This window comes from Streptococcus sp. 4094, assembly GCF_013277125.1.
Taxonomy (GTDB): Bacteria; Bacillota; Bacilli; order Lactobacillales; family Streptococcaceae; genus Streptococcus.
Genome location: NZ_VMMI01000007.1, coordinates 1 through 57,154, shown reverse-complemented (window position 1 = coordinate 57,154; position 57,154 = coordinate 1). Strand labels below are relative to the sequence as shown.

The 57,154-nt window shown below is 42.0% G+C and carries 57 protein-coding genes and 1 tRNA gene (1 of these 58 cut by a window edge); 49 read left to right on the top strand and 9 right to left on the bottom strand.

Translation table 11 applies throughout. The annotated features are described in order from the left end of the window. The 4 genes in view from HT721_RS01445 to HT721_RS01430 are tightly spaced (at most 19 nt apart) and all read left to right on the top strand, a layout consistent with a single transcriptional unit that may run on beyond the window. Positions 1-398 carry the final stretch of an iron ABC transporter permease gene (locus HT721_RS01445; RefSeq protein ID WP_173212464.1) on the top strand. Its footprint begins 649 nt before the window's first position, so the window shows 398 of its 1,047 coding nt (coding positions 650-1,047); the start codon falls outside the window, past its left edge; it ends in the stop codon at positions 396-398. A 1-nt stretch (position 399) separates the two neighbouring features. Beyond that, complete coding sequence (locus HT721_RS01440; protein ID WP_173212466.1) at positions 400-1,155, top strand: ABC transporter ATP-binding protein; 756 nt, start codon at positions 400-402, stop codon at positions 1,153-1,155. A 19-nt stretch (positions 1,156-1,174) separates the two neighbouring features. Continuing rightward, positions 1,175-2,185: an ABC transporter substrate-binding protein gene (locus tag HT721_RS01435; protein ID WP_173212468.1), complete on the top strand. Its 1,011-nt coding sequence runs from the start codon at positions 1,175-1,177 to the stop codon at positions 2,183-2,185. Next, positions 2,166-2,858 carry an alpha/beta hydrolase-fold protein gene (locus tag HT721_RS01430; RefSeq protein WP_173212470.1) on the top strand — a complete coding sequence of 231 codons (693 nt, stop codon included), beginning with the start codon at positions 2,166-2,168 and terminating at the stop codon, positions 2,856-2,858. Before HT721_RS01435 ends, HT721_RS01430 begins: the two co-directional genes overlap by 20 nt. Positions 2,859-2,901: 43 nt before the next feature. Here HT721_RS01430 and HT721_RS01425 read toward each other — a convergent pair whose 3' ends face one another. Then, complete coding sequence (locus tag HT721_RS01425; protein WP_173212472.1) at positions 2,902-3,651, bottom strand: 1-acyl-sn-glycerol-3-phosphate acyltransferase; 750 nt, start codon at positions 3,649-3,651, stop codon at positions 2,902-2,904. Positions 3,652-3,783: 132 nt separating this feature from the next. Between HT721_RS01425 and HT721_RS01420 the strand changes: the two genes are divergently transcribed. From HT721_RS01420 to HT721_RS01395, 6 genes are all read left to right on the top strand, one after another. Beyond that, positions 3,784-6,120 (top strand): cation-translocating P-type ATPase, encoded by a 2,337-nt coding sequence (locus HT721_RS01420; RefSeq protein ID WP_173212474.1) that lies wholly within the window; start codon positions 3,784-3,786, stop codon positions 6,118-6,120. A gap of 101 nt (positions 6,121-6,221) precedes the next feature. Beyond that, entirely contained in the window at positions 6,222-6,899 is a 678-nt protein-coding gene (locus HT721_RS01415; protein ID WP_173212476.1) for a tRNA (adenine(22)-N(1))-methyltransferase TrmK, read from the top strand. Beyond that, positions 6,886-7,683 (top strand): Nif3-like dinuclear metal center hexameric protein, encoded by a 798-nt coding sequence (locus HT721_RS01410; protein WP_173212478.1) that lies wholly within the window; start codon positions 6,886-6,888, stop codon positions 7,681-7,683. Before HT721_RS01415 ends, HT721_RS01410 begins: the two co-directional genes overlap by 14 nt. Positions 7,684-7,699: 16 nt before the next feature. Further along, positions 7,700-8,791 carry an FAD-dependent oxidoreductase gene (locus HT721_RS01405; protein WP_173212480.1) on the top strand — a complete coding sequence of 364 codons (1,092 nt, stop codon included), beginning with the start codon at positions 7,700-7,702 and terminating at the stop codon, positions 8,789-8,791. Between the two features lie 98 nt (positions 8,792-8,889). Then, a complete protein-coding gene (gene galE, locus HT721_RS01400; protein WP_001156540.1) occupies positions 8,890-9,909 on the top strand; it encodes a UDP-glucose 4-epimerase GalE in 1,020 nt (339 codons plus the stop codon). A gap of 1 nt (position 9,910) precedes the next feature. Further along, entirely contained in the window at positions 9,911-10,876 is a 966-nt protein-coding gene (locus HT721_RS01395) for a glycosyltransferase family 2 protein (RefSeq protein ID WP_173212482.1), read from the top strand. A gap of 50 nt (positions 10,877-10,926) precedes the next feature. Here HT721_RS01395 and HT721_RS01390 read toward each other — a convergent pair whose 3' ends face one another. Next, positions 10,927-11,133, bottom strand: a complete 207-nt coding sequence (locus HT721_RS01390; protein WP_080551653.1) for a ferredoxin — start codon at positions 11,131-11,133, stop codon at positions 10,927-10,929. A gap of 51 nt (positions 11,134-11,184) precedes the next feature. Here HT721_RS01390 and HT721_RS01385 point away from each other — a divergent pair, with 51 nt between their 5' ends. The 8 genes from HT721_RS01385 to HT721_RS01350 all read left to right on the top strand — a co-directional run bounded on the left by HT721_RS01385 (position 11,185) and on the right by HT721_RS01350 (position 16,870). Continuing rightward, complete coding sequence (locus tag HT721_RS01385) at positions 11,185-11,658, top strand: SAG1386/EF1546 family surface-associated protein (protein WP_173212484.1); 474 nt, start codon at positions 11,185-11,187, stop codon at positions 11,656-11,658. An 8-nt stretch (positions 11,659-11,666) separates the two neighbouring features. Next, positions 11,667-12,338, top strand: coding sequence for a (d)CMP kinase (cmk, locus tag HT721_RS01380; protein ID WP_173212486.1), 672 nt, complete (start codon positions 11,667-11,669; stop codon positions 12,336-12,338). Positions 12,339-12,468: 130 nt separating this feature from the next. Further along, positions 12,469-12,807 (top strand): zinc ribbon domain-containing protein YjdM, encoded by a 339-nt coding sequence (locus tag HT721_RS01375; RefSeq protein ID WP_001061596.1) that lies wholly within the window; start codon positions 12,469-12,471, stop codon positions 12,805-12,807. Positions 12,808-12,809: 2 nt separating this feature from the next. Then, positions 12,810-13,439, top strand: coding sequence for a Pr6Pr family membrane protein (locus tag HT721_RS01370; RefSeq protein WP_173212488.1), 630 nt, complete (start codon positions 12,810-12,812; stop codon positions 13,437-13,439). 229 nt (positions 13,440-13,668) lie between these two features. Continuing rightward, entirely contained in the window at positions 13,669-14,820 is a 1,152-nt protein-coding gene (locus HT721_RS01365) for an MFS transporter (protein WP_173228735.1), read from the top strand. A 98-nt stretch (positions 14,821-14,918) separates the two neighbouring features. Beyond that, the gene (truA, locus tag HT721_RS01360; protein ID WP_125416066.1) at positions 14,919-15,668 is read left to right on the top strand and encodes a tRNA pseudouridine(38-40) synthase TruA; all 750 of its coding nucleotides are present in this window, start codon (positions 14,919-14,921) and stop codon (positions 15,666-15,668) included. Next, positions 15,658-16,431, top strand: a complete 774-nt coding sequence (locus HT721_RS01355) for a bifunctional hydroxymethylpyrimidine kinase/phosphomethylpyrimidine kinase (protein WP_173212492.1) — start codon at positions 15,658-15,660, stop codon at positions 16,429-16,431. The genes truA and HT721_RS01355 overlap by 11 nt, the downstream gene beginning before the upstream one ends. Further along, positions 16,409-16,870: an ECF transporter S component gene (locus tag HT721_RS01350; RefSeq protein ID WP_173212495.1), complete on the top strand. Its 462-nt coding sequence runs from the start codon at positions 16,409-16,411 to the stop codon at positions 16,868-16,870. The genes HT721_RS01355 and HT721_RS01350 overlap by 23 nt, the downstream gene beginning before the upstream one ends. 104 nt (positions 16,871-16,974) lie before the next feature. On the opposite strand, the gene HT721_RS01345 is transcribed toward HT721_RS01350, so the two are convergent. The 4 genes from HT721_RS01345 to HT721_RS01330 all read right to left on the bottom strand — a co-directional run bounded on the left by HT721_RS01345 (position 16,975) and on the right by HT721_RS01330 (position 21,725). Next, positions 16,975-18,057: a Xaa-Pro peptidase family protein gene (locus HT721_RS01345; protein WP_173212497.1), complete on the bottom strand. Its 1,083-nt coding sequence runs from the start codon at positions 18,055-18,057 to the stop codon at positions 16,975-16,977. A 127-nt stretch (positions 18,058-18,184) separates the two neighbouring features. Further along, complete coding sequence (gene gatD / locus HT721_RS01340) at positions 18,185-18,967, bottom strand: lipid II isoglutaminyl synthase subunit GatD (RefSeq protein ID WP_173212499.1); 783 nt, start codon at positions 18,965-18,967, stop codon at positions 18,185-18,187. Further along, positions 18,967-20,310 carry a lipid II isoglutaminyl synthase subunit MurT gene (gene murT / locus HT721_RS01335; protein ID WP_173228733.1) on the bottom strand — a complete coding sequence of 448 codons (1,344 nt, stop codon included), beginning with the start codon at positions 20,308-20,310 and terminating at the stop codon, positions 18,967-18,969. Before murT ends, gatD begins: the two co-directional genes overlap by 1 nt. Before the next feature lie 98 nt (positions 20,311-20,408). Next, a complete protein-coding gene (locus HT721_RS01330) occupies positions 20,409-21,725 on the bottom strand; it encodes an FAD-containing oxidoreductase (protein ID WP_173228731.1) in 1,317 nt (438 codons plus the stop codon). Between the two features lie 193 nt (positions 21,726-21,918). Between HT721_RS01330 and HT721_RS01325 the strand changes: the two genes are divergently transcribed. The 20 genes from HT721_RS01325 (at position 21,919) to whiA (ending at position 40,015) form a co-directional block, all read left to right on the top strand. Next, positions 21,919-23,145, top strand: coding sequence for an OFA family MFS transporter (locus HT721_RS01325; RefSeq protein WP_173218594.1), 1,227 nt, complete (start codon positions 21,919-21,921; stop codon positions 23,143-23,145). A gap of 197 nt (positions 23,146-23,342) precedes the next feature. Continuing rightward, positions 23,343-24,917, top strand: coding sequence for a DEAD/DEAH box helicase (locus tag HT721_RS01320; protein ID WP_173228729.1), 1,575 nt, complete (start codon positions 23,343-23,345; stop codon positions 24,915-24,917). A 275-nt stretch (positions 24,918-25,192) separates the two neighbouring features. After that, positions 25,193-25,981: a GTP-sensing pleiotropic transcriptional regulator CodY gene (codY, locus tag HT721_RS01315; RefSeq protein WP_173228727.1), complete on the top strand. Its 789-nt coding sequence runs from the start codon at positions 25,193-25,195 to the stop codon at positions 25,979-25,981. Continuing rightward, positions 25,981-26,556, top strand: a complete 576-nt coding sequence (locus HT721_RS01310; protein ID WP_000158736.1) for an isochorismatase family cysteine hydrolase — start codon at positions 25,981-25,983, stop codon at positions 26,554-26,556. Before codY ends, HT721_RS01310 begins: the two co-directional genes overlap by 1 nt. Positions 26,557-26,636: 80 nt before the next feature. Next, positions 26,637-26,722: transfer RNA gene (locus HT721_RS01305), tRNA-Leu, on the top strand. A gap of 281 nt (positions 26,723-27,003) precedes the next feature. After that, complete coding sequence (ugpC, locus tag HT721_RS01300) at positions 27,004-28,134, top strand: sn-glycerol-3-phosphate ABC transporter ATP-binding protein UgpC (RefSeq protein ID WP_000229957.1); 1,131 nt, start codon at positions 27,004-27,006, stop codon at positions 28,132-28,134. 272 nt (positions 28,135-28,406) lie between these two features. After that, complete coding sequence (locus HT721_RS01295; RefSeq protein ID WP_001049318.1) at positions 28,407-28,919, top strand: adenine phosphoribosyltransferase; 513 nt, start codon at positions 28,407-28,409, stop codon at positions 28,917-28,919. Between the two features lie 182 nt (positions 28,920-29,101). Beyond that, complete coding sequence (metA, locus tag HT721_RS01290; protein WP_173213481.1) at positions 29,102-30,046, top strand: homoserine O-succinyltransferase; 945 nt, start codon at positions 29,102-29,104, stop codon at positions 30,044-30,046. A gap of 8 nt (positions 30,047-30,054) precedes the next feature. Then, entirely contained in the window at positions 30,055-30,732 is a 678-nt protein-coding gene (locus tag HT721_RS01285) for a DnaD domain-containing protein (protein WP_173226800.1), read from the top strand. A gap of 97 nt (positions 30,733-30,829) precedes the next feature. After that, a complete protein-coding gene (gene tpiA, locus HT721_RS01280) occupies positions 30,830-31,588 on the top strand; it encodes a triose-phosphate isomerase (protein ID WP_005589685.1) in 759 nt (252 codons plus the stop codon). Between the two features lie 37 nt (positions 31,589-31,625). Beyond that, a complete protein-coding gene (gene lytC, locus HT721_RS01275; RefSeq protein WP_173213485.1) occupies positions 31,626-33,116 on the top strand; it encodes a choline binding-anchored murein hydrolase LytC in 1,491 nt (496 codons plus the stop codon). Positions 33,117-33,615: 499 nt separating this feature from the next. Next, the gene (locus tag HT721_RS01270; protein ID WP_173228725.1) at positions 33,616-34,134 is read left to right on the top strand and encodes a Dps family protein; all 519 of its coding nucleotides are present in this window, start codon (positions 33,616-33,618) and stop codon (positions 34,132-34,134) included. 129 nt (positions 34,135-34,263) lie between these two features. After that, complete coding sequence (locus HT721_RS01265; RefSeq protein WP_173228723.1) at positions 34,264-34,770, top strand: dihydrofolate reductase; 507 nt, start codon at positions 34,264-34,266, stop codon at positions 34,768-34,770. Continuing rightward, a complete protein-coding gene (locus HT721_RS01260; protein WP_000442276.1) occupies positions 34,770-34,940 on the top strand; it encodes a hypothetical protein in 171 nt (56 codons plus the stop codon). The genes HT721_RS01265 and HT721_RS01260 overlap by 1 nt, the downstream gene beginning before the upstream one ends. Before the next feature lie 31 nt (positions 34,941-34,971). After that, a complete protein-coding gene (clpX, locus tag HT721_RS01255; protein ID WP_000106341.1) occupies positions 34,972-36,204 on the top strand; it encodes an ATP-dependent Clp protease ATP-binding subunit ClpX in 1,233 nt (410 codons plus the stop codon). A gap of 8 nt (positions 36,205-36,212) precedes the next feature. Next, positions 36,213-36,800, top strand: a complete 588-nt coding sequence (gene yihA, locus HT721_RS01250) for a ribosome biogenesis GTP-binding protein YihA/YsxC (protein ID WP_000422410.1) — start codon at positions 36,213-36,215, stop codon at positions 36,798-36,800. 10 nt (positions 36,801-36,810) lie between these two features. Then, positions 36,811-37,191 (top strand): RidA family protein, encoded by a 381-nt coding sequence (locus HT721_RS01245; protein WP_001140420.1) that lies wholly within the window; start codon positions 36,811-36,813, stop codon positions 37,189-37,191. Between the two features lie 51 nt (positions 37,192-37,242). Then, a complete protein-coding gene (gene rapZ, locus HT721_RS01240; RefSeq protein ID WP_000163055.1) occupies positions 37,243-38,133 on the top strand; it encodes an RNase adapter RapZ in 891 nt (296 codons plus the stop codon). After that, positions 38,130-39,107 carry a YvcK family protein gene (locus HT721_RS01235; RefSeq protein ID WP_173228721.1) on the top strand — a complete coding sequence of 326 codons (978 nt, stop codon included), beginning with the start codon at positions 38,130-38,132 and terminating at the stop codon, positions 39,105-39,107. Before rapZ ends, HT721_RS01235 begins: the two co-directional genes overlap by 4 nt. Further along, positions 39,104-40,015 (top strand): DNA-binding protein WhiA, encoded by a 912-nt coding sequence (whiA, locus tag HT721_RS01230; RefSeq protein WP_173228719.1) that lies wholly within the window; start codon positions 39,104-39,106, stop codon positions 40,013-40,015. Before HT721_RS01235 ends, whiA begins: the two co-directional genes overlap by 4 nt. A gap of 207 nt (positions 40,016-40,222) precedes the next feature. On the opposite strand, the gene HT721_RS01225 is transcribed toward whiA, so the two are convergent. Both HT721_RS01225 and HT721_RS01220 read right to left on the bottom strand, forming a co-directional pair. After that, entirely contained in the window at positions 40,223-40,798 is a 576-nt protein-coding gene (locus HT721_RS01225; protein WP_000593540.1) for a hypothetical protein, read from the bottom strand. A 549-nt stretch (positions 40,799-41,347) separates the two neighbouring features. Continuing rightward, on the bottom strand, positions 41,348-42,316 hold the full coding sequence (locus HT721_RS01220) for an NAD(P)/FAD-dependent oxidoreductase (protein WP_173213492.1): 969 nt from the start codon (positions 42,314-42,316) through the stop codon (positions 41,348-41,350). Positions 42,317-42,451: 135 nt separating this feature from the next. On the opposite strand from HT721_RS01220, the gene cdaA reads away from it, so the two are divergent. From cdaA to HT721_RS01180, 8 genes are all read left to right on the top strand, one after another. Further along, positions 42,452-43,309, top strand: a complete 858-nt coding sequence (gene cdaA / locus HT721_RS01215; protein ID WP_050089436.1) for a diadenylate cyclase CdaA — start codon at positions 42,452-42,454, stop codon at positions 43,307-43,309. After that, positions 43,296-44,075: a CdaR family protein gene (locus HT721_RS01210; protein WP_173213494.1), complete on the top strand. Its 780-nt coding sequence runs from the start codon at positions 43,296-43,298 to the stop codon at positions 44,073-44,075. Before cdaA ends, HT721_RS01210 begins: the two co-directional genes overlap by 14 nt. A 24-nt stretch (positions 44,076-44,099) precedes the next feature. After that, positions 44,100-45,452 carry a phosphoglucosamine mutase gene (gene glmM, locus HT721_RS01205; RefSeq protein ID WP_173213496.1) on the top strand — a complete coding sequence of 451 codons (1,353 nt, stop codon included), beginning with the start codon at positions 44,100-44,102 and terminating at the stop codon, positions 45,450-45,452. 73 nt (positions 45,453-45,525) lie between these two features. Continuing rightward, the gene (locus HT721_RS01200) at positions 45,526-45,900 is read left to right on the top strand and encodes a DUF1149 family protein (protein ID WP_001050087.1); all 375 of its coding nucleotides are present in this window, start codon (positions 45,526-45,528) and stop codon (positions 45,898-45,900) included. A gap of 1 nt (position 45,901) precedes the next feature. Further along, entirely contained in the window at positions 45,902-46,750 is an 849-nt protein-coding gene (locus HT721_RS01195) for a DegV family protein (RefSeq protein ID WP_023943697.1), read from the top strand. Positions 46,751-46,913: 163 nt separating this feature from the next. After that, a complete protein-coding gene (gene dapB, locus HT721_RS01190) occupies positions 46,914-47,681 on the top strand; it encodes a 4-hydroxy-tetrahydrodipicolinate reductase (RefSeq protein WP_173213498.1) in 768 nt (255 codons plus the stop codon). Then, the gene (locus HT721_RS01185; protein ID WP_345890091.1) at positions 47,678-48,877 is read left to right on the top strand and encodes a CCA tRNA nucleotidyltransferase; all 1,200 of its coding nucleotides are present in this window, start codon (positions 47,678-47,680) and stop codon (positions 48,875-48,877) included. Before dapB ends, HT721_RS01185 begins: the two co-directional genes overlap by 4 nt. Next, the gene (locus HT721_RS01180; protein WP_173213500.1) at positions 48,874-50,745 is read left to right on the top strand and encodes an ABC-F family ATP-binding cassette domain-containing protein; all 1,872 of its coding nucleotides are present in this window, start codon (positions 48,874-48,876) and stop codon (positions 50,743-50,745) included. Before HT721_RS01185 ends, HT721_RS01180 begins: the two co-directional genes overlap by 4 nt. Positions 50,746-50,782: 37 nt before the next feature. On the opposite strand, the gene mntE is transcribed toward HT721_RS01180, so the two are convergent. Beyond that, positions 50,783-51,967 (bottom strand): CDF family manganese efflux transporter MntE, encoded by a 1,185-nt coding sequence (gene mntE, locus HT721_RS01175; protein ID WP_112445507.1) that lies wholly within the window; start codon positions 51,965-51,967, stop codon positions 50,783-50,785. Between the two features lie 307 nt (positions 51,968-52,274). Here mntE and HT721_RS01170 point away from each other — a divergent pair, with 307 nt between their 5' ends. From HT721_RS01170 to HT721_RS01160, 3 genes are all read left to right on the top strand, one after another. Further along, positions 52,275-54,971: a cation-translocating P-type ATPase gene (locus HT721_RS01170; protein ID WP_173228716.1), complete on the top strand. Its 2,697-nt coding sequence runs from the start codon at positions 52,275-52,277 to the stop codon at positions 54,969-54,971. A gap of 113 nt (positions 54,972-55,084) precedes the next feature. After that, a complete protein-coding gene (locus HT721_RS01165) occupies positions 55,085-55,495 on the top strand; it encodes a peptide deformylase (RefSeq protein WP_173213506.1) in 411 nt (136 codons plus the stop codon). An 11-nt stretch (positions 55,496-55,506) separates the two neighbouring features. Next, positions 55,507-57,102: a hypothetical protein gene (locus HT721_RS01160; protein ID WP_173228715.1), complete on the top strand. Its 1,596-nt coding sequence runs from the start codon at positions 55,507-55,509 to the stop codon at positions 57,100-57,102. The last annotated feature ends 52 nt before the right edge of the window (positions 57,103-57,154 follow it).

Here is a 57,154-nt window from a genome sequence, read left to right as displayed (position 1 = left end):
TGGCCTTTCTATTTTTCTCTACTCAGTATCGTGTTTTCAATGCGATGATGATGGGAGATGAGGCTGCTTTAACTTTGGGGATTCCCTTACGCTTTTATTGGTATCTTTATGTGACAATGGTGGCTGTGCTGACAGCAGTCTTGGTGGCAACCTGTGGGATTATTGGATTTGTCGGTCTGATTACCCCACATTTAGCTCGAGGGTTAGTAGGAACGAATTACAGGAGGCTTTTTCCTGTTGCAACCTTGCTAGGTGCCCTCTTTGTCATCTGGGCAGACGTACTCTCTCGTATCATCATTCCAAACGCAGAGCTTCCTATTGGTATTTTCACAGCCTTAGTAGGTGCTCCCTTCTTTATTTACATTGTTGGAGGTAGGCGAAGGGAGGTGAGGGTCTGATATGGACTTGATTTGTCAGGATGTCCACTTTGGACTGGGAGAGAAAAAAATCCTCAAAGGAGTTTCTCTTAAGGTTGAAGGGAATCAATTTCACACGATATTAGGACCAAATGGAAGCGGGAAAACCAGTCTACTTAAACTCCTCTATCGTCAGGAAAAGGCGGACAAAGGCTTGATAAGCCTAGATGGAAAGCCGCTGGAGCATTGGTCACTCAAAGAAACAGCCAAGCAAATGGCAGTTGTCACCCAGTTTAACCAGCTACAGTTTGATTGTACAGTTGAAGAAATCGTCTTGCTAGGCAGAACTCCCCACCTCTATTTTTTACAGAAGGAAAGGGAAAGAGATTATGCTCTCGTTCAAGATGCCCTCGTCAAGGTGGATATGCTTGAGAAGAAAACTCGTCTCTATTCGTCTCTTTCAGGGGGAGAAAAGCAACGAGTCTTGTTAGCACGGGCCTTGGCACAAGAACCGACTCTCTTGCTCCTGGACGAACCAACTAATCACCTAGATATCAAGTACCAGCTAGACTTGCTGGCCATTGTGAAGAATCTCAAGGTCAATGTTCTAGCTGTCCTGCATGATATTCAACTTGCTTGTCGCTATTCGGATTATCTCTATCTGATGAAAGAGGGGGAAATCCTTTACCAAGGGACTCCAAAGGAGACCATCACCCCTGAGTCATTGCAAACTGTATATGGAGTTCAAAGTCAGGTTACTTGGACCGAGGATCAGCAAGCTATGATTCACTATTTATAAGAATGAAAAGGAAAACAAGATGAAAAAAACACTAAGCATTTTACTCGTAACAGTAGCTACCTTAACTTTGGCAGCTTGTGGCAATACTACTACAGAAACAGCTACCACACAATCTAGCACAGAAACAAGTCAAAAGGCCAGCACAGAGACGACTTATCCGTTAACGATCAAAACTTATGATGCTAAGGGAAATGAAGTTGAACAAGTCTTTGACAAGACACCTGAAAAAGTTATTACCAACAATCTTTCAACCACTGAAATCTTATTGGAGTTAGGCTTGAAAGATAAAATTGCTGGCATGCTCAACCCTGACAATGCTGTGACGGACAAATACAAGGACGCGATTGCGACTATTCCTCAAATTGGGGATAAAAAAACAGTCTCACAAGAGACAGTCCTTTCTTATGAGCCAGACGCTGTGATGGGTCGAAACATGATGTTTTCTGAAAAATCTTTGGGGACAGTTAGCACTTGGAATGAAAATAAAATCCCAGTTTATACTCAAAAGGCTTCTCTCTCAACAATTCAGCAAGATTTGGGGAATATCGTAGAAGATGTCAAAAATCTTGGAATGATTTTTAATGTTCAGGACAAGGCTAATGAATACGCAGCCCAATTACAAACTAAAATTGACGCTGTTAAGAAAGCAAATCCAGCAAGCCAAGGTGAAAAGAAAAAGGCTTTGATTATGGTTGCTTATAATGATCAAACCTTCGGTGCCTACAAGTCTGCTTTGCAAGAAAGTTTGTTAAATCAACTTGGTTATACAAATGTTGCAACGGGAACATCGGGCTTGACCTTGGAAAATCTCGTGTCAATGGATCCTGAATTGATTATCTATGTAACCAGCGACCGCAACAAAAAATTGGATGCCAACGCAGTAGAGTTGATGAAGGCAAATGCTGTTTTGGAAGGTGTTCCTGCTATTAAGAATCAAAAAATCATGACTATCTCTTACGATGAGTTGATGGATTATGGTCCAGCAGTGATTGATTCCCTTGAGAAAATCAATGACTTTATCAATAAATAATGAGTTTGATTGGGAAGGAATCCAAGTCAAGGTCAGCCTTCCTTCTAACTACGACCCCAATCAAACCTATCCAGCTATTTTATTGAATGATGGAAACTTGGATTTCCTATCGTCTCTGTCCGATACTGTGATTTTAGTGGGCTTGACCTCTAAAAATCGCCTAGATGACTACACTCCTTGGAAGGCAGCTGCTCTGAGAGATGGAGCTCCAGATTTTGGAGGTCAGGCCAAGGTCTATCATGATCATTTATTTGGAGGTCTTTTAGACAAGTTGCAGTCTCTTTATCGCCTGGACGAAACTCGCCTTGCCTACGGAGGTTATTCACTAGGTGGTTTGGTGGCAGTCTACAGTCTTTTCAGCTTTGACAAGGTTTCCTGTGTCTTTTCGATCTGTGGTTCCTTTTGGTATCCTGATTTTGTGACTTACTGCAAGGAAGAAAATGTGAAAAATTTGGACTGTTTGCTGTATTTACAGAACGGTCAAACAGAAGGAGCCCATCATACCAATCGCTTGGCTCAAGCACCGGTCTATGCTGAGCAAATCCATACCAGTCTTCAGAAACACTATCCGAACGGCCAGTTTGTCTTTGATCCTTATGGACACCATGAACAAGTAGTTGAACGATTCCTAGCTTTTTCCAGCTGGTTGGCCCAAAAATGGAAAATTGAATAAAAGATTTATCCCTTGGCTTTTGCCAAGGGATTGTTGTATTTATTTAACCAAGTTTTTCTCTCTTCTTATCTGGATTCCAGATGAAGCTTGCGATGAAGCTAAAGATGATAGTTAGGATAGCGAGGATAACCGCAAGGATAAGGGCAGGGATGCGGATAAGCCACCAGAGTGGGTTTGGTTTTTTATCATTGTGCCATTGTTTCGTTTCCTCGTCCAGACGTTGAAATTCTGCTTGGATGCGATTGGCGACTGTTTCAATGCCTTCATCATTCATTTTCTTGATATCTGAGATATCGATTGGATTTCCAAAGTTCATATCGACACGCTCACGGCTAACCAAGCCTTTCAAGGTCATAGGACCTGTGTAGGTAACCGGCATGATACGGACCTTGGCCATCTTGGCAATCAAGGCTACGCCACCCTTGACATCGTTTGAGTGACGGCTCCCACTTGGAAACATGATGAGAGAGCGATCACTTTTTTTGAGAACATTGATAGGGTATTTGATGGCAGAAGCACTAGGATTTTCACGGTCGATAGGAAAGGCACCACACATACGAATCCACCAACCAAATATACGGTTGGCAAAGAGTTCTTTTTTGGCCATAAAGATAAATTGTTTTGGCTTGGTCGCAAAGGCCATGTAAACAGGATCCCACCAGGTACGGTGAGGGGCAACCAAAATATAATTTTCATCTTGATTAGGAATTTTATCAGTATTATGATAGTGGGCATTGCCATTGATGGACCATAGGAGTAATACAACCAATCCACGTAAATAAGTATAAAACATGCGATCTCCTTCGATTATTTTCTTGTTATTATTATACCTTATCAAAGGAGGGCTGGCAAACTTTTCCCTTGACTAGGTGCATATTTGGGATGAGATTAGAATTCTGTTAAAAAAAATGATATGATAGAATTTATGGATAAAAATAAGATTATGGGATTAACCCAAAGAGAAGTCAAGGAAAGACAGACTAAGGGCTTGGTCAATGATTTTACTGCTTCGGCCAGTACCAGCACTTGGCAAATCATCAAACGAAATGTCTTTACCCTTTTTAACGCTTTGAACTTTGCCATTGCTTTGGCCCTTGCCTTTGTGCAGGCTTGGAGCAATTTGGTCTTTTTTGCTGTTATCTGCTTTAACGCTTTTTCTGGGATTGTGACCGAGCTGCGGGCTAAACACATGGTGGACAAGCTCAATCTCATGACCAAGGAAAAGGTCAAAACCATTCGTGATGGCCAAGAAGTGACTCTGAATCCGGAAGAATTGGTGTTAGGAGATGTTATTCGTTTGTCTGCTGGAGAGCAGATTCCTAGTGATGCCTTGGTTTTGGAAGGATTTGCAGAAGTCAATGAAGCCATGTTGACGGGGGAAAGTGATTTGGTGCAAAAGGAAGTGGATGCCTTGCTTTTGTCAGGAAGTTTCTTAGCCAGTGGTGCAGTTTTAGCTCGTGTCCATCATGTAGGTGCAGACAACTATGCTGCCAAGCTCATGCTGGAAGCCAAGACCGTTAAACCGATTAACTCCCGTATCATGAAATCGCTGGACAGGTTAGCTGGTTTTACTGGAAAGATTATCATTCCCTTTGGTCTGGCTCTCTTGCTAGAAGCCTTGCTTTTAAAAGGCCTGCCTCTCAAGTCATCCGTTGTAAATTCGTCGACAGCCCTGCTGGGAATGTTGCCTAAGGGAATTGCCCTTTTGACCATTACTTCGCTCTTGACAGCGGTGATTAAGTTGGGCTTGAAAAAGGTCTTGGTGCAGGAGATGTACTCTGTTGAGACCTTGGCGCGCGTGGACATGCTCTGTCTGGACAAGACGGGCACTATCACCCAAGGCAAGATGCAGGTGGAGGCTGTTCTTCCGCTGACGGACACTTATGGTAAAGAGACTATTGCCAGCATTTTGACCAGCTACATAGCTCACAGTGAGGATAAAAATCCAACAGCTCAAGCCATTCGCCAGCGTTTCCAAGGCCAAGTAGCCTATCCTATGCTTTCGAATCTTCCCTTCTCTAGCGACCGCAAGTGGGGAGCCATGGAGTTAGAGGGTTTGGGAACAGCTTTCTTAGGGGCGCCTGAGATGTTGCTGGATTCTGAGGTCCCAGAAGCCAGAGAGGCCTTGGAGAGAGGTTCACGTGTATTGGTCTTAGCTCTCAGTCAGGAGAAATTAGACCATCACAAACCACAAAAACCATCTGATATTCAGGCTCTAGCCTTGCTGGAAATTTTGGATCCCATTCGAGAAGGAGCAGCAGAGACGCTGGACTATCTCCGTTCTCAGGAAGTGGGATTGAAAATTATCTCTGGTGACAATCCAGTTACGGTGTCCAGCATTGCCCAGAAGGCTGGTTTTGCGGACTACCATAGCTATGTAGATTGTTCAAAAATCACTGATGAAGAATTGATTGTTATGGCTGAAGAGATAGCTATTTTCGGACGTGTTTCCCCTCATCAAAAAAAACTCATCATCCAAACTCTGAAAAAAGCAGGGCATACAACAGCTATGACAGGGGACGGAGTCAATGATATCCTGGCTCTTCGTGAGGCGGATTGTTCCATCGTAATGGCTGAGGGAGATCCAGCGACTCGTCAGATTGCCAATCTGGTTCTCTTGAACTCTGACTTTAATGATGTTCCTGAGATTCTCTTTGAAGGTCGTCGTGTGGTCAATAACATTGCCCACATCGCACCGATTTTCTTGATAAAGACCATCTACTCATTCTTGCTCGCAGTTATCTGTATTGCCAGTGCTCTTCTGGGACGGTCTGAATGGATCTTGATTTTCCCTTTTATTCCAATCCAGATTACCATGATTGACCAATTCGTGGAAGGTTTCCCACCATTCGTTCTGACTTTTGAGAGAAATATCAAACCTGTCGAACCAAACTTCCTCAGAAGATCCATGCTTCGTGCCCTACCAAGCGCTCTCATGGTCGTGTTCAGCGTTCTTTTTGTGAAAATATTTGGAAGTAGCCAAGGTTGGTCTGAGTTAGAAATCTCAACTCTACTCTATTATCTATTGGGGTCAATTGGTTTCTTATCCGTATTTAGAGCCTGCATGCCATTCACTCTCTGGCGTGTCCTCTTGATTGTTTGGTCAGTAGGAGGCTTCCTAGCGACAGCTCTCTTCCCAAGAATCCAAAAACTACTTGAAATTTCAACCTTGACAGGACAAACGCTACCTGTTTATGGTGTCATGATGTTGGTCTTTACCGTGATTTTCATTCTAACCAGTCGTTATCAAGCTAGAAAATAAATAAAGGCTGCAATCTATGGATTGCGGTCTTTTTAGGTGCAGGAGTGCTGGCTGAAATGTGGTATAATAAGAGATAATAGAGTTTTGGAAAGTGAGAGAAAATGATTTCAAAGAGATTAGAATTAGTGGCTTCCTTTGTGCCACAGGGAGCCATTTTGCTAGATGTGGGAAGTGACCATGCTTATCTGCCTATCGAGTTGGTTGAGAGAGGCCAAATCAGAAGCGCCATTGCAGGTGAGGTGGTGGAAGGCCCCTATCAGTCTGCGGTCAAAAATGTTGAGGCTCACGGCCTAAAGGAGAAAATCCAAGTCCGTTTAGCCAATGGGCTGGCAGCTTTTGAAGAGGCAGACCAAGTGTCTGTCATTACCATTGCTGGCATGGGAGGTCGTTTGATTGCTAGGATTTTAGAAGAAGGCTTGGACAAGTTAGCTAATGTAGAGCGTTTGATCCTCCAGCCCAATAATCGTGAAGACGACTTGCGCATTTGGTTGCAAGACAATGGTTTTCAGATTGTGGCAGAAAGTATTCTAGAAGAAGCTGGCAAGTTTTATGAAATTTTGGTGGTGGAAGCTGGACAAATGAAGCTATCAGCCAGTGATGTTCGCTTTGGTCCCTTCTTGTCCAAAGAGGTCAGTTCAGTCTTTGTCCAAAAATGGCAAAAAGAAGCTGTTAAGCTAGAGTTTGCCCTCGGACAAATCCCAGAAAAAAATCTGGAGGAACGTCAAGTTCTAGTAGATAAAATTCAAGCCATCAAGGAGGTTCTCCATGCTAGCAAGTGAAGTAATTAATGCATATGAAGCCTTTTGCCCTCAGGAATTTTCCATGGAGGGAGACAGTCGTGGCCTGCAAATTGGCACTTTGGATAAGGAGATACAAAGGGTCATGGTGACTCTGGATATTCGTGAAGAAACGGTGTCTGAAGCTATTGAAAAGGGTGTAGACTTGATTATTGTCAAGCACGCGCCGATTTTCCGTCCCATCAAGGATTTGGTAGCTAGCCGTCCACAAAATCAGATTTACATTGATCTCATCAAGCATGACATCGCAGTTTATGTCAGCCATACCAATATTGACATCGTTGAAAATGGCCTTAATGATTGGTTCTGTCAGATGCTGAGAATTGAGGAGACGACTTATCTACAGGAAACTGGCCCTGAACGTGGAATTGGACGTATTGGGAATATTCAGCCTCAGACCTTTGGGGATTTTGCCCAACATGTCAAGCAAGTCTTTGGCCTAGATAGTCTTCGATTGGTGCATTATCAAGAGAATGACTTGCAGAAGCCTATTTCAAGAGTGGCTATCTGTGGTGGTAGTGGGCAGTCTTTCTATAAGGATGCTTTAGCAAAAGGGGCAGATGTTTATATCACTGGTGACATCTACTACCATACTGCCCAGGATATGTTGTCAGATGGCTTGTTGGCATTGGACCCAGGTCACTATATTGAAGTGCTTTTTGTGGAAAAAATTGCAGAGCTTCTTAATCAATGGAAAGGAGAAAAGGGCTGGACAATCGATATTGTACCTAGTCAAGCATCGACCAATCCTTTCCACCATATCTAGTTAGAAAGTGAAAACAATGAAAAAAGTTGCTATTATCGGAGCAGGAATTGTGGGAGCAACAGCTGCCTACTACCTCTCGAAAGAAAGTGACCTAGAGGTGACCGTTTTTGACCATGGACAGGGTCAGGCAACCAAGGCTGCAGCAGGAATTATCAGTCCTTGGTTTTCCAAACGCCGCAATAAAGCTTGGTACAAGATGGCGCGCTTGGGGGCTGATTTTTATGTGGATTTATTGGCTGATTTAGAGAAGTCAGGACAAGAGATCGACTTTTACCAGCGTTCGGGAGTCTTTCTCCTGAAAAAGGATGAAACTAAGTTGGAAGAACTCTATCAACTAGCCCTCCAGCGCAGAGAAGAATCTCCCTTGATAGGGCAATTAGCCATTCTGGACCCAGCATCAGCTAATGAATTATTCCCTGGCTTACAGGGATTTGACCGCTTGCTCTATGCTTCTGGTGGAGCGAGAGTAGATGGTCAACTCTTAGTGACTCGTTTGCTGGAAGCCAGTCAGGTTAAGCTGGTCAAAGAAAAAGTGACTCTGACACCGTTAGCATCAGGTTACCAGATTGGTGAAGAGGTGTTTGATCAGGTTATTTTGGCGACGGGAGCTTGGTTGGGGGATATGTTAGAACCCTTGGGTTATGCTGTGGATGTCCGTCCTCAAAAAGGACAACTCCGAGATTATCAGCTTGCCCAAGATATAGAATCATACCCTGTTGTTATGCCAGAAGGGGAGTGGGATTTGATTCCTTTTGCAGGTGGGAAATTGTCTCTAGGTGCTACTCATGAAAATGATATGGGATTTGATTTGACGGTAGATGAAACCTTACTCCAACAAATGGAGGAGGTCGCCTTGCCTCACTATCCGATCTTGGCCGAAGCTACTTCAAGATCTGAGCGTGTGGGAATCCGTGCCTATACCAGTGATTTCTCACCTTTCTTTGGGCAAGTACCTGGCTTAGCAGGTGTCTATGCTGCTAGTGGACTAGGTTCATCAGGCCTTACAACTGGTCCTATCATTGGTTACCACCTAGCACAACTGGTACAAAGCAGGGAAATGACCTTAGACCCAGCAAACTACTCAATTGAAAACTATGTTAAACAATAAGATTTTACTGAAATTTTATCCTACCCTCTAGGATGGCAAATGACATTCCCTATCAAAAATGGTAAAATAAGAAAAAATCCGAGAATCGAGGAAAAAAGATGCAAGAAAAGATTTTAGTAACGGGTGGAGCAGGTTTTATCGGAACCCACACTGTTATTGAGTTAATCCAAGCAGGTCATCAGGTTGTTGTGGTGGATAACCTTGTTAATAGTAACAGAAAAAGTTTAGAAGTTGTTGAGAGAATTACAGGAGTTGAAATTCCTTTTTATGAGGCTGATATCCGTGATACAGATACCCTTAGAGACATTTTCAAACAAGAAGAACCAACAGGTGTCATTCACTTTGCTGGTTTGAAGGCTGTTGGCGAATCAACACGTATCCCTCTTGCCTACTATGACAACAATATAGCTGGGACTGTTAGTCTTTTGAAGGTCATGGAAGAAAACAACTGTAAAAACATCATTTTCAGTTCTTCTGCGACAGTTTACGGGGATCCGCACACAGTGCCCATCTTGGAAGATTTCCCACTTTCAGTGACCAACCCATATGGCCGCACTAAGCTTATGCTTGAGGAAATTTTGACAGATATCTACAAGGCAGACTCAGAGTGGAATGTTGTCTTGCTTCGTTACTTTAACCCAATCGGAGCCCATGAGAGTGGTGATTTGGGAGAAAATCCAAACGGTATTCCAAACAATCTCTTGCCATATGTGACTCAAGTAGCCGTTGGGAAATTAGAGCAAGTGCAAGTGTTTGGAGACGATTACGATACGGAAGATGGAACTGGTGTTCGTGACTATATCCACGTTGTCGATTTGGCTAAAGGTCACGTTGCAGCTCTGAAAAAAATCCAAAAAGGCTCAGGTCTAAACGTTTATAACCTTGGAACAGGTAAAGGATACTCAGTTCTTGAAATTATCCAAAATATGGAAAAAGCAGTGGGACGCCCAATTCCTTACCGCATCGTAGACCGTCGCCCAGGAGATATCGCGGCCTGCTATTCAGATCCTGCAAAAGCCAAAGCAGAACTCGGCTGGGAAGCAGAACTCGGCATCACCCAAATGTGTGAAGACGCATGGCGTTGGCAAAGCAAGCATCCAAATGGATTTGAAGACTAAGATGGTGATATCAATCATTGTCCCCTGTTTAAACGAAGAGGAAGTACTTCCTCTTTTTTATCAGGCTCTGGAAGCTTTACTTCCAGATTTGGAAACAGAAATCGAGTATGTCTTTGTCGATGATGGATCAAGTGATGGGACCTTGGAACTCTTAAAGACCTATCGGGAGCAAAATCCGGCAGTGCATTATATTTCTTTCTCACGAAATTTTGGCAAAGAAGCAGCTCTCTATGCAGGCTTACAATATGCGACAGGAGATCTGGTGGTGGTAATGGATGCAGACCTCCAGGATCCTCCTAGTATGTTGCTTGAGATGAAAAACTTACTAGACCAAAATGCAGATTTGGACTGTGTTGGAACAAGGAGAACTAGTCGGGAAGGAGAACCAGTTTTACGTAGTCTCTGCGCTAATCTCTTTTATCGCCTTATGAAAAAAATCAGCCCAGTAGCCCTGCCGTCAGGTGTCCGTGATTTTCGTATGATGAGAAGGTCTGTAGTCGATGCCATTTTAAGTTTGACTGAGTTCAATCGTTTTTCTAAGGGACTCTTTGCCTGGGTCGGCTTTAAAACCCACTATCTGGACTATCCAAATGTCGAAAGGCAGGCTGGCAAGACCAGTTGGAGTTTTAGGCAACTCTTTTTCTACTCCATTGAAGGGATTGTTAATTTTTCAGATTTTCCCCTGATTATAGCTTTCGTAGCTGGTCTCCTATCTTGTTTTATTTCTCTACTGATGACCTTTTTTGTTGTGGTTCGGACTCTCATTTTGGGCAATCCGACATCAGGTTGGACCTCTCTGATGGCTGTCATTCTCTTTCTTGGAGGCATTCAACTCTTGACCATTGGAATTCTCGGCAAGTACATCAGTAAAATTTATTTGGAGACCAAAAAAAGACCACTTTATCTCATCAAAGAAAAAAGTGACCTTCCTGATTTTACAGAAAAAAATAAAGTGAAAAGACTATAATTTTACATGGAAATATGCTAAACTAGAGGGAGTGGATTATCGCCATTGATTTAGGCTTTCTGGTTTCCAATCAGGGCGCGAGTTGGGCAATTTTTAACAGCCTCTAAGACATCCTGACTAGGAGAAATTTCTTTTTCTAGTTGGTCAGGGTCATCGTAAAAACGCACGATTCCATTATCGTGGTAATCAAATAAATCAGAATAAGTTTGGCAAAGCCCACAGGCGATACATCGTTCAGGTATAAGTGTGATTTTCATGTTCATATTTATATTGTAATAAGAAAAGTAAAAAAAAACAAGGAGTAGGGTATGGAAAAAGAACCGTGGCAAGAAGATATTTATGATCAAGAAGAATCAAGAGCAGAGCGTCGTAAGAGAACTCAAGGCAGAGATGTAGTGGCTAATCGTGTCTTGACGATTTTAGCTAGTATTTTCTTCGTGATTGTAGTCGTGATGATTATTGTTCTCATCTATCTATCATCGGGGGGGAGTAATCGCACAGCAGCCTTGAAAGATTTTCACGATTCTGATGCAAGTGTAGTACAAGTCTCATCTTCAAGCAGTTCCCAGCCTGAGCAAAGTTCAGAGCCAGAATCTACTTCTAGTAGTTCAGAAGAAGCTGCTAATCCTGAAGGAACGATAAAAGTTTTGGCTGGAGAAGGGGAAGCAGCCATTGCCGCTCGTGCTGGAATCTCCATTGCACAGTTAGAAGCCTTAAATCCTGGGCACATGGCTACAGGGTCTTGGTTTGCTAATCCAGGTGATGTTATAAAAATAAAATAGGAGTTGATATGAAAACAATTCAAATTGCTATTGACGGTCCTGCTTCCAGTGGTAAGAGTACAGTCGCAAAGATTATTGCCAAGGATTTTGGTTACACCTATCTAGATACAGGTGCCATGTATCGTGCGGCAACCTATATGGCTCTCCAAAACCAGTTAGGAGTAGAAGAAGTCGAAGCCCTTCTAGCCTTGTTGGACCAGCATCCAATTAGTTTTGGGCGTTCAGAAACTGGGGAACAGCTTGTTTTTGTAGGGGATGTGGATATTACCCATCCTATCCGTGAAAATGAAGTAACCAATCATGTTTCTGCTATTGCAGCAATTCCTCAAGTGCGTGAGAAACTAGTTTCTCTCCAACAAGAGATTGCCCAACAAGGCGGGATTGTCATGGACGGTCGCGATATTGGGACTGTTGTATTGCCACAAGCAGAATTAAAAATTTTCCTAGTAGCTTCTGTTGATGAGAGAGCAGAGCGTCGTTACAAGGAAAATGTTGCCAAGGGAATTGAAACAGACCTTGAAACTCTAAAAGAGGAAATTGCTGCGCGTGACTACAAGGATAGTCATCGTGAGACTTCGCCTCTCAAACAAGCAGAGGATGCTGTCTACCTTGATACAACTGGTTTGAACATTCAAGAAGTAGTTGAAAAAATCAAAGCAGAAGCTAAAAAAAGAATGTAAATGTAGAAAAGCCGATAGATAGATATCGGTTTTTTTCTAAATTTGTCAAAATGCTGATTTTAGGGTATAATAGTTGCTGTTCGAGAAATTTTGATTTTCAAAGAATAGCGAATGATGATAAGGAGAAACCATGAACAACCTACCAAATTGCCCAAAATGTAACTCAGAGTATGTCTACGAAGACGGTGCCCTACTGGTTTGCCCAGAGTGTGCTTATGAGTGGAATCCTGCTGAAGTTGCAGATGTAGAAGAGGGTCTTGTTGCTATCGATGCCAATGGAAATAAATTGGCTGACGGTGATACAGTAACTCTCATCAAGGACTTGAAGGTAAAAGGTGCGCCAAAAGATTTGAAACAAGGGACGCGCGTGAAAAATATTCGCATCGTAGAAGGCGACCACAATATCGACTGTAAGATTGATGGCTTCGGTGCCATGAAACTCAAATCAGAGTTTGTGAAGAAAATTTAAACATGTCAAAACACTATAAACTTGTATTTTATAGCCGTATCTTCTTGTTTCTAGCGGCTTTTACGGGAGTTTATCTTGAAATTACCAAGCATGGTGGTTTTGGGATGCTTCTCTATTACACGGTTCTGTCAAATCTGTTAGTAACTATTTTTACGCTCTATCTCTTAAAGGTTATGAGCCGTGTAGGTGAAAACTGGCAAAGACCAAGTCTCTTGCGCTTAAAAGGTGGAGTCACCATGAGTATCATGATTACCTGTGTGATTTACCATTTCCTCTTAGCGCCTATTGCGACTAATTTCTATACCCTAGAAAATTTCCTTTGCCACTATATCGTTCCCCTCTGGTTTTTCGCAGATACCCTCTTTTTTGACAAACAGGGTCAATACAAGATTTGGGATCCAGTTGTGTGGACGATTTTACCCTTGCTGTATATGATGTTTGCTCTCTTTAATGGTTTGGTTTTAAAACTCAATATTCCAAATGCCAAGGATAATCCTTTCCCTTACTTCTTTTTGAATGTGAACAAGGGTTGGGATGTCGTGTTCAAGTGGTGTCTGATTATCTTTGTTGCCTATATGGTGGCAGGATTTATCTTCTATTTTATTAAGCAAATCAAGAGAAAGTCATCCTAATACTCTTCGAAAATCTCTTCAAACCACGTCAGTTTCGCCTTGCCGTACTCAAGTACAGCCTGCGGCTAGCTTCCTAGTTTGCTCTTTGATTTTCATTGAGTATAAGACACAAGGGATTCATTTTCGAGTTTAAGAAGGAGTCTACAAACCAATGGGACTTCTTCTTTTCTTGCTTGTTTGATAACGATCAAAAAAGTAGAAGATTAAGAGAAAGATAGAAAGAGATTTCATGAAACAATTTTTAGAACGGGCCAGTATTTTGGCTCTCTCCCTCGTTTTGATTACCTCCTTTTCGATTTCAAGTGCCCTGCCAGCCATGTTTGACTATTATCAAGGCTATCCTAAGGAACAAATTGAGCTCTTGGCTAGCTTGCCTTCCTTTGGAATTATGATTATGTTACTACTAAATGGTTTCTTAGAAAAAATATTTCCTGAGCGATTACAGATTAGTTTGGGATTGTTGATTTTATCACTGAGTGGAACAGCACCCTTTTGGTATCAAGCCTATCCCTTTGTCTTTGGAACACGGATTCTTTTTGGTTTGGGTGTTGGGATGATTAATGCTAAGGCAATTTCTATTATCAGTGAACGCTATCAAGGGAAAACGCGAATTCAGATGTTAGGGCTACGTGGTTCTGCAGAGGTTGTTGGAGCTTCTCTCATTACCTTGGCAGTCGGCCAGTTGTTGTCATTTGGTTGGACAGCTACTTTCTTAGCCTATAGTGCTGGATTTTTGGTGCTGACCCTTTATCTGCTCTTTGTCCCTTATGGAAAAGAAAAGAAAGAAGTCAAGAAAAAAGCGAAGGAAGCAAGTCACTTAACTCGAGAAATGAAAGGCTTGATTTTTACCCTAGCTATAGAAGCAGCAGTGGTAGTTTGTACCAATACAGCTATTACCATCCGTATTCCAAGTTTGATGGTGGAAAGAGGACTTGGAGATGCCCAGTTATCTAGTTTTGTTCTTAGTGTCATGCAGTTGATCGGGATTGTGGCTGGTGTGAGTTTCTCTTTCTTGATTTCTATCTTTAAAGAGAAACTGCTCCTCTGGTCTGGTATTACTTTTGGTTTGGGGCAAATTGTGATTGCCTTGTCTCCATCCTTGTGGGTGGTAGTGGCAGGAAGCATTCTGGCTGGTTTTGCCTACAGTGTAGCCTTGACGACGGTCTTTCAACTTGTTTCTGAACGAATTCCAGCTAAACTCCTCAATCAAGCAACTTCATTTGCCGTATTAGGCTGTAGTTTCGGAGCCTTTACGACCCCATTGGTTCTAGGTGCAATTGGCTTACTAACTCACAATGGGATGTTGGTCTTTGCTATCTTAGGATCTTGGTTAATTGTAACCTCTATCTTTGTCATGTACCTACTCCAAAAGAGAGCTTAGGATTGGTTTCCTAGGTTTTTCTTTTGAGTTTTTTGTACCCAGACAATATTTATTTTAGAACCTTGTCTACAGATTAATTTCTTGATAAAATAGAAGTTATGACGAGATATAAAGCAACTATTTCCTATGATGGTTACGCCTTTGCTGGTTTTCAGCGCCAGCCTCATGCGCGTAGTGTTCAGGAAGAAATTGAAAAAACCTTGACTAGATTGAATAAGGGGCAAGCCATCACTGTTCACGGTGCTGGTAGGACAGATAGTGGGGTTCATGCTTTGGGACAGGTTATTCATTTTGACCTGCCTTATCAGATGGATGAGGAGAAGCTCCGTTTTGCTTTGGATACCCAGTCCCCTGAAGATATTGATGTGATTTCGATTGAGCTTGTGGCAGATGATTTTCATTGCCGTTATGCCAAGCATAGCAAGACTTATGAGTTTATTGTGGATAGAGGACGTCCCAAGAATCCTATGCGCCGTCACTATGCCACTCACTTTCCCTACCCACTCGATGTGGAACGCATGCAGATTGCAATCAAAAAGCTAGAAGGAACCCATGATTTCACTGGCTTTACAGCCTCTGGGACTAGTGTAGAAGATAAGGTTCGCACTATTACAGAAGCTAGCCTTAGGGTGGATGAGACAGGCCAGTTTTTGACCTTTACCTTTTCAGGAAATGGTTTCTTGTATAAGCAGATTCGCAATATGGTGGGGACGCTACTCAAAATTGGCAATAACCGCATGCCAGTAGAGCAGATTGACCTCATCTTGGAGAAAAAGGACAGGCAGCTTGCAGGTCCCACTGCAGCACCAAATGGTTTATATTTAAAGGAGATTCGTTATGAAGAATAATCGTATTTTAGCACTTTCTGGAAATGATATTTTTAGTGGTGGTGGTTTGTCAGCTGATTTGGCTACCTATACCTTGAACGGCTTGCATGGCTTTGTAGCAGTGACTTGTTTGACAGCCTTGACAGAAAAAGGATTTGAAGTCTTTCCAACTGACGATGTCATTTTTCAATATGAATTAGATAGCTTGCGTGATGTGGAGTTTGGGGGGATTAAGATTGGTCTTCTACCAACTGTCAGCGTAGCTGAGAAGGCATTGGACTTTATCAAACAACGACCAGGAGTGCCTGTGGTTCTGGATCCTGTCTTGGTCTGCAAGGAAACGCACGACGTAGCAGTTAGTGAACTCTGCCAAGAGTTGATTCGCTTTTTCCCTCATGTCAGTGTGATTACGCCTAATCTTCCTGAAGCAGAATTACTAGCAGATCAAGAGATTAAAACCCTTGAAGATATGAAAACTGCAGCACAGAAATTGCATGAATTAGGAGCGCCAGCAGTCATTATCAAGGGAGGCAATCGCCTTAGTCAGGACAAGGCTGTAGATGTCTTTTATGACGGACAAAACTTTACAGTCCTAGAAAATCCTGTCATCCAAGGCCAAAATGCTGGTGCAGGTTGTACCTTTGCTTCTAGCATTGCCAGTCACTTGCTTAAAGGTGATGAACTTTTACCAGCAGTAGAAAGCTCTAAGGCTTTCGTTTACCGTGCCATTGCACAAGCAGATCAGTATGGAGTAAGACAATATGAAGCAAACCAAAACAACTAAAATCGCCCTTGTATCCCTATTAACCGCTCTTTCTGTGGTTCTAGGTTATTTCTTAAAAATTCCAACACCGACAGGCATTCTAACTCTTTTAGATGCGGGTGTCTTCTTTGCGGCCTTCTACTTTGGTAGTCGTGAAGGGGCTGTAGTCGGAGGACTAGCAGGTTTCTTGATTGACCTCTTATCAGGCTACCCTCAGTGGATGTTCTTTAGTTTAATCAACCATGGCTTACAGGGATTTTTCGCAGGATTTAAAGGAAAAGCTCAGTGGTTAGGCCTTATCTTGGCAACGATTGCTATGGTAGGGGGTTACGCCTTGGGTTCTACATTGATGAATGGCTGGGCTGCAGCTCTACCAGAAATTCTACCAAATTTCATGCAAAATATGGTAGGGATGATTGTAGGATTTATCCTTAGCCAAAGTATCAAGAAGATTAAGTAAAGAGGCTGTGGAGAAAGTCCTAAAAATCAGAAAAAACGCATAGTATCAGGTATTGAAAAAACTTGATATTATGCGTTTTATTGTGGGAAGATTTTTGAAAAATTTTAATCAAAATAAAGCAAGTCTTTGCTGGTGCTTGTAAAGAGGTCGAAGCCATCCTTGGTAACAACACCGCAGTCTTCGATACGGACACCGACTTTACCAGGGATATAGATACCTGGTTCAACAGAGAAGCACATGCCTTCTTCGATGATCATGTCGTTTCCTTCCATGATAGATGGGAATTCATGGACATCCATACCGATACCGTGACCAAGACGGTGGTTGAAGTACTCGCCGTAACCAGCTTTTTCAATGACCTCACGAGCAGCGCGATCCACTTCATGGGCAGTCACACCTGGTTTGATAAAGTCAAGAGCAGCTTGTTGAGCTTCAAGAGTCAAGTTATAAATGTCTTTCTTGAATTGGTCTGGTTTGCCGACAGCGACCGTACGAGTCATATCTGACGCATAGCCGTTGACTAGAACACCAAGGTCAAAGAGGAGAAGGGCGTTATTTTCAACTTTGTTTGCTGCTGGAATACCGTGTGGATTTGCAGCATTATCACCAGTCAAGACCATGGTATCAAAACTCATTTCATAACCTTCACGCTTCATAGCAAAGTCAATTTGGGCGATGATATCTGTCTCAGTCTTATCAAGAGAAATATTGTCAAAACCAACATTAACAGCCTTGTCCGCATAGAGACCTGCAACCATCATTTTTTGCACTTCATCAGCTGATTTGATGAGGCGCATGCGTTGGATACGAGGAGTGAGGTTTTCAAACTCAGCAGTTTCAAAAACGGTTTTTAAACCATGATATTTGGTCAAGATGAGATTGTCAAACTCAACAGCGACACGTTTGAAGTCAAGTTGTGGAAGAGCATGTTTCATTTTTTGCCATGGATTTTCAGAATCCACATAGCCTACAACTGGGAAGGAAACAGTGCTGCTTGCACGCTCAACCTCAAGGGCTGGCACAAAGAGGAGAGGTTCCTGATCTGCTAGGACAAAAAGGAACATTTGGCGTTCATGGGGATCACTGTAAAAGCCAGTGAGGTAATTGATTGTGACGGGGTCAGATACGACAGCGACGTCTAGTTTTTCTGATTCAAGATATGTTACGATTTGTTGTAATTTAGACATATGCTACCTTCTTTCTACCCCTCTATTTTGGCAAAAAATGAGAGAAAATGCAAGGGAGAAGGGTAAAAGAACAGACAAAAAGAACTCCGACAAGATAACGGAGTTCTTTGATATAGTTTTACTTTGTTTAAGAAAAGTCAGCCTTGCTTTTGACGTCGCTATATTCTTCAGCGATTTCTTGGCTGAGAATGTCCTCATAGGCAGGGAGTTGGATGTCCTGACCGTATTTCTTCTTGAGGGCAGTAGTGACTAGGCGATAGGCCAGATTGGCATTGCGAGAGAGGATAGGCCCGTGGAAGTAAGAACCGAAAACATTTTTATAATGAACCCCTTCGCCGACTTTTTCTTCGTTATTTCCATTTCCATAGACTACCTGTCCCAGTGGTTGTTGGTCATCTGAGAGGAAGGTACGGCCCTGATGATTTTCAAAACCATAGTAGGTTTCATCGAAATCTTCATTGTGAATCTTGATGTCCCCGATAAAGCGATTATTGGTCTGGTTGAGGGTATAATGTCCCATGACCCCTAGCCCTTCAATACGTTTACCTGAAGCTTCAACATAATATTGGCCCAATAGTTGGAAACCGCCGCAGATAGCCAGAACCACACCGTCGTTTTGGATGTAGTTGTCAATGCTCTCTTTTTTAGCAGGTAGATCGTCTGCAATGATACTCTGTTCAAAGTCTTGACCACCACCAAAAAAGGCAATGTCGTAATGATTTTCGTCAAAGTCATCATGGAGAGAAACGATGTCAACCGTCACATGAGCTCCCAGCTTTTCAGCCACATACTTGAGCATGAGAATGTTTCCATTATCCCCGTAGGTATTCATGAGGTTTCCGTAGAGGTGGGCAATGTTGAGCTGATAGGGGTAATTGCCAGCTTTTGAGGAAAGTGAAGTATAAACCATTAGTTCATCTCCTTTCTAACAATCTGACGACTAGCCAGCAGTTCGCGGAATTCCAGCATAGCAGTATAGGTAGCTAGGATATAGGCATGCTTGCAGTCTTGGTTCTCAATGGTTTTAAGAACTTGTTCCAGACTACTTGTTTCAATGATTTTTTCAGCTGGATATCCTGTTACTCGGAGGCGGCGTGCAATCTCAGAATGACGAACACCGCCAGCGTTTATTTCAGGAATGTCCATGTCAGTGATTTGTTCAAAATCAGCATCCCAGATCCAGCTTGTATCAATTCCGTCTGCATAGTTGGCATTAAGAAGAACAGATAGACTAAATGGATAAGGTGCTAGTTTAATCATCTCGATAGCTTGGGTTGCACCGACTGGATTTTTAATCAAGACGAGGGTACATTCTTTATCACCGATATGGAAGGTTTCTTGGCGTCCAAAGACGGCACGGCTCTTGTCAAATCCTTGCTTGATGAGTTGGGAATCGGCACCGAGGAAACGGGCGATAGCAACTGCAGCAAGGGCATTGTAGATATTGTAGAGCCCACCGATTTGAATTCCGTATTCTTGTCCGTCGATGACAAAGCGAGAGCGATTGTTGGTCAACTCAACCAGTTCTGTCAAGCGATAGTCTAGATCAGGACGTTTACATCCACAACCTTCACAGATATAGGCACCCAAGTTTGCATAGGTATTGTGCTCGTATTTGAGGATGCCTTGACAGTCAGGGCAGAGAATACCTTCGGTATTGTAGTGAGCCAGTTTGGCTGGTCCTTTTTCCAAGTCAAAACCAAAATACTCTACAGGATTTGGAATAGCTGGCTTGTAGAAAAGCGGACTGTCACCATTGAGGAGAACAGTAGCCGTAGGTACCTTACGAATAGCATCCAAAATCATCTTATAAGTTGTGTAAATCTCACCATAGCGGTCCATCTGGTCACGGAAGATATTTGTGATGACAAAAAGGCTTGGCTGGATATAGTCACAGATACGAGATAGACTGGCTTCGTCAATTTCTAGTACGGCAATGTTTTTCCCAGTTTTAGAACCCTTGGCTGTTAAGAAGGTTGTCGCAATCCCTGTAATCATGTTGGCACCGCTTGGGTTGGTCAGAACTTGACCATAAACCTCTTTTAAAATGCCGACAGTGAGGGCAGTTGTCAAGGTTTTTCCGTTGGTTCCAGTGACCACGACAATCTCGTAGTTCTTAGCTAGGTTTTGTAAAATATCTTTATCAAATTGAAGGGCGACTTTTCCTGGGAGCGTACTTCCTCGGCCAAGACGGCTTAAAACGAAGTGGGAAGAACGCCCAGCAAGAAGGCCCAAAGTAGTTTTTAAGTTCATGTTTCTATTATATCACAAAAGAGGGAAAAGACAGATTTGAGATTTCGCAGAAGCAAAAACAGCCCAAAGAGGGCTGTTCGATACGATGAAATCTCAACTTAAATCGCAAACAAGTCATTCAAGTTCTCAGCCAAGGTTGGGTGAGTGAAGATTTGTTTTGTGAAGTAAGTGTAAGGAATCTTGTTGTCCATAGCAACAGTGATGATGTTGATGATTTCTTGAGAACCTTCTGAGAAGATGCTTGCTCCAAGAATTTCTTTTGTTTCAGTATTGACAACAGCTTTGAAGGCTCCACGAAGGTCTCCGTTTACGTGACCACGAGGCATTGCTGCAACAGGAATTTCCTTAACAGCGTATGGAAGTTTCAAATCAGCTGCTTGGCTTTCAGTCAAACCAACTTGTGAAAGTGCAGGTGTGATGAACATAGTGTTTGGTACATTGAGACGGTCTTCAAGTGTGTAGCTTCCATCTCCAGCAAGGTAGCTGTAAACAACACGGAAGTCATCAAGTGAAATGTAAGTAAATTGAAGTCCACCGTTGACATCCCCAACTGCAAAGACACCAGGAACGTTTGTTTGACAATGTTTGTCTACTTTAATAGCGCCACGTTCAGTTAGTTCAATATCTGTATTTTCAAGTTGAAGTGGTTCTACATTTGGTTTGCGTCCAGTTGCGTAAAGAAGGGCGTCGAAACGGTAAGTTTCGTTTTCAGTCACGACGAGTACTTGGTCACCGTCGTTTTTGATTTCAGTAGTACGGATGTTTTGAAGCAATTCAATACCGTCTTCTTCCATGTATTGTTTAGCAAGAGCTGCGATGGAAGGTTCTGCACGAGGTAGGAAAGTATCCAAGGCATCTAGGACTGTAACCTTGCTTCCAAGTTTGTTGTAAAGGCCAGCAAATTCAAGACCGATATTTCCACCACCAAGGACACCAAGTTTTTCAGGCAATTTGTCCAAGTTTTGGATACCTGTTGAGTCAAAGACGTTTTTGCTTGTAGCAAGTCCTGGAATTGGCAAGACGTTTGAAACAGCACCAGTGTTGATGACGATTGTTTCAGCAGTCAGTTCTTGTTTTTCATCACCAGCTTGGATTTCGATGACTTTATTTGAAAGGAAGTGAGCTTCCGCATCAAAGATATCCACGCCTGTACCAGCAACAGTAGCATAGTTTTTACCATTGAGGCGACCAGTGATAGTATTTTTGGTAGCAATGACTTCTTCAAAAGATAAGTCTTTCTCAGCAGCAACTAGCAAGGTTTTAGTTGGGATACAACCAATGTTGATACAAGTTCCACCATACATAGCTTTACTACGTTCAACGAGGGCAACTTTTTTGCCAGCTGAAGCTAATTTACCAGCTAGTGTTTTACCAGCCTTACCAAATCCGATAACGATTAAATCATAAGTTAACATTTAGAGTTCCTCCTATTCGCATTTCATTCTAGCACAAGAGAAAAACTTTTGCACAATTCTGCTACGAAAAAGACAGAAAAAGATAAAAACGCTTTCCAGACAAAAAACTAGTAATTTTTTGACAAGCTTGATAAACTAAAATCCTACCTATTTTTATATAAGATAGAATAAATGTTCGAAAATAGGAGGTTTTATGAAATCGAATCGTTATATTATTGCCTTTGCTGGGGTCATTTTACACTTAATGCTGGGTTCTACTTATGCTTGGAGTGTTTATCGTAACCCTATTATTGAAAAAACGGGATGGGATCAGGCTTCTGTTGCCTTTGCCTTTAGTCTAGCAATCTTTTGTTTGGGCTTATCGGCTGCATTTATGGGGCGTTTGGTAGAAAAATTTGGTCCGAGAGTCATGGGGAGTCTATCTGCTTTTCTATACGCAGGTGGAAATATCTTAACAGGATTTGCAATAGATCGTCAGGAGCTGTGGTTGTTGTATCTCGCTTATGGAATTTTAGGTGGGCTTGGTTTGGGAGCAGGGTATATTACCCCTGTGTCAACGATTATAAAATGGTTTCCTGATAAACGTGGTCTCGCAACAGGTTTAGCGATTATGGGGTTTGGTTTTGCTTCTTTATTGACTAGTCCCATAGCGCAACATCTCATCGCAGGGGTAGGGCTTGTAGAAACTTTTTATATTTTAGGTGCAAGTTACTTTATTATCATGCTCCTAGCTTCACAATTCATTAAGCGTCCAAATGAGCAAGAGCTTGCAATTTTATCTGCTTCAGGGAAAGAAAAAACAGCCTCTTTGACGCAAGGAATGGCTGCAAATCAGGCTCTGAAAAGCAATCGGTTTTATATACTTTGGATTATTTTCTTTATCAATATAGCTTGTGGTTTAGGCTTAATTTCAGCGGCATCGCCAATGGCACAGGAGATGGCTGGCTTGTCTACAAGTCATGCAGCAGTAATGGTGGGCGTTTTAGGGATTTTCAATGGATTTGGTCGCTTGCTCTGGGCGAGCTTATCTGACTATATCGGTCGCCCCCTAACCTTTAGTATATTACTGCTTGTCAATCTTTTCTTTTCTCTCTCACTTTGGCTCTTTACAGATTCCGTTTTATTTGTAGTCGCTATGTCTATTTTGATGACTTGCTATGGAGCTGGTTTTTCATTGATTCCAGCTTATCTCAGTGATATTTTTGGAACCAAGGAATTGGCCGCTCTGCATGGTTATATTTTAACAGCTTGGGCAATGGCTGGTTTAGCAGGACCTATTTTATTAGCAGAGACTTATAAAATGGCTCATTCTTACACACAAACCTTGTTCGTTTTTATCATTTTATATAGTATCGCCTTGGCTTTGTCTTATTATCTAGGTCGTTCCATCAAAAAGGAAAGCCAAAAACCGCTTACATGATTTTCTAGAGAAATTAGGCTATCTTTTGCTCTGGTCTTGTGTTATACTAGATGGGTTGCAAAGAAAACAGTACTTTTCTTTTGTGGAAAAGAAGCAACACGATTTTGTATCCAGTATATGAAAATACGTCATAAAAAGAAAAGTATACACTAAGCCCTATAGGGTGGCTTCGCACCACCTTTAGAAAGAAGAATAACGTGAAATTTAATGAATTAAACTTGTCTGCTGATTTGCTAGCAGAGATTGAAAAAGCTGGTTTTGTAGAAGCCAGTCCTATCCAAGAACAAACCATTCCCTTGGCTCTTGAAGGTAAGGACGTTATCGGTCAAGCTCAGACTGGTACAGGAAAAACTGCAGCCTTTGGCTTGCCTACCCTTGAAAAAATCCGTACAGAAGAAGCGACTATCCAAGCCTTGGTCATCGCTCCAACTCGTGAATTAGCTGTCCAAAGTCAAGAGGAATTGTTCCGCTTTGGTCGCAGTAAGGGTGTAAAAGTTCGCTCAGTTTATGGCGGATCAAGCATTGAAAAACAAATTAAGGCTCTTAAATCTGGTGCTCATATCGTGGTGGGAACTCCTGGTCGCCTCTTGGACTTGATTAAACGCAAGGCCTTGAAATTGCAAGACATTGAAACGCTCATCCTTGACGAAGCGGATGAAATGCTCAACATGGGCTTCCTTGAAGACATTGAAGCTATCATCTCCCGTGTCCCTGAAAACCGTCAAACTCTTCTTTTCTCAGCAACTATGCCAGATGCTATCAAACGTATTGGTGTTCAGTTTATGAAAGAACCTGAGCATGTGAAGATTGCGGCTAAGGAATTGACAACAGAATTAGTTGACCAATACTATATTCGTGTTAAAGAGCAAGAAAAATTTGATACCATGACCCGTCTCATGGATGTGGAACAACCTGAGCTTGCTATCGTATTTGGTCGTACCAAGCGCCGTGTGGATGAATTGACTCGTGGTCTTAAAATCCGTGGTTTCCGTGCCGAAGGAATTCATGGTGACCTAGACCAAAACAAACGTCTTCGTGTCCTTCGTGACTTTAAAAACGGTAATCTTGATGTTTTGGTTGCGACAGACGTTGCAGCGCGTGGTTTGGATATTTCAGGTGTGACCCATGTCTACAACTACGATATTCCACAAGATCCTGAAAGTTATGTTCACCGTATCGGTCGTACAGGTCGTGCTGGTAAGTCAGGTCAGTCTATTACTTTTGTTGCTCCAAATGAAATGGGCTACCTTCAAATCATTGAAAACTTGACTAAGAAACGCATGAAAGGTTTGAAACCAGCGACAGCAGAAGAAGCCTTCCAAGCTAAGAAACAAGTAGCTCTCAAGAAAATCGAACGTGATTTTGCAGATGAGACTATCCGTGCCAACTTTGAGAAATTTGGTAAGGATGCTCGTAAGCTAGCTGCAGAATTTACTCCAGAAGAATTGGCTATGTATATTTTGAGTCTGACTGTTCAAGATCCGGATAGCCTTCCTGAAGTGGAGATTGCGCGTGAAAAACCACTGCCATTTAAACCATCAGGTAATGGCTTTGGTGGTAAAGCTAAGGGAGGTCGTCGTGGAGATGACCGTCGTGATAATCGCCGTGTAGACAATCGTCGTGGTGGTCGCCGTGATGATTTCAAAAAAGGAAGTCGTGGCAATGATCGTTTTGATAAGGAAAAACGTTACCGTAAGGATAATAAAAAACCACGCAATACTTCAAGCGAAAAGAAAACAGGCTTTGTGATTCGTAACAAGGGCGATAAATAAGAAAAAGCGGTTCAAAATGAATCGCTTTTTTATATAAGGAGACCGAATGGAAAAAGATGGTGATAGCAAAGGATAGGTGAAATGGAAAGGTATTATCAATCCACCTTCTTGTGATGATATAATATCAAATATAAATTAGGTTGTCAATAAGAAAACATAATTTTCTAAAATATTTCAGCTAGTCTAAATTGCAATTAAATAAGCAATTTTCAGATAATAATTGAAAATTCAATCTGTTTATGTTATAATGATAGCGATTAAATTCGAGGTGAAAAATGGCACATTTATTAGAAAAAACAAGAAAAATTACTTCTATCCTGAAGCGCTCAGAGGAGCAGTTGCAGGAAGAACTTCCCTACAATGCGATTACCCGTCAATTGGCAGACATTATTGATTGTAATGCTTGTATTGTTAACAGCAAGGGACGTCTGCTTGGCTATTTTATGCGTTATAAAACAAATACAGATCGCGTAGAGCAATTCTTCCAAACTAAGATTTTCCCAGATGACTACGTTCAAGGGGCTAATATGATTTACGAAACAGAAGCAAACTTGCCTGTTGAGCATGATATGAGTATTTTCCCTGTTGAGAGTAGAGATGATTTTCCAGATGGCTTGACGACTATTGCACCGATTCATGTATCGGGGATTCGCCTTGGTTCTTTGATTATTTGGCGCAATGATAAAAAATTCGAAGATGAAGATTTGATTTTGGTTGAGATTGCCAGTACCGTTGTTGGGATTCAGCTTCTTAACTTCCAGCGTGAAGAAGATGAGAAAAATATCCGTCGCCGTACTGCTGTTACCATGGCGGTTAATACCCTTTCTTACTCAGAACTTCGTGCAGTTTCCGCAATTTTAGGGGAATTAAATGGAAATGAAGGGCAGTTAACTGCGTCTGTAATTGCAGACCGTATCGGAATTACCCGCTCTGTGATTGTCAATGCCCTTCGTAAACTTGAGTCCGCTGGGATTATTGAAAGTCGCTCGCTTGGAATGAAGGGAACCTACCTTAAGGTCTTGATTTCAGATATTTTTGAAGAAGTGAAGAAAAGAGATTACTAATGACTAAAGCTTTGATTTCGATTGATTATACAGAAGATTTTGTTGCCGACAGTGGTAAATTGACAGCAGGTGCTCCAGCTCAAGCTATTTCGGAAGCCATTAGCAAGGTGACTCGATTAGCTTTTGAACGCGGAGATTACATCTTCTTTACTATCGATGCTCATGAAGAAAACGATTGTTTCCATCCAGAAAGTAAACTATTCCCGCCTCATAATCTGATTGGGACTAGTGGACGGAATTTATATGGAGATTTGGGGATCTTTTATCAAGAGCATGGTTCAGACAGTCGTGTCTTTTGGATGGATAAACGCCATTACTCAGCTTTTTCAGGGACTGACCTAGATATTCGTTTGAGAGAGCGTAGAGTGTCTACAGTTATTTTAACAGGAGTCTTGACGGATATTTGTGTCCTGCATACAGCTATAGATGCCTATAATCTAGGATATGACATCGAGATTGTTAAACCAGCTGTTGCTTCTATCTGGCCTGAAAATCATCAATTTGCCCTAGGTCATTTCAAAAATACACTTGGAGCTAAGTTGGTAGATGAAAATCTAAATGAACTTTCTGAGTAATTTGGTTGATGAAATGAAAAATTTTGAAAAAAAGTGTTGACAAGTATCCCAAAAGTTGATATACTAGTAAAGTAATCGACGCGGGGATGGCGGAATTGGCAGACGCGCAGGACTAAGGATCCTGTGACCGCTTTAGGTCGTGAGGGTTCAAGTCCCTCTCTCCGCATAGGATAAGAGTTAGCTTAGGCTAGCTCTTTTGTATTTCTCTAAAAAATTAGAATCCAGTCAAATGTAGTGGAGAATCAGCGAAAATATGGGAAAGCTGATTCTTGTTTCTGCTTTTGTATAGAAGAATAATAAAGATTATCTTCTTCAAATTCTCCGATATTCTCTAAAGTTTTGTGCAAGTTGCACAGAACTTTTTTGTTTTTTTGGTCACCTTGCCATAGAAATGTAAAGCGTTTTCATCTATAATATAATTATCAAAAGACAAAAGGAGTTCACCTCATGGTAGAATTAAATCTTAAAAATATTTACAAAAAATATCCAAACAGCGAACACTATTCAGTTGAAGATTTCAACTTGAACATCAAAGATAAAGAATTTATCGTTTTCGTAGGTCCTTCAGGATGTGGTAAATCAACTACACTCCGTATGATTGCTGGTCTTGAAGACATCACAGAAGGTACTGCATCTATCGATGGCGTGGTTGTCAACGACGTAGCTCCAAAAGACCGTGACATCGCCATGGTATTCCAAAACTACGCTCTTTACCCACACATGACTGTTTATGACAACATGGCTTTCGGTTTGAAATTGCGTAAATACAGCAAAGAAGACATCGACAAACGTGTGCAAGAAGCAGCTGAAATTCTTGGATTGAAAGAATTTTTGGAACGTAAACCAGCTGACCTTTCAGGTGGTCAACGTCAACGTGTTGCCATGGGTCGTGCCATCGTCCGTGATGCAAAAGTATTCTTGATGGACGAACCTTTGTCAAACTTGGATGCTAAACTTCGTGTATCAATGCGTGCTGAGATTGCGAAAATCCACCGTCGTATCGGAGCTACTACTATCTACGTAACTCACGACCAAACAGAAGCGATGACACTTGCAGACCGTATCGTTATCATGTCAGCAACTAAGAACCCTGCTGGTACAGGTACTATCGGACGTGTTGAACAAATCGGTACTCCTCAAGAAGTTTACAAAAACCCAGTTAATAAATTCGTAGCAGGATTCATCGGAAGCCCAGCTATGAACTTCATCAATGTGAAATTGGTTGGAAGTGAAATTATTTCTGATGGTTTCCGTTTGAAAGTTCCAGAAGGTGCTTTGAAAGTTCTTCGTGAAAAAGGCTACGAAGGTAAAGAATTGATCTTCGGTATTCGTCCAGAAGACGTGAATGCAGAACCTGCTTTCCTTGAAACATTCCCAGACTGTGTTGTAAAAGCGACTATCTCTGTATCAGAACTGCTTGGTTCAGAATCTCACCTTTACTGCCAAGTTGGTAAAGATGAATTTGTTGCAAAAGTTGATGCTCGTGACTACTTGCAAACAGGTGCAACAGTTGAACTTGGATTTGACTTGAACAAAGCACACTTCTTTGATGTAGAAACTGAAAAAACAGTCTACTAAAATAAATAAAATTCAAAGCACTACAAGAAAAGATATCTCTTTATCAATTGTAGTGGAGAGATATCAGTTAATCTAAGGAGAGAAACAAAATGCTTCTCTCCTTTTTGCTAGGGAAGTCATATTATGCATCTATCTTGTGATACCCTTTGAATAAAAATGGTCATCTTATTTGCCTTATAGGGTGACTAGCAGATGAAATATTGTTTTCTCTTTCTTCTTTACTAGAAAGTATGGTATAATAGAGAGTAAAAAACTTTGAAAGAAAGAAAAAGATGAATTTAAAAGATTACATTGCAACAATTGAAAATTATCCAAAGGAAGGGATTACCTTCCGTGATATCAGTCCTTTGATGGCTGATGGAAATGCATATAGCTACGCTGTTCGTGAAATTGTTCAGTATGCTACTGACAAGAAAATAGACATGATTGTAGGGCCTGAGGCTCGTGGATTTATCGTGGGCTGTCCAGTTGCCTTTGAGTTGGGAATTGGTTTTGCCCCTGTTCGTAAGCCAGGTAAATTACCACGTGAAGTCATTTCTGCTGACTATGAAAAAGAGTACGGTGTTGATACCTTGACTATGCATGCGGATGCCATCAAGCCAGGTCAACGTGTTCTTATTGTAGATGACCTCTTGGCAACAGGTGGAACTGTTAAGGCAACCATCGAGATGATTGAAAAACTTGGTGGTGTTGTAGCAGGTTGTGCCTTCCTTGTTGAATTGGATGAATTGAACGGCCGTGAAAAAATCGGTGACTACGATTACAAAGTTTTGATGCATTATTAATGAAAAACAGTCCCTAGGGCTGTTTTCTCTACATTAGGATATAAAAATAGACTATAGCTAGTTAGAGAAAAACTATAATTGAAAACTATATCTTCTTGCAGTATAATAAAAGGACTAAGTGTTTGAGATTTGGCTTCAAACATATGCAATGATTCCTGAAAGAATACAGTTAGGAGAGGGTTATGCCGATTCGAATTGATAAAAAATTGCCAGCTGTTGAGATTTTACGGACAGAGAACATCTTTGTCATGGATGATCAACGTGCTGCTCACCAAGATATTCGTCCTTTGAAGATTTTAATTTTAAATCTCATGCCACAGAAAATGGTCACAGAAACCCAGTTGTTACGCCACTTGGCTAATACCCCCCTACAACTGGATATTGATTTTCTCTATATGGAGAGCCACCGTTCTAAGACAACTCGTTCAGAGCACATGGAGACCTTTTATAAAACTTTTCCTGAAGTCAAGGATGAGTATTTTGATGGGATGATTATCACGGGTGCTCCAGTTGAACATTTACCATTTGAGGAAGTGGACTATTGGGAGGAATTTAGCCAGGTGCTTGAGTGGTCCAAGACTCATGTCTATTCGACGCTTCATATCTGTTGGGGGGCTCAGGCTGGGCTCTACCTACGCTATGGGGTAGAAAAATACCAGATGGACAGTAAGTTATCAGGTATTTATCCTCAGGATGCTTTAAAAGAAGGGCACCTTCTTTTTAGAGGCTTTGACGATAGCTATGTATCCCCTCATTCACGGCACACGGAGATTTCTAAGGAAGAAGTCTTAAACAAAACCAATCTCGAGATTTTATCAGAAGGGCCACAGGTTGGGGTTTCGATTTTGGCTAGTCGTGATTTACGAGAAATTTATAGTTTTGGGCATTTGGAATATGATCGTGATACCTTGGCAAATGAATATTTCCGAGATCGTGATGCAGGTTTGGATCCTCATATTCCAGAAAATTACTTTAAGGATGATGATGTCAACCAGACACCTTGTCTTTGTTGGTCTTCATCAGCAGCCCTCTTTTTCAGTAACTGGGTGAATTATGCGGTCTATCAGGAGACGCCTTTTGACTGGAGAAAGATAGAAGATGATGCATCCGCATTTGGGTATTTATAAGAGGAATTATGACATATTTAGACGCTTTTAAATCAGGGAACTTGGTTTTACCGAGTGCCCTGCTCTTGCATTTTAAGGAACTCTTTCCTTCTAGCGACGATTTTCTGGTCTGGCAATTTTTCTATTTGCAAAATACGACAGGCTTGGAAGAAATGTCGCCAAGCCAGATTGCTGAAAGGATTGGCAAGGAAATTTCGGATGTCAACCAGTCTATCTCTAATCTGACGGAGAGGGGACTTCTCCAGTATCGTACTATCGAATTAAATGGTGAAATCGAATTGCTTTTTGATGCTAGTTTGGCTTTGGAACGCTTGGACGACTTGCTTGGAGTCGCTGATTCAAGTTCAGACCAGTTGACACCTCAGAATCAGCTCAAGGATTTGGTGGAAACCTTCCAGCAGGAATTGGGACGCTTGTTGACACCTTTTGAGATTGAAGATTTGACCAAGACACTAAAGGAAGATGGAACCAGTGCTGACTTGATTAAGGAGGCTCTTCGTGAAGCTGTTTTAAATGGAAAAGCAAACTGGAAGTACATTCAGGCGATTTTGAGAAACTGGCGCCATGAAGGTATCAAAAGTGTGGCTCAAATTGAGGCTAAGCGGGCAGAAAGAGAAGCCAGCAATCCTCAGTTGACACAGGTATCTGTGGATTTTAGAAATGCCATGGATCTCTGGAAGGATTAATCGTTGGAAGCAGGCTTGAAATCCGAGTAAGATTTGCAAGCTGTGTCTAATTGTGATAAAATAAGTAGAAAATAAATTGAAAAAAGAGGTATGTGAAATGTCACGTAAACCATTTATCGCTGGTAACTGGAAAATGAACAAAAATCCAGAAGAAGCTAAAGCATTCGTTGAAGCTGTTGCATCAAAACTTCCTTCATCAGATCTTGTTGAAGCAGGTATCGCAGCTCCTGCAGTTGATTTGACAACTGTTCTTGCTGCTGCAAAAGGTTCAAACCTTAAAGTTGCTGCTCAAAACTGCTACTTTGAAAATGCAGGTGCCTTCACTGGTGAAACTAGCCCACAAGTTTTGAAAGAAATCGGTACTGACTACGTTGTTATCGGTCACTCAGAACGCCGTGACTACTTCCATGAAACTGACGAAGATATCAACAAAAAAGCAAAAGCAATCTTTGCAAACGGTATGCTTCCAATCATCTGTTGTGGTGAGTCACTTGAAACTTACGAAGCTGGTAAAGCTGCTGAATTCGTAGGTGCTCAAGTATCTGCTGCATTGGCTGGATTGACTGCTGAACAAGTTGCTGCATCAGTTATCGCTTATGAGCCAATCTGGGCTATCGGTACTGGTAAATCAGCTTCACAAGACGATGCACAAAAAATGTGTAAAGTTGTTCGTGACGTTGTAGCTGCTGACTTCGGTCAAGAAGTTGCGGACAAAGTTCGTGTTCAATACGGTGGTTCTGTTAAACCTGAGAACGTTGCTTCATACATGGCTTGTCCAGACGTTGACGGTGCCCTTGTAGGTGGTGCGTCACTTGAAGCTGAAAGCTTCTTGGCTTTGCTTGACTTTGTAAAATAATCAGTAAGTAGCAAAAGCTAGGTGGAACAGCATTCAGGTGCCTGTTCCATTTTTTATAGGAGAGGAAAGATTGAAAACAAAATTTGTATGTATAGGGCTAGCAAGTCTTTGCTTACTTGGCGCAAGAGTTTCAGGAATTGCGGCAGATGAAACAAGTGGAAGCACAGTTTCAGAAAAATCTAGTCTATCAACAGGAACTTCATCAACTAGTAGCAATGAACAGAGAAACAGTGTCTCTGCCCACTGGGATGGGGATTATTATGTAAAGGCTGATGGTTCTAAAGCTCAAAGTGAATGGATTTTTGACAACTACTATAAGGCTTGGTTTTATATTAATTCAGATGGTCGTTACGCGCAGAATGAATGGCATGGAAATTACTACCTGAAATCAGGTGGATATATGGCCCAAAACGAGTGGCTTTATGATAATAATTACAAGAGTTGGTTTTATCTCAAGTCAGATGGGGCTTATGCTCATCAAGAATGGCAATTGATTGGAAATAAGTGGTACTACTTCAAGAAGTGGGGTTACATGGCTAAAAGCCAATGGCAAGGAAGTTATTTCTTGAATGGTCAAGGAGCTATGATGCAAAATGAATGGCTCTATGATCCAGCCTATTCTGCTTATTTTTATCTCAAATCAGATGGAACTTATGCTAACCAAGAGTGGCAAAAAGTGGGCGGCAAATGGTACTATTTCAAGAAGTGGGGCTATATGGCTCGGAATGAGTGGCAAGGCAACTACTATTTGACTGGAAGTGGTGCCATGGCGACTGACGAAGTGATTATGGATGGTGCTCGCTATATCTTTGCGGCCTCTGGTGAGCTCAAAGAAAAGAAAGATTTGAATGTTGGCTGGGTTCACAGAGATGGTAAACGCTATTTCTTTAATAATAGAGAAGAACAAGTAGGAACCGAACATGCTAAGAAAGTTATTGATATTAGTGAGCACAATGGTCGTATCAATGATTGGAAAAAGGTTATTGATGAAAATGAAGTAGATGGTGTCATTGTTCGTCTAGGTTATAGCGGTAAAGAAGACAAGGAATTGGCGCATAACATTAAGGAGTTAAACCGTCTGGGAATTCCTTATGGCGTCTATCTCTATACCTATGCTGAAAATGAGACCGATGCTGAGAATGACGCTGAACAGACCATTGAACTTCTGAAGAAATACAATATGAACTTGTCTTACCCTATCTACTATGATGTTGAGAACTGGGAGTATGTGAATAAAAGTAAGCGTGCTCCGAGTGATACAAGTACTTGGGTTAAGATCATCAACAAGTACATGGAGACGATGAAGCAGGCGGGTTATCAAAATGTGTATGTCTATAGCTATCGTAGTTTATTACAGACACGTTTAAAACACCCAGATATTTTAAAACATGTAAACTGGGTAGCGGCCTATACCAATGCTTTAGAATGGGAAAACCCTCATTATTCAGGAGAAAAAGGTTGGCAATATACCTCTTCTGAATACATGAAAGGAATCCAAGGGCGCGTGGATGTCAGTGTTTGGTATTAAGCTCTGATTAGAAAGAGGGATGTGATAGTAGCACCCTCTTTTTCTTTGTTTTATGGCAGTTCATCCTCGAGTAAATTCAAGATCTCGCTAGGAAATAAATCTTATATGGTAGATTGAATATAGACCAGGACATTGCGGTTGCTAAAACATTTTTAGAAATTCATTTGTCTTTCCTAATCGACTTGGCTCCCTCTTATTTCAATCTATTATAGTCTTGGGGAATTTCTTCAAACCACGTCAGCGTGGTCAGTTCTACCTGCGACCTCAAAACTTGTACTTTGGTTAAGCTGGGTTTAGTTTCCTAGTTTGCTGATGGATTTCCATTGACTATAAGCATCCAGACCTCTTTTTCGTCTTCTAAAGAATTCTTAAATTATCAGTCTCTTGCAACTTTTCTCATGTGGGTCATTTGGCTTGCATTTGTCTTTCCTTAGTAGTATACTAAGGTAGTAATCATTAAGAAGTGGTTACATAAAAATAATGAATGAGGTAAAATAAAATGGTAGAATTGAAAAAAGAAGCAGCAAAAGATGTCGCAACATTAACAAAAGCAGCGCCAGTAGCATTGGAAAAAACAAAGGAAGTTTTGAATCAAGCTGTAGCTGATTTGTACGTAGCTCACGTTGCTTTGCACCAAGTACACTGGTATATGCGTGGACGCGGTTTTATGGTATGGCATCCAAAAATGGATGAGTACATGGATGCTCTTGATGGTCATTTAGATGAAATCAGCGAACGATTGATTACACTCGGTGGAAGCCCATTCTCTACATTGACAGAATTCCTTCAAAATAGTGAAATCGAAGAAGAAGCTGGTGAATACCGTAATGTTGAAGAAAGCTTGGAACGTGTTCTAGCTATTTATCGCTACCTCATCACTCTTTTCCAAAAAGCGTTGGATGTGACTGACGAAGAAGGCGATGATGTTACAAACGATATTTTTGTTGGTGCTAAGGCTGAACTTGAGAAAACAATCTGGATGCTTGCAGCAGAACTTGGACAAGCACCTGGTTTGTAAGAAACAAGGCAACATAGATAAATCTGTAGGAAATTTCTTACAGATTTTTTCTATTTTGTAAGCTATTCCAAACCAGTCTTTTTTTGAGTTTTTTGATAAAATAGTACTATCAGTGAAAAGGATGGAAGCATGACTAAGAAAATCGTAGCTATTTGGGCCCAGGATGAAGAGGGTGTGATTGGGAAGGACAATCGCCTACCTTGGCATTTGCCAGCAGAATTGCAGCACTTTAAAGAAACAACTCTGAATCATGCTATCTTGATGGGGCGGGTAACCTTTGATGGAATGGGGCGTCGCTTGCTTCCACAACGGGAGACCCTGATTTTGACGCGTAATCTGGAAGAAAAGATAGATGGGGTTGCTACTTTTCAGGACGTCCAGTCTGTTCTCGACTGGTATCAGGCTCAAGACAAGAATCTCTACATTATCGGTGGGAAGCAGATTTTTCAGGCTTTTGAACCCTATTTAGATGAAGTAATTGTCACTCAAATTCATGCTCGGGTGGAGGGAGATACCTATTTTCCTGAGGAGTTTGACTTATCTCTTTTTGAGACAGTTTCAAGCAAATTCTACGCCAAAGATGAGAAGAATCCTTATGATTTTACCATCCAATATCGCAAGAGAAAGGAAGTCTAATGGAACGGAGTTTATTTGGTTTATTCACGGCTTTTCTGTGTTTTATCTGCCTTCTGGCAGGAGCACAGGCTTTTCGTAAAAAGCGTTACGGGCTTTCTATCCTCCTTTGGTTAAATGCCTTTACCAATCTGGTCAATAGTATTCATGCTTTTTACATGACCTTATTTTAGATAGAATGACAGTATAGAATGGAAGGAAATCATGTCTACAAATAGAAAAAATGATATGATGGTTTATTGCTCATTTTGTGGCAAAAACCAAGAAGAAGTACAAAAAATAATCGCTGGCAACAATGCTTTTATTTGTAATGAGTGCGTGGAGTTGGCTCAAGAAATCATTCGAGAAGAATTGGTTGAGGAAGTCTTGGCAGACTTGTCTGAGGTGCCAAAACCAATTGAACTCCTCCATATCTTGAACCACTATGTAATCGGTCAAGATCGTGCCAAGCGTGCCTTGGCAGTGGCAGTTTACAACCACTACAAACGCATCAATTTCCACGATACGCGTGAAGAGTCAGAAGATGTGGATTTGCAGAAGTCAAACATCTTGATGATTGGCCCAACTGGTTCAGGGAAAACATTTCTTGCCCAGACCTTAGCTAAGAGTTTAAATGTACCTTTTGCCATTGCAGATGCAACAGCTCTGACGGAGGCTGGTTATGTGGGTGAGGACGTGGAAAATATCCTTCTCAAACTCTTGCAGGCTGCCGACTTTAACATCGAGCGTGCAGAGCGTGGCATTATCTACGTGGATGAAATTGACAAGATCGCCAAGAAGAGTGAGAACGTGTCTATCACACGTGATGTTTCTGGTGAAGGGGTGCAACAAGCCCTTCTCAAGATTATCGAGGGAACTGTTGCCAGCGTACCGCCTCAAGGCGGACGCAAACATCCGCAACAAGAGATGATTCAAGTGGATACCAAGAACATTCTCTTCATCGTGGGTGGTGCCTTTGATGGTATTGAAGAAATTGTCAAACAACGTCTGGGTGAAAAGGTTATCGGCTTTGGTCAAAATAACAAGGCGATTGATGAAAATAGCTCTTACATGCAAGAAATCATCGCAGAAGATATTCAAAAATTTGGTATTATCCCTGAGTTGATTGGACGTTTGCCTGTCTTTGCTGCTCTTGAACAGTTGACAGTAGATGATTTGGTTCGCATCTTGAAAGAGCCAAGAAATGCCTTGGTCAAACAATACCAAACCTTGTTATCTTATGATGATGTCGAGTTGGAATTTGACGACGAAGCCCTTCAAGAAATCGCCAATAAGGCTATCGAACGCAAAACTGGTGCGCGTGGTCTTCGCTCAATTATCGAAGAGACCATGTTGGATGTCATGTTTGAAGTACCGAGTCAGGAAAATGTGAAATTGGTTCGCATTACAAAAGAAGCTGTCGATGGAACGGACAAACCAATCCTAGAAACAGCTTAGAGGTGACTATGGAACTGAATATACACAATGCTGAAATCTTGCTCAGTGCGGCGAATAAGTCCCACTATCCGCAGGATGAACTGCCAGAAATCGCTCTTGCAGGACGTTCAAATGTTGGTAAATCTAGCTTTATCAATACCATGCTGAACCGTAAGAATCTGGCTCGTACATCGGGGAAACCTGGAAAAACTCAGCTGCTCAACTTCTTTAACATTGACGACAAGATGCGCTTTGTGGATGTTCCTGGCTATGGTTATGCCCGTGTTTCCAAAAAGGAACGTGAAAAGTGGGGGCGCATGATTGAGGAGTACCTAACGACTCGGGAAAATCTCCGTGCGGTAGTCAGTTTAGTTGACCTTCGTCATGACCCGTCAGCAGATGATGTGCAGATGTACGAATTTCTCAAGTATTACGAGATTCCGGTTATCATCGTTGCGACCAAGGCGGACAAGATTCCTCGTGGTAAATGGAACAAGCACGAATCAGCAATCAAAAAGAAATTAAACTTTGACCCAAGTGACGATTTCATCCTCTTTTCATCTGTCAGCAAGGCAGGGATGGATGAGGCTTGGGATGCAATCTTAGAAAAATTGTGAGGAAAAGAAAATGGCAAAAACAATTCATACAGATAAGGCCCCAAAGGCTATCGGACCATATGTTCAAGGAAAAATCGTTGGCAACCTTTTGTTTGCTAGTGGTCAAGTTCCTCTCTCTCCTGAAACTGGGGAAATCGTTGGAGAAACGATCCAAGAACAGACAGAACAAGTCTTGAAAAACATTGGTGCTATTTTGGCAGAAGCAGGAACAGACTTTGACCATGTTGTCAAAACAACGTGCTTCTTGAGCGATATGAACGACTTCGTTCCTTTTAACGAGGTTTACCAAACGGCCTTTAAAGAGGAATTCCCAGCTCGTTCAGCAGTAGAGGTAGCTCGTCTTCCTCGTGATGTAAAAGTCGAAATCGAAGTCATCGCAGAGATTGGATAAGCTAGTTGAAGTTTGGTGTTGCCAAACTTCTTTTGATATAAGGAGAAAAAGATGACAAAGAAACAACTTCACTTGGTGATTGTGACAGGAATGAGTGGTGCAGGTAAAACTGTAGCCATTCAGTCCTTTGAGGATTTGGGTTATTTTACTATTGATAATATGCCGCCAGCTCTCTTGCCTAAGTTTTTGCAGTTGGTGGAAACAAAGGAAGACGACCATAAGTTGGCCTTGGTAGTAGATATGCGTAGCCGTTCTTTCTTCTCAGAGATTCAAGCTGTTTTGGATGAGTTGGAAAACAAGGAAGAACTGGACTTTAAAATTCTCTTTTTGGATGCAGCTGATAAGGAATTGGTCGCGCGTTACAAGGAAACCAGACGGAGTCACCCACTAGCTGCAGATGGTCGGATTTTGGATGGAATCAAGCTGGAACGTGAGCTCTTGGCACCTTTGAAAAATATGAGTCAAAATGTGGTGGATACGACTGAACTCACTCCACGTGAGCTGCGTAAAACCCTTGCAGAGCAGTTTTCAGACCAAGAGCAAGCCCAGTCTTTCCGTATCGAAGTCATGTCTTTCGGCTTTAAATATGGAATCCCGATTGATGCAGATTTGGTCTTTGATGTCCGATTCTTGCCCAATCCCTACTACCTACCAGAACTGAGAAACCAAACGGGTGTGGATGAACCAGTTTATGACTATGTCATGAATCATCCTGAGTCAGAAGATTTTTATCAACATTTGTTGGCCTTGATTGAGCCGATTTTGCCAAGTTACCAAAAGGAAGGGAAGTCTGTTTTGACTATTGCCATGGGATGTACGGGTGGACAACACCGTAGTGTGGCCTTTGCCAAACGCTTGGCGCAGGACTTATCCAAGAATTGGCCTGTCAATGAAGGGCATCGCGACAAAGACCGAAGAAAGGAAACGGTAAACCGTTCATGAGAAAACCAAAGATAACGGTGATTGGTGGAGGTACTGGGATCCCCGTCATTCTTAAGAGTCTGCGGGAAAAAGATGTGGAAATCGCTGCTATCGTAACGGTGGCGGATGATGGTGGTTCATCAGGTGAACTTCGAAAAAATATGCAGCAGTTGACACCGCCAGGTGATCTTCGTAATGTCCTTGTGGCCATGTCGGATATGCCTAAGTTTTATGAGAAGGTCTTTCAGTATCGTTTTTCTGAGGATGCAGGAGCCTTTGCTGGCCATCCGCTGGGAAATCTCATTATTGCAGGTCTGTCAGAAATGCAGGGTTCGACCTATAATGCCATGCAGTTGCTGAGCAAATTTTTCCATACAACTGGAAAGATTTATCCTTCCAGCGACCATCCTTTGACCCTGCACGCAGTCTTTCAGGATGGGACAGAAGTGGCTGGAGAGAGTCATATCGCAGACCATCCAGGCATGATTGACCATGTTTATGTGACCAATACTCTCAACGATGATACGCCTCTGGCTAGCCGTCGAGTAGTGCAGACCATTCTTGAAAGTGACATGATTGTCCTAGGGCCTGGCTCTCTCTTTACCTCTATTTTACCTAATATCGTGATTAAGGAAATCGGGCAGGCGCTTTTGGAAACCAAGGCAGAAATCGCCTATGTCTGCAATATCATGACCCAACGTGGGGAGACGGAACACTTTACAGATAGCGACCATGTGGAAGTCTTGCATCGTCACCTTGGTCGACCTTTTATCGACACTGTCTTGGTGAATATCGAAAAAGTTCCTCAGGAATACATGAATTCCAATCGTTTTGATGAATACTTGGTGCAGGTGGAACACGATTTTGTAGGTCTTTGTAAGCAAGTTCCGCGCGTGATTTCATCCAACTTCCTTCGTCTGGAAAATGGGGGTGCCTTCCACGATGGGAATTTGATTGTGGACGAGTTGATGCGGATTATACAGGTGAGAAAATGAGTTTCACAGTAGCAGTAAAAGAAGAAATCTTAGGTCAACACCATCTGAGCCGGCATGAATTATCTGCCATTATCAAGATGTCTGGTAGCATCGGTCTCTCGACTTCGGGCTTGACCTTGTCCGTCGTGACAGAAAATGCCAAGCTGGCTCGTCACCTCTATGAGTCATTTCTCCATTTCTATGAAATCAAATCGGAAATTCGTCACCACCAAAGAAGTAATCTTCGCAAGAATCGAGTCTATACCGTTTTTACAGATGAAAAGGTGCAGGACTTGTTAAGTGATTTGCACTTGGCAGACTCCTTTTTTGGTCTGGAAACAGGTATTGACGAGGAGATTTTATCGGACGAGGAAGCAGGTCGTTCCTATCTCTGTGGCGCTTTCTTGGCAAATGGAAGCATTCGTGACCCTGAATCAGGTAAGTACCAGTTGGAAATCAGTTCTGTTTATCTGGACCACGCGCAAGGGCTTGCCTCCCTTCTCCAGCAGTTTTTACTGGATGCCAAGGTGCTTGAGCGCAAGAAGGGAGTTGTGACCTATCTCCAGCGTGCCGAAGATATTATGGACTTCTTGATAGTCATCGGAGCTATGAAGGCGCGTGATGATTTTGAGAGAGTAAAGATTTTGCGAGAAACCCGTAATGACCTCAATCGGGCTAATAATGCTGAAACAGCTAATATCGCTCGGACAGTTTCTGCCAGCATGAAGACTATCAACAATATCAGCAAAATCAAAGATATTATGGGCTTAGAAAATCTGCCAGTGGATTTGCAGGAAGTAGCGCAGTTGCGGATTCAGCACCCAGACTACTCTATCCAGCAGTTAGCAGATAGCCTCAGCAATCCCCTTACAAAAAGTGGTGTCAATCACAGACTCAGAAAGATAAATAAATTAGCTGATGAACTATAAAACCAGGCTCTTGTTTTGCGAGGTTCTTTTTTGAAATAAAAAGAGGTTGGGCAAAAAGCAATGTCATTAAGTTAAGAAATTTGGCTCTTTAAAATCAAAAACGCATAATATCCGGTGTTGACTTGAACCGTAATACTATGCGTTTTATTGTGAGAAAATTTATTTCATTTTCTCCTGAAATTGAGTTTTTACCCAGTCTCTAATGAGTTATTTCCAAGTGACCAGTTCGCTCCAAACGCTAACATTCGATATAGTAGAGGTTTCACCAGCTGGAACCCATTTGTTGGTGCCTAAGTATCTAACTTCTAGTTTACGAACGTTTACTGTGTAAGATGCTTTTAGTCTAATATAACCATAAGTGTAGGGTGGTACGTTATGGGAGACTGAGTGATTTAAACTAAGTCCAGCTCCAGACTCCGGAGCAGAAAAGCTAACACCTGCACCTACAGTCAGAGTAGCTCCAGCTTTTCCACCATAGGCAGTTGAACTTACAGGACCTGATGTGGTGCTTTTCTTGTAAGAGTGAGAGTATTTAGTTCTATAGTCTGCAACACCAGTTGCATTAGAACGAGTCTGATACGTAGATTTAGACTCTAAATAGGCGTCTCTAAGTTCAGTCGTATAAAATGACAATAACTCTCCTGTGTTGATATCTTTTACAATACGATTAGATACAATTTCATAATTTGTACCAGGATAGACATCAGCAAAAACCGTAGATGTTGTGACTAAGAATAATAGACTTGATAGTAGAGAGAAAAACAATAGTTTCAGTTTAATCATAACAAATTTCCTTTCTTCATGAGTAAAAGATTATTTTTTCAATCCTTTGAAAGTTATAATGCAACCCGAAATAATACTGAGAGTTCCTACAGGTCTCCAATATAGTTGCCAAAAGAATAAATTTATTCTTTCTTTCAGTGTCGCATAGGGTTCGGCATAATAGGGGTTGATGTGAAATAATAAAAAACCAAAACATAAAACTATGATTCCAGTTAAGAATAAAATGTCCTTATTTACTTTCCTCATAAAACCTCCTTTTATTTTATTTAAAGCGCTTTCTATTATTAGTATACGTCAAAAAAAGAAAAAAACAAGTCTATTTATTTATTTTTTTATATGGTATAATAGAATAGTTGGAGAGTTTTTATATAGCTTTAAAAGGCTGATATGAATACTTTGTATAATCTAATGATTCTTCAAAAAATTTCTTATTCAAACAAGAGCAAAGAGAAGGTGGGCTGCATATCAGAAGTTAGATGTATTTCTGTCTAACTTTTGAGGTGTAGTTCATTTTAAAACCACGAATCCTATGTGACTCGTGGTTCTTTTTTATAAACTAGTAGAGTGTTTTGGTTGTACTTTTTGCTCAGGGTCGATGTAGTTGATAGCATTATTGACAGCAGTTGGAGCTTCTCCGAGACCTGTCGCAATCAAGTCAATTTTTCCGTCATAGTAGCAGCAGTCACCGATAGCATAGATACCTGCTTGGCTGGATTCCTGTTTGCTGTTGACGATAATCTTGTGGCGGTTGAGGTCGAGCCCCCAGCTTTTGAGGTTACCGACAGAAGATTTGAAACCATAGTTGATAAAAAGGTGGTCTAGGTCAATCGTTTCGGTTTCATCAGATTTAACTTTTGTGATTTCAAGTTTATCAAGCGTTTTTCCATCTCCAAGGAGTTGGCTAGGGACGAATGGTGTCTTGATGGTTACAGATGATTCTTGCAAGGCTTGGACACTGTGTTCTAAGGCGCGGAAATTATCTCTGCGGTGGACAAGGGTAGTTGGCGCAATTTTTTCAAAAGCCAAAGCCCAATCCACAGCCGAGTCTCCTCCACCAAGAATCGTCACTTTCTTACCAGCGTATTGCTGGATGTTAGAAACGTGGTAGTGGATATTTTCATAGCCCTCAACGCCTTCTAGTTCCAAAGGACGTGGCTTGAAGGCACCGCCACCCATAGCAATGATAACAGTTTTAGATAGGTGACTTCCTTTAGAAGTGGTAATGGCAAAGCCTTCTTCTTGTTTTTCAATTTCAAGAACTGTTTCATTGAGATGAATAGGGGTATCAAAGCTGTTTAGCTGTTCAATCAAGCGGTTAGTCAATTCTTCTCCAGTCAGGTTTGGAAAGCCTGGGATGTCTAGGATTTCCTTTTCAGGGTAGAGAATAGCAGGTTGTCCACCTAGCTGGGGAAGAGAGTCGATGATTTGAACCTTGGCTTGGCGTAGGTGGGCGTAAAAGGCCGCAAAAAGACCGACAGGACCACCACCTACAATGGTAATATCATAGAGTTGAGACATGGTTTCTCCTTTGTTTTTTCTAGTCAGTTTATTGTATCATATTTTTGCTCAATGTAAAATGGACTAGGATAGGGAAAAAAATGCCAGAAAATGGTATAATAGGACGAAAGTGTTTTGATAGGGAGGATATCAGGGATGAATTTTCAACAATTATCCAATCTGCAATATTGGACCAGTTTGTTTGCAAGTCCATGGACGATAGCTATCAATCTGATTGATATTTTGATTGTTGCTTATATTTTATACCATTTTACAAAAGCTATTGCAGGAACCAAGATTATGATTTTGGTACGTGGAGTTTTGGTGTTTATTTTAGCTCAAATCCTTGCAAATATGATTGGCTTGACTACGATTTCTTGGTTAATCAATCAAATTATCACTTATGGGGTTATTGCGGCGGTTGTTATCTTCTCTCCAGAGATTCGGACTGGTTTGGAACGTTTGGGAAGAGCGACAGATTTCTTTTCCAATGCCCCTATTAGTGCTGAGGAACAGATGATTCGTGCCTTTGTTAAGTCTGTTGAATACATGAGTCCTCGTAAAATCGGGGCCTTGGTTGCTATTCAGCGTGTACGTACCTTGCAGGAGTATATTTCGACAGGAATTCCCTTAGATGCTAAGATTTCTGCAGAACTTCTCATTAACATTTTTATTCCCAACACTCCCCTACATGATGGTGCGGTGATTATCAGAGAAGAACGTATCGCTGTGACGTCTGCCTATCTGCCCTTGACAGAAAGTACAGGAATTTCCAAGGAATTTGGGACCAGACACCGGGCGGCTATCGGTTTATCAGAAGTCTCAGATGCCTTGACTTTTGTCGTATCAGAGGAAACGGGAGGAATTTCGATAACCTATAATGGAAGCTTTAAGCACAACCTAACACTTGATGAATTTGAAACAGAATTACGTGAAATCTTACTTCCAAAAGAGGAAGCAGGTCTTAGTTTTAAAGAACGATTGCTGGGAGGATGGAAACATGAGAAAAAATAGTTTATATATTATATCCTCACTCTTTTTTGCTTGTGTCTTATTTGTCTATGCTACGGCGACGAATTTTCAAAACAGTACCAGTGCTAGGCAGGTAAAAACGGAAACCTATACGAATACAGTAACAAATGTCCCTATTGACATACGCTATAATAGTGATGAGTATTTTATTAGTGGTTTTGCTTCAGAAGTATCAGTGGTCTTGACTGGTGCAAATCGCCTATCGCTAGCTAGTGAAATGCAAGAAAGCACACGTAAATTCAAGGTTACTGCTGACCTAACAGATGCCAGTGTTGGAACGATTGAAGTTCCTTTGAGCATTGAAGATTTACCCAATGGGCTGACCGCTGTGGCGACTCCGCAAAAAATTACAGTCAAGATTGGTAAGAAGGCTCAGAAGAATAAGGTAAAGGTTGTACCAGAGATTGACCCTAGTCAAATTGATAGTCGGGTACAGATTGAAAATGTCACGCTGTCAGATGAAGAAGTGTCGATTACGAGTGACCAAGAGACATTGGATAGAATTGATAAGATTATCGCTGTCTTGCCAACCAGCGAACGCATAACAGGTAATTACAGTGGTTCAGTACCTTTGCAGGCAATCGACCGCAATGGTGTTGTCTTACCGGCAGTTATCACTCCCTTTGATACAATAATGAAGGTGACTACAAAACCAGTAGCACCAAGTTCAAGCACATCAAATTCAAGCGCAAGCAGTTCGTCGGAGACATCGTCGTCAACGAAAGCAACTAGTTCAAAAACGAATTAAAAATAGAAAAAGGATTTTGTAAAAATGGGTAAATATTTTGGGACTGATGGAGTCCGTGGAGAAGCTAACGTAGAATTAACGCCAGAATTGGCCTTTAAACTAGGACGTTTTGGAGGCTATGTTCTTAGCCAACATGAAACGGAAGCACCGAAAGTTTTTGTAGGACGTGATACACGTATTTCTGGGGAAATGTTAGCATCTGCCTTGGTGGCAGGTCTCCTCTCTGTAGGGATTCACGTCTACAAACTAGGTGTTCTGGCGACACCAGCAGTAGCTTACTTGGTTAAAACAGAGGGAGCAAGCGCCGGTGTCATGATTTCTGCTAGCCACAACCCAGCCCTTGATAATGGAATTAAGTTCTTTGGCGGTGATGGCTTCAAACTAGATGATGAAAAAGAAGCAGAAATTGAAGCCTTGCTAGATGCTGCAGAAGATACTCTTCCTCGTCCAAGTGCAGAAGGCTTGGGAACCTTGGTAGATTATCCAGAAGGCTTGCGTAAGTATGAAGGATACCTTGTTTCAACTGGAACTCCTCTTGAAGGAATGAAGGTTGCCTTGGATACAGCTAATGGTGCAGCTTCTACAAGTGCCCGTCAAATCTTTGCAGACCTTGGTGCTCAGTTGACTGTTATAGGGGAAACACCAGATGGTCTTAACATCAACCTTAATGTTGGTTCAACCCACCCAGAAACCCTTCAAGAAGTGGTCAAAGAAAGCGGCTCAGCTATTGGTTTGGCCTTTGACGGAGACAGTGACCGTTTGATTGCTGTTGATGAGAATGGTGACATCGTTGATGGTGACAAGATCATGTACATTATCGGGAAATACCTTTCTGAAAAAGGACAATTGGCTCAAAATACAATTGTGACAACTGTGATGTCCAACCTTGGCTTCCACACGGCCTTGGACCGTGAAGGTATTAACAAGGTAGTCACTGCAGTTGGCGACCGCTACGTTGTTGAAGAAATGAGAAAATCAGGCTACAACCTCGGTGGTGAACAGTCTGGTCACGTCATCTTGATGGATTACAATACAACAGGTGATGGCCAATTATCCGCTGTCCAATTGACCAAAATCATGAAGGAAACTGGTAAGAGCTTGTCAGAGTTGGGAGCAGAAGTAACCATCTATCCACAAAAATTAGTCAATATCCGAGTGGAAAATGCCATGAAGGAAAAGGCAATGGAAGTGCCAGCTATCAAGGTCATCATCGAGAAGATGGAAGCTGAAATGGCAGGGAATGGTCGTATCCTAGTACGCCCAAGTGGAACAGAGCCCCTTTTGCGTGTTATGGCAGAAGCGCCTACAACAGAAGAAGTAGACTACTATGTTGATACCATCGCAGACGTAGTTCGAGCTGAAATCGGGATTGACTAAATCCTAGAAAACTAGATGAAAATAAAAAATTATGGTACAATAGCTTATAATATTGTAGCCGAGGGAGAAAGACATGAATCTTAAACGTGAACAAGAATTTGTTAGTCAGTATCATTTTGATGCGCGTAATTTTGAATGGGAAAATGAAAATGGAGCTCCTGAAACTAAGGTGGATGTGAACTTCCAATTGCTCCAACATGATCAAGAAAATCAAGTGACTTCCTTGATTGTCATCTTGACCTTTATGATTGTATTTGATAAGTTTGTCATCAGTGGAACCATTTCACAGGTAAACCACATCGATGGCCGTATTGTCAATGAACCAAGTGAATTGAGCCAAGAAGAAGTGGAAACTTTGGCTCGTCCATGTTTGAATATGCTCAACCGTTTGACTTACGAAGTAACTGAAATTGCATTAGACTTACCAGGAATCAATTTGGAGTTCTAATATGAAATTAGCTGTTATCACAGATTCCTCTGCCTATCTCAGTGCAGAGACCTTGCAAAGAGAAGATTTATTTGTCTTGGATATTCCTGTCAATATTGATGGTGAGGAGTATGTCGAAGGCATCAATCTGACTGCTGAGGAATTTTACCAAAAAATGGCTCAGGCTTCTGAACTGCCTAAGACTAGTCAACCAAGTATTGCCAAGTTAGATGAAATCTTAACTTCGCTCAAAGAACAAGGCTATACCCATGCTTTGGGGCTTTTCCTATCTTCTGGAATTTCAGGTTTTTACCAAAATATACAGTATATGATAGATGAATATGAGGGCTTAACCATTGCTTTTCCAGACACTTTGATTACAAGTGCTCCTCTGGGTATCATGGTTGAAAGCGTCTTTAATTGGCGTGACCAGGGCGATGATTTTGCCAGCATTCAGGATAAGCTAGCCATTCAAATCAGTCGTACGTCAGCCTTTATCATGGTAGATGATTTGGATCATTTGGTGAAAGGTGGACGCCTTTCAAATGGTGCTGCTATTTTGGGCAATTTGCTTAGCATTAAGCCAATCCTCTATTTCAATGACCAAGGTGTGATTGAAGTTTACGAAAAAGTTCGTACGGAAAAGAAAGCAACTAAGCGCTTAATTGAGATTATCAAGGAAGCAACAGCTTCAGGGCAATATCGTGTCATTGTCATTCATGGGAATGCTCCTGAAAAGGCTGAGGAATTGCGTCAGCACTTGATTGAATCTGGATTGAGTTCAGATGTTTCACTTGCTACATTTGGTAGTGTCATTGGAACCCACCTAGGAGCAGGAAGTATTGCTCTGGGTTATATTCCAGTGATTTAGTTGGCGCTTCTAGGCTAGTTAAGAAATCTTGTATCATAGCCATTGAACACGGACTAGCTACCTCTTGAAAAAAGATGCCTGTCTTGCCTTTCGTGGGAAGTCAGCGCCATTCCCTATTTTTCATGGGCAGCTAACGTCCTTAGTATCTTAGACAGGAGTAGAGATGAGTATTCGAGTAATTATTGCTGGTTTTAAGGGAAAGATGGGCCAGGCTGCTTGTCAGATGGTCTTGGCTGATCCAGACTTGGACTTGGTAGCAGTTTTGGATCCTTTTGAGTCTGAGTCAGAATGGCAGGGTATTCCTGTTTTCAAGGATAAGGTTGATTTAGCAGGTTTTGAAGCGGATGTCTGGGTAGATTTTACTACTCCAACTGTTGCCTATGAAAATACACGTTTTGCTCTTGAAAATGGATTTGCTCCAGTAGTTGGAACGACTGGTTTCACAAGTGAAGAAATTGCAGAGTTAAAAGCATTTTCTCGTGAACAAAATTTGGGTGGTTTGATCGCTCCTAACTTTGCCTTGGGTGCTGTCTTACTCATGCAATTTGCGACGCAGGCTGCTAAATATTTCCCAAATGTGGAGATTATCGAGCTCCATCATGACAAGAAAAAGGATGCCCCGAGTGGAACAGCTATTAAAACAGCTGAGCTGATGGCGGAAGTTCGAGAGTCTATCCAGCAAGGTGCGCCTGATGAAGAAGAATTGATTGCAGGTGCCCGTGGTGCTGACTTTGATGGTATGCGGATTCACTCAGTTCGTTTGCCAGGTTTGGTAGCCCATCAGGAAGTCATCTTTGGCAATCAGGGAGAAGGATTGACCCTCCGTCATGACTCCTATGATCGCAGCTCCTTCATGACAGGGGTTAATTTGGGAATTAAAGAAGTTGTCAAGCGTCATGAGCTTGTCTATGGATTAGAACACTTATTATGAGATTAACGCAAATGCCTTCTGAATTTCAGAAGGCTTTACCAGTATTAGAAAAAATTAAAGAAGCAGGTTTTGAGGCCTATTTTGTTGGGGGCTCTGTTCGAGACGCCCTCCTCAATCGTCCTATCCATGATGTGGATATTGCGACGTCTTCTTATCCAGAAGAGACCAAGCAGATTTTTCCGCGAACAGCCGATATCGGAATCGAGCATGGAACCGTCTTGGTTTTAGATGGGGATGAGGAGTATGAGGTAACCACCTTTCGAACTGAAGATGTCTATGTGGACTATCGCAGACCCAGTGCGGTTTCTTTTGTTCGTTCGCTAGAAGAAGACCTCAAACGCCGTGATTTCACAGTCAACGCCTTTGCCTTGGATGAGACAGGAGAAATCATAGACTTGTTCCATGGCTTAGACGATTTGGAAAAGCAGGTCTTGAGGGCGGTTGGAGTTCCTAGTGAGCGCTTCAACGAAGATGCTTTGCGGATTATGCGTGGTTTCCGTTTTCAGGCCAGTCTTGGCTTTGAACTTGAGCCAGAAACCTTTAAAGCTATGAAGACCTTGACGCCACTTTTGGAGAAAATTTCTGTGGAGCGTACCTTCGTTGAGTTTGATAAACTCTTGCTGGCTCCATTTTGGAGAAGGGGTTTGGCTTCCATGATTGAGAGTCAAGCTTATGACTATCTCCCTGATATGGCAGCTAGCCAGGACAAGCTCAATAGACTGTTTGATTTGGAGACTGATTTCACCTTTGAATCTTCAGAGCAAGCCTGGGCAGCTTTACTGTGGGCTTTGGAGATTGAAAATGCGCAGCCATTTTTGAAAGCTTGGAAGACCTCACGCCAGTTTGCCAAGCAGGTACAGGATTTGCTGACTATTTTGGCATTGCGTGAAAAGGGAGAATTGAGCAAGCGAGATTGTTATCGCTTTGACTTGGATTTGCTTTTACAGGCTGAAAGTCTTCGTCAGGCTCAGGGAAAACCAGTCAACCCACAAGCCATCACAGAAACCTACCAGAGTCTGACCATTCATGACAAGAAAGAAATTCAGATTAATGGTGGTATTTTGATCAAGGAATATGGCTATCAGCCGGGACCAGACTTGGGAGAGATTTTAACAGAGATTGAGTTTGCTATTGTCGATGGAGAATTGGAAAATGACCGTCAAGCCATCCATGCTTATCTAAGGGAGAAAAAATGAGTGATTTTATCGTTGAAAAACTAAGTAAATCCGTCGGTGATAAGACCGTTTTTAAGGATATTTCCTTTATCATCCATGACTTGGATAGAATTGGTTTAATCGGTGTCAATGGGACTGGTAAGACCACCCTTTTAGATGTTCTTTCTGGTGTTTCTGGATTTGATGGGGATGTTAGTCCCTTTTCAGCTAAGAATGATTACCAGATTGGTTACTTGACCCAAGATCCTGATTTTGATGATAGCAAGACGGTCTTGGATACGGTTCTATCTAGCGACCTCAAGGAAATCCAGCTTATTCGTGAGTATGAACTTCTCATGCTCAACTACAGTGAGGACAAGCAGGCTCGTTTGGAACGGGTCATGGCTGAAATGGACTCTCTCCAAGCTTGGGAAATCGAGAGTCAGGTCAAGACGGTTCTTAGCAAGCTGGGGATTCAGGACTTATCTACTCCTGTTGGGGAATTGTCAGGTGGTCTAAGAAGACGGGTCCAGTTGGCGCAAGTCTTACTTGGCAACCACGACCTCTTGCTTCTGGATGAGCCGACCAACCATCTGGACATTGCGACTATTGAGTGGCTGACCCTCTTTTTGAAAAATTCTAAGAAGACCGTCCTTTTTATTACCCATGACCGTTATTTCCTAGACGCTTTGTCAACTCGCATTTTCGAATTGGATCGCGCAGGCTTGACCGAATATCAGGGAAATTACCAGGACTATGTTCGCCTAAAGGCGGAACAGGATGAGCGCGACGCGGCTCTTCTTCATAAAAAAGAACAACTCTACAAACAAGAATTGGCCTGGATGCGCAGACAACCGCAGGCGCGTGCGACCAAGCAGCAGGCTCGTATCAATCGTTTCCACGATTTGAAGAAAGAAGTTTCAGGTGGCGTTACTGAGACAGACTTGACCATGAACTTTGAAACCAGTCGGATTGGGAAAAAGGTCATCGAGTTTCAGGATGTTTCCTTTGCCTATGAAAACAAGCCTATTTTGCAAGATTTTAATCTCTTGGTGCAGGCCAAAGACCGCATCGGAATCGTTGGGGATAACGGTGTTGGAAAATCAACCCTGCTCAACCTGATTGCAGGCAGTCTTGAGCCGACAGCAGGTCAAGTTGTGATTGGGGAAACAGTTCGCATTGCCTATTTCTCTCAGCAAATTGAGGGCTTGGATGAAAGCAAGCGAGTGATCAATTACTTGCAGGAAGTGGCAGAAGAGGTCAAGACCAGCGGTGGTTCTACGACTTCGATTGCAGAGCTGCTGGAGCAGTTCCTTTTCCCACGTTCGACGCATGGGACCTTGATTGAGAAATTGTCTGGGGGAGAGAAAAAACGTCTTTATCTCCTCAAACTGCTCTTGGAGAAACCAAATGTTCTTCTCTTGGACGAGCCGACAAATGACTTAGATATTGCAACCTTGACAGTTTTGGAGAATTTCTTGCAAGGCTTTGCTGGTCCAGTTTTGACTGTTAGTCACGACCGTTATTTCTTAGATAAGGTAGCGACTAAGATTCTCGCTTTTGAGGATGGCAAGATTCGTCCTTTCTTTGGTCATTATACCGACTATCTTGATGAAAAAGCCTTTGAAACAGAGATGGCCAATCAAGTGCAAAAGGCCGAAAAGGAAAAAGTGGTCAAGGTTCGAGAAGAGAAGAAACGCATGACCTACCAAGAAAAGCAGGAGTGGGCAAGCATTGAAGGTGATATTGAAGCCTTGGAAAACCGTATCGCTGCGATTGAAGAGGAAATGCAGGCCAACGGCTCTGACTTTGGTAAGCTGGCTACTCTCCAAAAAGAACTGGATGAGAAAAACGAAGCACTCCTTGAAAAATACGAACGCTATGAGTATTTAAGTGAGTTTGATAGCTAGAAGAATGGAAAAATCCCGTCTCATGGACAGGATTTCTCTATTCTTTTTTGGTTTCTTGATGAAAGATATTTTGCCAGGTTTCGTGGCGGCGCCAGATACTGGTATGGACGATACCATCTAACTCATAGCAGATGAGTTTTGTTTTCTGACTGATGGAAGTGATTTGGATGTCCTTGATAGCAGCATTCAAGTCTTTTTCGGCTTTATAAGCCTCTTTATCCATCTGCTCTCCATCCTGACGAATATAGACAAAATCGTCAGCCAAGAGTTCTTCCAGTTGATTTCCTTGATCAATCAATTGTTCACGCATAAGCAATTTTTTATAGACATTGTCTAAAATTTCATCCTCAGGGATAGGTGCTGGCTCGATATGGACATCGGTGTCAAAGACGCCAAAACGCTCCTCCAGCATAGACTCGACCTGATCCGCGATTTCATGACTCTCAAAAACAGATAAGTCAGGATTCATTTCTAGCGTAATATCAAGGTAAATGTTGCTACCGTAGGTGCGACCTCTTTGCGACTTAACCTTGCTGATCTTGGGAATTTCCATAATGGCCTTTTGATAGTCCTCAAGCAGACGATCGTCAAAGCCATCTGAAAGACTAAAGGAAGACTCGATAAAGATATCATAGGCGGTCTTCAAGATAAAGAAAGTGATGATGATAGCAACCAGTTTATCTACAATCGGATAATTGAAACTGCTAGCTAGGATGGCAATAGTCGTACCAAGTGAGGTAACAGCATCAGAAAGATTGTCCTTGGCGGCAGCCTTTAGTGCCTTGGAGTTGGATTTCTTACTGAGGCGAGTGTTGTAGAGATACACCACAAACATAATCGCTGCAGACATAATTCCTAGAGTTGCACCCAGAGGATCAATGACCGTTTCTTCCCGACTGAGAATCTTTTGAATGGTATCCCTCAGCACATCAAAGCCAACATAAAACATGATGATGGAAGTGATTAAGCTAGCCAAATCTTCAATCTTCCAGTGACCAAAACGGTGGTCTCGGTCAGCAGGTTGGCGCGCCATCCGAATGCCAATCAAGAGGGCCACATTTCCAATGATGTCCGATATGTTGTTAAAACCATCGGCCACCAAACTGGATGAATGAAGGAGGTGGCCTGTTGCTAATTTTGCTGCAGACAAGATCAAATAGGTTGAAATGCTGATAATGGCCCCACGCTCAGCCAACTTGAGATTTGAAATAGATTGCTTCATTCAACTTCCTTTCTAGTCACATAGCATTCTACCATTATACTGGTTTTCAAGAGAAAATTCAAATGAGTCAGTTTTTACTCTTTGAAAACTTTTCAAAATTTGGTATAATAGAATTACTCAAGGGAGTAGCTGGCAGAAACCTGTGATAGTGTCGTCATTCCGAATTTTATACTGAAAAGTATGCTTTCCGGCACTATCTTAAACAGCGAGACTTGTTATGATTAACAGGTCTCTTTTTGTTTGTCGTAAAAAGATACGATGAGGGAAAAGAGAGTCTGTTTTGCACACAATGTCAAGGAGGAGACACATGTCAAAAGAACAAAAACGCCAAGCGTTTTACACTCAGAGTCCTGAAGAGGTCTTGCAGGCTGTGGATGCGACCGAGCAAGGTTTGTCATCAAGTGAGGCGGAAAAGCGCCTTGCTGAATTTGGCCACAATGAACTCGAAGAAGGCGAGAAACGATCAATCCTGGTCAAATTCATCGAGCAGTTTAAGGATTTGATGATTATCATCCTAGTTGCGGCAGCTATTTTGTCAGTCGTGACTTCTGGTGGGGAAGATATCGCAGATGCCATTATCATCTTAGCCGTGGTTATCATCAATGCTGCCTTTGGTGTTTACCAAGAAGGAAAAGCAGAAGAAGCTATCGAAGCCCTCAAATCCATGTCTAGTCCAGCTGCCCGTGTTCTTCGTGATGGGCACATGGCTGAGATTGACTCTAAAGAATTAGTACCAGGTGATATTGTTGCCCTTGAAGCTGGTGATGTAGTACCTGCAGACCTACGTTTGCTTGAAGCTAACTCTCTTAAAATCGAAGAAGCAGCTCTTACAGGTGAGTCTGTTCCAGTTGAAAAAGACTTGACAGTTGAACTTGCTGCAGATGCTGGTATTGGTGACCGTGTCAATATGGCCTTCCAAAACTCTAACGTGACCTATGGTCGTGGTCTTGGTGTTGTTGTCAATACAGGTATGTACACTGAAGTTGGTCATATTGCTGGTATGATCCAAGATGCGGATGAGACGGATACACCCCTCAAACAAAACTTGAACAACCTTTCTAAGGTCTTGACCTATGCAATCTTGGTCATTGCCCTTGTTACTTTTGTAGTGGGTGTCTTCATTCAAGGAAAAAATCCACTTGGTGAGTTGTTGACTTCTGTTGCCCTTGCCGTTGCAGCCATTCCAGAAGGACTTCCTGCTATCGTGACCATCGTTCTTTCCCTTGGTACTCAAGTTTTGGCCAAACGAAACTCTATCGTTCGTAAGTTGCCAGCAGTAGAAACACTTGGTTCAACTGAAATCATCGCTTCTGATAAGACTGGTACGCTGACTATGAACAAGATGACAGTCGAAAAAGTCTTCTACGATGCGGTTCTACATGATTCAGCTGATGACATTGAACTAGGTCTTGAAATGCCACTACTTCGTTCAGTTGTCTTGGCAAATGATACGAAAATCGATGTGGAAGGAAATCTGATTGGTGACCCAACCGAAACAGCCTTTATCCAATATGCCTTGGACAAGGGCTACGATGTTAAAGGATTTTTAGACAAATATCCTCGTGTAGCTGAATTGCCATTTGACTCTGACCGTAAGCTCATGTCAACAGTTCACCCATTGCCAGATGGTCGTTTCCTTGTAGCAGTCAAGGGTGCGCCAGACCAACTTTTGAAACGTTGTGTTCTTCGTGACAAAGCTGGGGATATTGCTCCGATTGATGAGAAGGTTACAAATCTCATTCATACAAACAATTCTGAAATGGCTCATCAAGCCTTGCGTGTCCTTGCAGGTGCTTATAAGATTATCGATAGTATTCCAGAAAATCTCACTTCTGAAGAGCTTGAAAATGATTTAATCTTTACTGGTTTGATTGGGATGATTGACCCTGAACGTCCCGAGGCAGCTGAGGCTGTTCGTGTAGCCAAGGAAGCGGGAATCCGTCCAATCATGATTACAGGTGACCACCAAGACACAGCAGAAGCTATTGCTAAACGTTTGGGAATCATTGACGCAAATGATACAGAAGGCCACGTTTTAACTGGTGCTGAACTCAATGAACTGTCAGATGAAGACTTTGAAAAAGTAGTTGTTCAATACTCTGTTTATGCCCGTGTGTCTCCAGAGCACAAGGTTCGTATCGTCAAGGCTTGGCAAAAACAAGGTAAGGTCGTTGCCATGACAGGTGACGGTGTCAATGATGCGCCAGCTCTGAAAACAGCCGATATCGGTATCGGTATGGGAATCACTGGTACAGAGGTTTCTAAGGGGGCTTCTGACATGATTCTTGCTGACGACAACTTTGCGACTATCATCGTCGCAGTTGAAGAAGGACGTAAGGTATTCTCAAACATTCAAAAGACTATTCAATATCTTCTTTCTGCCAATACTGCTGAAGTATTGACCATCTTCCTATCAACCTTGTTTGGTTGGGACGTCTTGCAACCAGTTCATCTTTTGTGGATTAACTTGGTAACGGATACCTTCCCAGCAATTGCACTAGGTGTTGAACCTGCTGAGCCTGGTGTCATGAACCATAAACCACGTGGACGCAAGGCAAGCTTCTTCTCAGGTGGTGTTTTGAGTTCTATCATCTATCAAGGTGTACTCCAAGCAGCTATTGTTATGAGTGTTTATGCCCTTGCGATTGCTTATCCAGTACATGTGGGGGACAATCATGCCATTCATGCTGATGCCCTTACTATGGCCTTTGCAACCCTTGGTTTGATTCAGCTCTTCCATGCCTACAATGTGAAATCTGTTTACCAATCCATCTTGACAGTTGGCCCATTCAAGTCTAAGACCTTCAACTGGTCTATCTTGGTATCCTTCATCCTTCTTATGGCAACAATTGTCGTAGAACCGCTTGAAGGAATCTTCCACGTAACCAAACTAGACTTGTCTCAATGGGGAATCGTCATGGGCGGAAGTTTCTCAATGATTATTATTGTCGAAATTGTTAAGTTTGTTCAACGTAAACTCGGCTTTGACAAGAATGCGATTTAAAAAAAGTCATCTTCGGATGACTTTTTACTATAGTTGAGGGAAAGGGCTTGCAGTTATCAGCTTTTGTGCTATAATTGCTATAATATAGTAAAAAGCAAGAGGAGTGTGAGGAAGTGGAAAAGAAAATTGTGAAGGATATTTTATTTTTATCTCAGGTGTCTCAGCCGGCAAATCAGGAAGACCTGCATCTTGCTAGAGACTTACAGGATACACTCTTAGCAAATCGAGAAACTTGTGTTGGTCTAGCAGCCAATATGATTGGGGTGCAGAAGCGCGTGATTATCTTTAATCTTGGATTGGTTCCTGTGGTTATGTTTAACCCAGTGCTCCTGTCCTTTGAAGTACCTTATGAGACAGAGGAAGGCTGTTTGTCTTTGGCTGGGGTTCGACCGACGACCCGCTATGAAACCATAAGGGTTGCTTATCGTGACAGCAAGTGGCAGGAACAGACCATTACCTTGACAGGCTTCCCAGCCCAGATTTGCCAGCATGAACTGGATCACTTGGAAGGACGAATCATTTAGGAGGAAAGCAAATGAAACGAATAATCTTTGAACTTATTTTTATCGCAACGACCTGGTATATCTTTTTACCGCCCCTTAACCTGACCAGCTGGGAATTTCTCTTTTTCCTCTGTGGGCATTTGCTGCTTGTAGCAATCTTATTTGGCTTTGGCAAGGGGATCAATCTGGTCAAAACGGTTCATGTGCGCCACGGCAAGGCGGAAGCTGCCTTAAATCTTGAGGGTTTCAAAATCAATCGGTTAGGGAAAGTTCTTTTAGCTTCTATTGGAGGAATTCTTCTCTTGGCAGGTTTGGTTTCCTTGGTAACTTCTAGCATTTTTCAGGCTAAAAATTATGCCAATGTAGTCACGGTTACGGAAAAAGACTTTACTGAATTTCCTAAGACTGACACCAGTAAGGTTCCAATCTTAGATAGAAGTACTGCTGAAAAAATTGGTGACCGCTACTTGGGTTCCCTAACCGATAAGGTGTCGCAGTACGTAGCGGCAGATACCTATACCCAATTGACAATTGATGGGAAGCCTTATCGGGTTACACCATTAGAATACGCAGACCCTATCAAGTGGTTTAACAATCAGGCCAAGGGAATCGGCGAATATATCAAGGTGGACATGGTAACCGGAAATGCGGACTTGGTGGACTTGAAGACACCAATCAAGTATTCGGACTCGGAGTATTTTAACCGTGATGTCAAGCGTCACCTGCGCTTGAAGTACCCAACTAAAATCTTCAAGACTCCATCTTTTGAGGTGGACGATGAGGGCAATCCTTTCTATGTGGCTACAGTTTACCAAAAGCAGTTTGGGCTGGCAGTTCCTCGTCCTATTTCAGTCATTATCCTCGATGCTACAAATGGAGAAACCAAGGAATACAGCTTGGCAGATGTTCCAGAATGGGTGGACAGGGTCTATCCAGCTGAGGAAACTATTGAGCAAATCAACTACAACGGCAAGTACAAGGATGGTTTCTGGAATGCCATGATTTCCAAGAAAAACGTGACCCAGACTACCAAGGGCTATAATTACTTGTCTATCGGCAATGACATCTACCTCTACACAGGCGTGACGTCGGCCAATGCAGATGAAAGTAATCTTGGTTTTATCCTTGAAAATATGCGAACAGGAGAAATCACTAAGTATAGCTTGGCTTCTGCGACCGAAGAATCAGCCCGTGAATCAGCCGAAGGTGCTGTTCAGGAGAAATCCTACAAGGCAACCTTCCCAATCCTCATCAACCTCAATGACAAGCCTCTCTACATCATGGGCTTGAAGGACAATGCTGGCTTGGTCAAAGAGTACGCCCTGGTAGACGCAGTCGAGTACCAAAATGTTATCGTTGCTACGACAGTGGAAGAGATGCTCAGTAAGTATGCCAATAAAAACGACCTTGAAATTGACAGTGCAACAACAGAAAGCATCAAGGGTGTGGTAGCAGACCTCAAATCAGCTGTTATCAAGGGAGACACAGTCTACTTCTTTAAAGTTGATGGGAAGATTTACAAGGTCAAGGCCTCAGTATCAGATGACCTCCCTTACCTTGAAAATGGTAAAACATTCGAAGGTCAAGTAGGAAAAGACAATTATCTCAAGACCTTTAAAGTACAGTAATACTCTGCGAAAATCTCTTCAAACCACGTCAACTTTATCTGCAACCTCAAAG

What these genes read in the sequence shown, in the direction of transcription:
- HT721_RS01430 (WP_173212470.1), top strand. Translation starts at nt 2,166, where the DNA reads ATGACTTTATCAATAAATAATGAGTTTGATTGGGAAGGAATCCAAGTC.
- HT721_RS01200 (WP_001050087.1), top strand. Translation starts at nt 45,526, where the DNA reads ATGAATCTTAAACGTGAACAAGAATTTGTTAGTCAGTATCATTTTGAT.
- HT721_RS01405 (WP_173212480.1), top strand. Translation starts at nt 7,700, where the DNA reads ATGAAAAAAGTTGCTATTATCGGAGCAGGAATTGTGGGAGCAACAGCT.
- cmk (WP_173212486.1), top strand. Translation starts at nt 11,667, where the DNA reads ATGAAAACAATTCAAATTGCTATTGACGGTCCTGCTTCCAGTGGTAAG.
- glmM (WP_173213496.1), top strand. Translation starts at nt 44,100, where the DNA reads ATGGGTAAATATTTTGGGACTGATGGAGTCCGTGGAGAAGCTAACGTA.
- truA (WP_125416066.1), top strand. Translation starts at nt 14,919, where the DNA reads ATGACGAGATATAAAGCAACTATTTCCTATGATGGTTACGCCTTTGCT.
- HT721_RS01225 (WP_000593540.1), bottom strand. Translation starts at nt 40,798, where the DNA reads ATGATTAAACTGAAACTATTGTTTTTCTCTCTACTATCAAGTCTATTA.
- HT721_RS01330 (WP_173228731.1), bottom strand. Translation starts at nt 21,725, where the DNA reads ATGTTAACTTATGATTTAATCGTTATCGGATTTGGTAAGGCTGGTAAA.
- HT721_RS01395 (WP_173212482.1), top strand. Translation starts at nt 9,911, where the DNA reads ATGGTGATATCAATCATTGTCCCCTGTTTAAACGAAGAGGAAGTACTT.
- HT721_RS01220 (WP_173213492.1), bottom strand. Translation starts at nt 42,316, where the DNA reads ATGTCTCAACTCTATGATATTACCATTGTAGGTGGTGGTCCTGTCGGT.
- HT721_RS01260 (WP_000442276.1), top strand. Translation starts at nt 34,770, where the DNA reads ATGGAACGGAGTTTATTTGGTTTATTCACGGCTTTTCTGTGTTTTATC.
- dapB (WP_173213498.1), top strand. Translation starts at nt 46,914, where the DNA reads ATGAGTATTCGAGTAATTATTGCTGGTTTTAAGGGAAAGATGGGCCAG.
- tpiA (WP_005589685.1), top strand. Translation starts at nt 30,830, where the DNA reads ATGTCACGTAAACCATTTATCGCTGGTAACTGGAAAATGAACAAAAAT.
- HT721_RS01270 (WP_173228725.1), top strand. Translation starts at nt 33,616, where the DNA reads ATGGTAGAATTGAAAAAAGAAGCAGCAAAAGATGTCGCAACATTAACA.
- mntE (WP_112445507.1), bottom strand. Translation starts at nt 51,967, where the DNA reads ATGAAGCAATCTATTTCAAATCTCAAGTTGGCTGAGCGTGGGGCCATT.
- HT721_RS01310 (WP_000158736.1), top strand. Translation starts at nt 25,981, where the DNA reads ATGACTAAAGCTTTGATTTCGATTGATTATACAGAAGATTTTGTTGCC.
- HT721_RS01170 (WP_173228716.1), top strand. Translation starts at nt 52,275, where the DNA reads ATGTCAAAAGAACAAAAACGCCAAGCGTTTTACACTCAGAGTCCTGAA.
- HT721_RS01185 (WP_345890091.1), top strand. Translation starts at nt 47,678, where the DNA reads ATGAGATTAACGCAAATGCCTTCTGAATTTCAGAAGGCTTTACCAGTA.
- gatD (WP_173212499.1), bottom strand. Translation starts at nt 18,967, where the DNA reads ATGGTTTATACTTCACTTTCCTCAAAAGCTGGCAATTACCCCTATCAG.
- cdaA (WP_050089436.1), top strand. Translation starts at nt 42,452, where the DNA reads ATGAATTTTCAACAATTATCCAATCTGCAATATTGGACCAGTTTGTTT.
- clpX (WP_000106341.1), top strand. Translation starts at nt 34,972, where the DNA reads ATGTCTACAAATAGAAAAAATGATATGATGGTTTATTGCTCATTTTGT.
- HT721_RS01420 (WP_173212474.1), top strand. Translation starts at nt 3,784, where the DNA reads ATGGATAAAAATAAGATTATGGGATTAACCCAAAGAGAAGTCAAGGAA.
- HT721_RS01245 (WP_001140420.1), top strand. Translation starts at nt 36,811, where the DNA reads ATGGCAAAAACAATTCATACAGATAAGGCCCCAAAGGCTATCGGACCA.
- HT721_RS01210 (WP_173213494.1), top strand. Translation starts at nt 43,296, where the DNA reads ATGAGAAAAAATAGTTTATATATTATATCCTCACTCTTTTTTGCTTGT.
- HT721_RS01390 (WP_080551653.1), bottom strand. Translation starts at nt 11,133, where the DNA reads ATGAAAATCACACTTATACCTGAACGATGTATCGCCTGTGGGCTTTGC.
- HT721_RS01410 (WP_173212478.1), top strand. Translation starts at nt 6,886, where the DNA reads ATGCTAGCAAGTGAAGTAATTAATGCATATGAAGCCTTTTGCCCTCAG.
- codY (WP_173228727.1), top strand. Translation starts at nt 25,193, where the DNA reads ATGGCACATTTATTAGAAAAAACAAGAAAAATTACTTCTATCCTGAAG.
- yihA (WP_000422410.1), top strand. Translation starts at nt 36,213, where the DNA reads ATGGAACTGAATATACACAATGCTGAAATCTTGCTCAGTGCGGCGAAT.
- HT721_RS01235 (WP_173228721.1), top strand. Translation starts at nt 38,130, where the DNA reads ATGAGAAAACCAAAGATAACGGTGATTGGTGGAGGTACTGGGATCCCC.
- HT721_RS01365 (WP_173228735.1), top strand. Translation starts at nt 13,669, where the DNA reads ATGAAACAATTTTTAGAACGGGCCAGTATTTTGGCTCTCTCCCTCGTT.
- galE (WP_001156540.1), top strand. Translation starts at nt 8,890, where the DNA reads ATGCAAGAAAAGATTTTAGTAACGGGTGGAGCAGGTTTTATCGGAACC.
- HT721_RS01285 (WP_173226800.1), top strand. Translation starts at nt 30,055, where the DNA reads ATGACATATTTAGACGCTTTTAAATCAGGGAACTTGGTTTTACCGAGT.
- HT721_RS01180 (WP_173213500.1), top strand. Translation starts at nt 48,874, where the DNA reads ATGAGTGATTTTATCGTTGAAAAACTAAGTAAATCCGTCGGTGATAAG.
- murT (WP_173228733.1), bottom strand. Translation starts at nt 20,310, where the DNA reads ATGAACTTAAAAACTACTTTGGGCCTTCTTGCTGGGCGTTCTTCCCAC.
- metA (WP_173213481.1), top strand. Translation starts at nt 29,102, where the DNA reads ATGCCGATTCGAATTGATAAAAAATTGCCAGCTGTTGAGATTTTACGG.
- HT721_RS01440 (WP_173212466.1), top strand. Translation starts at nt 400, where the DNA reads ATGGACTTGATTTGTCAGGATGTCCACTTTGGACTGGGAGAGAAAAAA.
- HT721_RS01325 (WP_173218594.1), top strand. Translation starts at nt 21,919, where the DNA reads ATGAAATCGAATCGTTATATTATTGCCTTTGCTGGGGTCATTTTACAC.
- whiA (WP_173228719.1), top strand. Translation starts at nt 39,104, where the DNA reads ATGAGTTTCACAGTAGCAGTAAAAGAAGAAATCTTAGGTCAACACCAT.
- HT721_RS01415 (WP_173212476.1), top strand. Translation starts at nt 6,222, where the DNA reads ATGATTTCAAAGAGATTAGAATTAGTGGCTTCCTTTGTGCCACAGGGA.
- HT721_RS01425 (WP_173212472.1), bottom strand. Translation starts at nt 3,651, where the DNA reads ATGTTTTATACTTATTTACGTGGATTGGTTGTATTACTCCTATGGTCC.
- HT721_RS01355 (WP_173212492.1), top strand. Translation starts at nt 15,658, where the DNA reads ATGAAGAATAATCGTATTTTAGCACTTTCTGGAAATGATATTTTTAGT.
- HT721_RS01350 (WP_173212495.1), top strand. Translation starts at nt 16,409, where the DNA reads ATGAAGCAAACCAAAACAACTAAAATCGCCCTTGTATCCCTATTAACC.
- HT721_RS01345 (WP_173212497.1), bottom strand. Translation starts at nt 18,057, where the DNA reads ATGTCTAAATTACAACAAATCGTAACATATCTTGAATCAGAAAAACTA.
- HT721_RS01195 (WP_023943697.1), top strand. Translation starts at nt 45,902, where the DNA reads ATGAAATTAGCTGTTATCACAGATTCCTCTGCCTATCTCAGTGCAGAG.
- HT721_RS01295 (WP_001049318.1), top strand. Translation starts at nt 28,407, where the DNA reads ATGAATTTAAAAGATTACATTGCAACAATTGAAAATTATCCAAAGGAA.
- HT721_RS01385 (WP_173212484.1), top strand. Translation starts at nt 11,185, where the DNA reads ATGGAAAAAGAACCGTGGCAAGAAGATATTTATGATCAAGAAGAATCA.
- HT721_RS01375 (WP_001061596.1), top strand. Translation starts at nt 12,469, where the DNA reads ATGAACAACCTACCAAATTGCCCAAAATGTAACTCAGAGTATGTCTAC.
- HT721_RS01435 (WP_173212468.1), top strand. Translation starts at nt 1,175, where the DNA reads ATGAAAAAAACACTAAGCATTTTACTCGTAACAGTAGCTACCTTAACT.
- rapZ (WP_000163055.1), top strand. Translation starts at nt 37,243, where the DNA reads ATGACAAAGAAACAACTTCACTTGGTGATTGTGACAGGAATGAGTGGT.
- HT721_RS01265 (WP_173228723.1), top strand. Translation starts at nt 34,264, where the DNA reads ATGACTAAGAAAATCGTAGCTATTTGGGCCCAGGATGAAGAGGGTGTG.
- HT721_RS01160 (WP_173228715.1), top strand. Translation starts at nt 55,507, where the DNA reads ATGAAACGAATAATCTTTGAACTTATTTTTATCGCAACGACCTGGTAT.
- HT721_RS01370 (WP_173212488.1), top strand. Translation starts at nt 12,810, where the DNA reads ATGTCAAAACACTATAAACTTGTATTTTATAGCCGTATCTTCTTGTTT.
- ugpC (WP_000229957.1), top strand. Translation starts at nt 27,004, where the DNA reads ATGGTAGAATTAAATCTTAAAAATATTTACAAAAAATATCCAAACAGC.